General features: G+C 70.4%; 37 protein-coding genes, 1 tRNA gene and 2 pseudogenes. 23 read left to right on the forward strand and 17 right to left on the reverse strand.

The window, feature by feature from the left end:
- From KBI5_RS03075 to KBI5_RS03115, 9 genes are all read left to right on the forward strand, one after another.
- Window positions 1-1853: S49 family peptidase (locus KBI5_RS03075; RefSeq protein ID WP_085014258.1), on the forward strand; the 1853-nt coding region annotated here is incomplete at its 5' end.
- A gap of 391 nt (window positions 1854-2244) precedes the next feature.
- Window positions 2245-3528: a phosphopyruvate hydratase gene (gene eno / locus KBI5_RS03080; RefSeq protein ID WP_011438297.1), complete on the forward strand. Its 1284-nt coding sequence runs from the start codon at window positions 2245-2247 to the stop codon at window positions 3526-3528.
- Window positions 3529-3532: 4 nt separating this feature from the next.
- Window positions 3533-3907 (forward strand): septum formation initiator family protein, encoded by a 375-nt coding sequence (locus KBI5_RS03085; protein ID WP_011438296.1) that lies wholly within the window; start codon window positions 3533-3535, stop codon window positions 3905-3907.
- Window positions 3908-3996: 89 nt separating this feature from the next.
- On the forward strand, window positions 3997-4623 hold the full coding sequence (locus KBI5_RS03090) for a DUF501 domain-containing protein (protein WP_035941014.1): 627 nt from the start codon (window positions 3997-3999) through the stop codon (window positions 4621-4623).
- Between the two features lie 25 nt (window positions 4624-4648).
- Window positions 4649-5725: a Ppx/GppA phosphatase family protein gene (locus tag KBI5_RS03095; protein WP_085014259.1), complete on the forward strand. Its 1077-nt coding sequence runs from the start codon at window positions 4649-4651 to the stop codon at window positions 5723-5725.
- A gap of 109 nt (window positions 5726-5834) precedes the next feature.
- A complete protein-coding gene (locus tag KBI5_RS03100) occupies window positions 5835-6632 on the forward strand; it encodes a uracil-DNA glycosylase (protein WP_277870079.1) in 798 nt (265 codons plus the stop codon).
- A gap of 168 nt (window positions 6633-6800) precedes the next feature.
- Window positions 6801-8348: an NAD(P)/FAD-dependent oxidoreductase gene (locus KBI5_RS03105; protein WP_085014260.1), complete on the forward strand. Its 1548-nt coding sequence runs from the start codon at window positions 6801-6803 to the stop codon at window positions 8346-8348.
- Window positions 8349-8699: 351 nt separating this feature from the next.
- Window positions 8700-8774: transfer RNA gene (locus tag KBI5_RS03110), tRNA-Leu, on the forward strand.
- Between the two features lie 242 nt (window positions 8775-9016).
- Window positions 9017-9775: a Bax inhibitor-1/YccA family protein gene (locus KBI5_RS03115; RefSeq protein ID WP_023840078.1), complete on the forward strand. Its 759-nt coding sequence runs from the start codon at window positions 9017-9019 to the stop codon at window positions 9773-9775.
- 111 nt (window positions 9776-9886) lie between these two features.
- On the opposite strand, the gene KBI5_RS03120 is transcribed toward KBI5_RS03115, so the two are convergent.
- Together KBI5_RS03120 and KBI5_RS03125 are read right to left on the reverse strand one after the other, a co-directional pair.
- Complete coding sequence (locus KBI5_RS03120; protein WP_023840079.1) at window positions 9887-10297, reverse strand: PPOX class F420-dependent oxidoreductase; 411 nt, start codon at window positions 10295-10297, stop codon at window positions 9887-9889.
- A 173-nt stretch (window positions 10298-10470) separates the two neighbouring features.
- Window positions 10471-10698: a DUF4287 domain-containing protein gene (locus KBI5_RS03125; protein ID WP_011438288.1), complete on the reverse strand. Its 228-nt coding sequence runs from the start codon at window positions 10696-10698 to the stop codon at window positions 10471-10473.
- A 199-nt stretch (window positions 10699-10897) separates the two neighbouring features.
- On the opposite strand from KBI5_RS03125, the gene KBI5_RS03130 reads away from it, so the two are divergent.
- Window positions 10898-11188: a hypothetical protein gene (locus KBI5_RS03130; protein WP_235462825.1), complete on the forward strand. Its 291-nt coding sequence runs from the start codon at window positions 10898-10900 to the stop codon at window positions 11186-11188.
- 50 nt (window positions 11189-11238) lie between these two features.
- Here KBI5_RS03130 and KBI5_RS03135 read toward each other — a convergent pair whose 3' ends face one another.
- A complete protein-coding gene (locus tag KBI5_RS03135) occupies window positions 11239-12288 on the reverse strand; it encodes a DUF459 domain-containing protein (protein ID WP_011438286.1) in 1050 nt (349 codons plus the stop codon).
- A gap of 187 nt (window positions 12289-12475) precedes the next feature.
- A complete protein-coding gene (locus tag KBI5_RS03140) occupies window positions 12476-14206 on the reverse strand; it encodes an MBOAT family O-acyltransferase (protein WP_085014261.1) in 1731 nt (576 codons plus the stop codon).
- A gap of 196 nt (window positions 14207-14402) precedes the next feature.
- Here KBI5_RS03140 and KBI5_RS03145 point away from each other — a divergent pair, with 196 nt between their 5' ends.
- On the forward strand, window positions 14403-15305 hold the full coding sequence (locus KBI5_RS03145; protein WP_011438284.1) for an alpha/beta fold hydrolase: 903 nt from the start codon (window positions 14403-14405) through the stop codon (window positions 15303-15305).
- 43 nt (window positions 15306-15348) lie between these two features.
- On the opposite strand, the gene KBI5_RS03150 is transcribed toward KBI5_RS03145, so the two are convergent.
- Together KBI5_RS03150 and KBI5_RS03155 are read right to left on the reverse strand one after the other, a co-directional pair.
- Entirely contained in the window at window positions 15349-15810 is a 462-nt protein-coding gene (locus KBI5_RS03150; RefSeq protein ID WP_011438283.1) for a membrane protein, read from the reverse strand.
- Window positions 15811-15865: 55 nt separating this feature from the next.
- On the reverse strand, window positions 15866-17017 hold the full coding sequence (locus KBI5_RS03155; RefSeq protein WP_085014262.1) for a hypothetical protein: 1152 nt from the start codon (window positions 17015-17017) through the stop codon (window positions 15866-15868).
- A 224-nt stretch (window positions 17018-17241) separates the two neighbouring features.
- Here KBI5_RS03155 and KBI5_RS03160 point away from each other — a divergent pair, with 224 nt between their 5' ends.
- Entirely contained in the window at window positions 17242-17865 is a 624-nt protein-coding gene (locus tag KBI5_RS03160; RefSeq protein ID WP_011438281.1) for a PadR family transcriptional regulator, read from the forward strand.
- Here the strand turns inward: KBI5_RS03160 and KBI5_RS03165 are convergent.
- The 3 genes from KBI5_RS03165 to greA form a co-directional block, all read right to left on the reverse strand.
- On the reverse strand, window positions 17785-19779 hold the full coding sequence (locus KBI5_RS03165) for a VWA domain-containing protein (protein WP_085014263.1): 1995 nt from the start codon (window positions 19777-19779) through the stop codon (window positions 17785-17787). The genes KBI5_RS03160 and KBI5_RS03165 overlap by 81 nt on opposite strands.
- Window positions 19780-19823: 44 nt before the next feature.
- Entirely contained in the window at window positions 19824-21263 is a 1440-nt protein-coding gene (locus tag KBI5_RS03170; protein WP_173645785.1) for a magnesium chelatase, read from the reverse strand.
- A gap of 123 nt (window positions 21264-21386) precedes the next feature.
- Window positions 21387-21869: a transcription elongation factor GreA gene (gene greA / locus KBI5_RS03175; protein ID WP_085014276.1), complete on the reverse strand. Its 483-nt coding sequence runs from the start codon at window positions 21867-21869 to the stop codon at window positions 21387-21389.
- Between the two features lie 456 nt (window positions 21870-22325).
- Here greA and mca point away from each other — a divergent pair, with 456 nt between their 5' ends.
- The gene (mca, locus tag KBI5_RS03180; protein ID WP_085014264.1) at window positions 22326-23228 is read left to right on the forward strand and encodes a mycothiol conjugate amidase Mca; all 903 of its coding nucleotides are present in this window, start codon (window positions 22326-22328) and stop codon (window positions 23226-23228) included.
- A gap of 222 nt (window positions 23229-23450) precedes the next feature.
- Window positions 23451-23813, forward strand: coding sequence for a hypothetical protein (locus KBI5_RS03185; RefSeq protein ID WP_198537477.1), 363 nt, complete (start codon window positions 23451-23453; stop codon window positions 23811-23813).
- A 20-nt stretch (window positions 23814-23833) separates the two neighbouring features.
- On the opposite strand, the gene KBI5_RS03190 is transcribed toward KBI5_RS03185, so the two are convergent.
- On the reverse strand, window positions 23834-27028 hold the full coding sequence (locus KBI5_RS03190; protein ID WP_116289833.1) for a class I tRNA ligase family protein: 3195 nt from the start codon (window positions 27026-27028) through the stop codon (window positions 23834-23836).
- 275 nt (window positions 27029-27303) lie between these two features.
- Between KBI5_RS03190 and KBI5_RS03195 the strand changes: the two genes are divergently transcribed.
- Window positions 27304-29310, forward strand: coding sequence for a thioredoxin domain-containing protein (locus tag KBI5_RS03195; protein ID WP_085014266.1), 2007 nt, complete (start codon window positions 27304-27306; stop codon window positions 29308-29310).
- Window positions 29311-29527: 217 nt separating this feature from the next.
- Window positions 29528-30079, forward strand: a complete 552-nt coding sequence (locus KBI5_RS03200) for a hypothetical protein (RefSeq protein WP_011438273.1) — start codon at window positions 29528-29530, stop codon at window positions 30077-30079.
- 40 nt (window positions 30080-30119) lie between these two features.
- On the opposite strand, the gene KBI5_RS03205 is transcribed toward KBI5_RS03200, so the two are convergent.
- Window positions 30120-30734, reverse strand: coding sequence for a hemolysin III family protein (locus KBI5_RS03205; protein WP_070130709.1), 615 nt, complete (start codon window positions 30732-30734; stop codon window positions 30120-30122).
- 363 nt (window positions 30735-31097) lie between these two features.
- Here KBI5_RS03205 and KBI5_RS03210 point away from each other — a divergent pair, with 363 nt between their 5' ends.
- The 4 genes and pseudogenes from KBI5_RS03210 to KBI5_RS28590 form a co-directional block, all read left to right on the forward strand.
- Window positions 31098-32927, forward strand: coding sequence for a phosphoenolpyruvate carboxykinase (GTP) (locus KBI5_RS03210; RefSeq protein WP_085014267.1), 1830 nt, complete (start codon window positions 31098-31100; stop codon window positions 32925-32927).
- Between the two features lie 1234 nt (window positions 32928-34161).
- Window positions 34162-35454 (forward strand): PhoH family protein, encoded by a 1293-nt coding sequence (locus KBI5_RS03215; protein WP_085014268.1) that lies wholly within the window; start codon window positions 34162-34164, stop codon window positions 35452-35454.
- A 180-nt stretch (window positions 35455-35634) separates the two neighbouring features.
- Window positions 35635-36336, forward strand: coding sequence for a peptide-methionine (S)-S-oxide reductase MsrA (gene msrA / locus KBI5_RS03220; protein WP_011438269.1), 702 nt, complete (start codon window positions 35635-35637; stop codon window positions 36334-36336).
- A gap of 126 nt (window positions 36337-36462) precedes the next feature.
- A pseudogene (locus KBI5_RS28590) lies at window positions 36463-36702 on the forward strand (hypothetical protein); the annotation flags it as partial.
- 378 nt (window positions 36703-37080) lie between these two features.
- On the opposite strand, the gene KBI5_RS03235 reads toward KBI5_RS28590, so the two are convergent.
- The 3 genes from KBI5_RS03235 to KBI5_RS25795 all read right to left on the reverse strand — a co-directional run bounded on the left by KBI5_RS03235 (window position 37081) and on the right by KBI5_RS25795 (window position 37971).
- Window positions 37081-37464 carry a hypothetical protein gene (locus KBI5_RS03235; protein ID WP_085014269.1) on the reverse strand — a complete coding sequence of 128 codons (384 nt, stop codon included), beginning with the start codon at window positions 37462-37464 and terminating at the stop codon, window positions 37081-37083.
- Window positions 37465-37599: 135 nt separating this feature from the next.
- Window positions 37600-37737, reverse strand: a complete 138-nt coding sequence (locus KBI5_RS26070) for a hypothetical protein (RefSeq protein WP_157902420.1) — start codon at window positions 37735-37737, stop codon at window positions 37600-37602.
- Window positions 37738-37746: 9 nt separating this feature from the next.
- Window positions 37747-37971 carry a hypothetical protein gene (locus KBI5_RS25795; protein ID WP_133056953.1) on the reverse strand — a complete coding sequence of 75 codons (225 nt, stop codon included), beginning with the start codon at window positions 37969-37971 and terminating at the stop codon, window positions 37747-37749.
- 321 nt (window positions 37972-38292) lie between these two features.
- Between KBI5_RS25795 and KBI5_RS03240 the strand changes: the two genes are divergently transcribed.
- Window positions 38293-39471, forward strand: a complete 1179-nt coding sequence (locus tag KBI5_RS03240; protein ID WP_241882633.1) for a hypothetical protein — start codon at window positions 38293-38295, stop codon at window positions 39469-39471.
- Window positions 39472-40333: 862 nt separating this feature from the next.
- On the opposite strand, the gene KBI5_RS26815 is transcribed toward KBI5_RS03240, so the two are convergent.
- Together KBI5_RS26815 and KBI5_RS03260 are read right to left on the reverse strand one after the other, a co-directional pair.
- Entirely contained in the window at window positions 40334-40723 is a 390-nt protein-coding gene (locus tag KBI5_RS26815; protein WP_133056954.1) for a hypothetical protein, read from the reverse strand.
- Between the two features lie 278 nt (window positions 40724-41001).
- On the reverse strand, window positions 41002-41565 hold the full coding sequence (locus KBI5_RS03260) for a hypothetical protein (RefSeq protein ID WP_023840089.1): 564 nt from the start codon (window positions 41563-41565) through the stop codon (window positions 41002-41004).
- Window positions 41566-42209: 644 nt separating this feature from the next.
- Here KBI5_RS03260 and KBI5_RS03265 point away from each other — a divergent pair.
- Together KBI5_RS03265 and KBI5_RS03270 are read left to right on the forward strand one after the other, a co-directional pair.
- Window positions 42210-42485 carry a hypothetical protein gene (locus KBI5_RS03265; RefSeq protein WP_131728894.1) on the forward strand — a complete coding sequence of 92 codons (276 nt, stop codon included), beginning with the start codon at window positions 42210-42212 and terminating at the stop codon, window positions 42483-42485.
- A 141-nt stretch (window positions 42486-42626) separates the two neighbouring features.
- The gene (locus KBI5_RS03270; RefSeq protein WP_085014274.1) at window positions 42627-43532 is read left to right on the forward strand and encodes an HAD-IIA family hydrolase; all 906 of its coding nucleotides are present in this window, start codon (window positions 42627-42629) and stop codon (window positions 43530-43532) included.
- A 35-nt stretch (window positions 43533-43567) separates the two neighbouring features.
- Here KBI5_RS03270 and KBI5_RS03275 read toward each other — a convergent pair.
- Window positions 43568-44091: pseudogene (locus tag KBI5_RS03275) on the reverse strand (hypothetical protein); the annotation flags it as partial.

Below are 44091 nucleotides of genomic sequence, written 5' to 3' on the forward strand. Positions count from 1 at the left end.
ACGCGACCGAGGATCCCCGGGTGTCCATCGTGGTCGCGCATATCGCCGCCTGCGGGATGCCGCTGGCACGTATCCAGGAGATTCGCGCCGCGATCGCCGCGTTTCGTGCGGCCGGTGGCACCGCCATCGCCTACGCGGACACCTTCGGGGAGTTCGGGGGCGGCACGGCGCCCTACTATCTGGCCTGCGCGTTCGACGAGATCTGGCTCGCCCCGCCCGGTGACTGCGGCCTGACCGGTCTCGGGATGGAGGCGCCGTTCCTGCGGGGAGCGCTCGACCGGCTCGGTATCTCCGTCGAGATCGGCCAGCGGTACGAGTACAAGAACGCCGTCAACACGCTGGTGGAGCGGGACTTCACCCCGGCGCACCTGGAGGCGGTCAGCCGGATCATCGAGTCCAGCTCTGACCAGATCGTGGCCGGCATCGCCGAGGGACGCGGGCTGTCCACCGACCGGGTTCGGCGTCTGATCGATCTCGGACCGCTGGCCGGGTCCGTCGCGCTCGACACCGGTCTCGTCGACCGTCTCGGCTACCGCGACGAGGTGTACGCGGCGGCACGGGAACGGGTGACGCGGGGGCCGTCGGCCGGATTCGGGGGTGACGGGGAGGGCGCGGGCCGGGAGGATGCGCGCCGCGGGTCCGGCGCGGAGCCGGTTTTGATGTACGCCTCCGCCTACCGGCGGTCCGCCGAGCGGCGGGAGAAGTTCCCGGCGCTTCGCGTGGCGGCGCTGGCGGCCGGCGGTCCGGCGGCTTTCTTCTTCCGCGAGGTTCCCGATGATCGGGACGGCTCCCGTCCCGACGGCGCCGGGGAGGCCCACCTCCACCCGGACGAGGCCGCGGGCAGCGGGACGAGTGCGCTGGCCCCCTCCGTGACGGCGCCACATCGAGACCCGAAGAAGTCGGTCATCGCGCTCATCCATGGGACCGGGCCGGTCGTCCTCGGACACGGTGCCCCGGGTCCGTTCTCCGGGCCGGTGCTCGCAGCGGAGGCCACCGCGGCGGCCTTCCGTTCCGCCGCGCGTGATCCCGCGGTGGCGGCGGCGGTGTTCCGGGTGAGCAGCCCTGGGGGTTCCTACGTCGCCTCCGACCTGGTCCGCCGGGAGGCCGAGCGGTTCCGGGCCAGCGGCCGGCCGCTGATCGTCTCGATGGGTGACGTGGCGGCCTCTGGTGGCTACTTCGTCGCCCTGGCATCCGATGCGATCGTGGCGAACCCCGGCACGCTGACCGGCTCGATCGGGGTGTTCGCCGGCAAGCAGGTGATCAGCGGGCTGCTCGACAAGGTGGGAGTGGGCTTCGGTGCCGTCGCGGAGGGCGAGCATGCGCTGATGATGTCGCCGCGGCGGCCCTTCACCCCGGGGGAGCGGGAGAAACTGGAGGAGTTCCTGGACCGGGTCTACGCCGACTTCGTTGACAAGGTGGCGGTCGCTCGCGGGCTGTCCCGGGACCAGGCGCACCAGCTGGCCCGCGGCCGGGTGTGGACCGGCGCGGACGCCCATGCGCACGGCTTGGTGGACGTCCTCGGCGGGTTGGCGCAGGCGATCGAACTCGCCTGGTCGCGCGCCGGTCTGCCGGCCGGTGAGACTCCGCGGGTGCGGCTGACGCCCAAGCCGTCGGTGCTGGAACGGGTCCGGTCGCCGAAGTCCAGCGAGGACCGCGGGGCCGCCGCGTCGGTGGCCGGGTCGGTGGCCGGGTCGGTGGCCGGGTCGGTGGCCGGGTCCGCCCTGGGCCTGCTCGGCGCTGGTCCCGGTGCCGGCTTCGTCCCGGGTTGGGGGGCGCTGGCACCGCTGGCGGCGCGGCTTGGTCTGCCCTCGGCCGGTCCGCTGGTCATGCCGCCGATCGGGCGGATCGGTTAGCCGGTCCGCACCGGTGGCCCACAACGAACTCGCCGGCCTGTGGGATGCGTGACACCGCCGTCCGCGGGAGGATCGACGCCCGGGTGCCCGACGGCCAGGCAGGCGGTGAAATGACCGTCGGGTGGCCGGTGAACGGACCCGCCGCGGGTGAATGGACGCGCCGCGCCGGGCCGGGACCGGCGTCGCGTCGCCGTGGGGCGACGGTAGTCTCGCAGCGACCGGTTTCGTCCGGACGGCACCGCTCGTCCCGCGCCACGATCCGCGGCAGGCCATCAGGGTCTGCCCCGGTGGCCTGCCGCGGGGTGGTGGCTTCCGGTCACCGGCCTGTGGCGGTCCGCTGCTGCCACCGCGTCATCGTTCCGTGTCAGAGCGCATACCGGAGGTCGAAGCCGTGCCGTCTATCGAGGCCGTCGGAGCCCGCGAGATCCTTGACTCGCGCGGTAACCCCACCGTCGAGGTCGAGGTCGTCCTGGAGGACGGCACGCTGGGCCGCGCCGCGGTGCCCAGCGGGGCGAGCACCGGTGCCTTCGAGGCCGTCGAGCTGCGCGACGGGGACAACCGCTATGGCGGCAAGGGCGTGACCAAGGCCGTGGCCGCGGTGATCGACCGGATCGGTCCGGCGATCATGGAGTTGGAGGCCACCGAGCAGCGTCTTCTCGACGCGACGCTCATCGACCTCGACGGCACCCCGGGCAAGTCGGCCCTCGGCGCCAACGCCCTGCTCGGGGTCAGCCTGGCGGTGGCCAAGGCGGCGGCGGCGTCGAGCGGCCTGCCGCTGTTCCGGTACCTGGGAGGTCCGACCGCGCACCTGCTCCCGGTGCCGATGATGAACATCCTCAACGGTGGTGCGCACGCCGACACCAACGTCGACATTCAGGAGTTCATGATTGCTCCGATCGGCGCGAGCACCTTCGCCGAGTCGCTGCGCTGGGGTGCGGAAGTCTATCATGCGCTCAAGAGCGTGCTGAAGGCGCGGGGCCTGGCGACCGGCGTGGGCGACGAGGGCGGCTTCGCGCCGAGCCTGCCCACCAACCGGGAGGCTCTCGACCTCATCGCCGAGGGGATCGACAAGGCCGGCTTCGCCCTGGGGACGGACATCGCCCTGGCGTTGGACGTTGCCTCCACCGAGTTCTACGCGGACGGGTCGTACACCTTCGAGGGCAACTCGCGTAGCGCCGAGTACCTGAGCGACTACTATGCCGAGCTCGTCTCCGCCTACCCGATCGTCTCCATCGAGGACCCGCTGGCCGAGGATGACTGGGATGGCTGGGTGGCGCTCACCGAGCGGCTCGGTGGCAAGGTGCAGCTCGTCGGGGACGACTTGTTCGTGACCAACCCGGAGCGGCTGGCTCGCGGGATCGCCTTGAAGGCCGCAAACGCCCTGCTGGTGAAGGTGAACCAGATCGGCACGCTGACCGAGACGCTCGACGCGGTGAACCTGGCCCACCGTAGCGGCTACCGGGCAATGATGTCCCACCGGTCCGGCGAGACCGAGGACACCACCATCGCCGACCTCGCCGTCGCGGTCGACTGCGGTCAGATCAAGACCGGCGCCCCGGCGCGCTCGGAGCGGGTCGCGAAGTACAATCAGCTGCTGCGCATCGAGGAGGAACTCGACGACGCGGCCCGGTACGCGGGCGCCGCCGCGTTCCCCCGCCGCAGGCAAGCCGGCTGATCCCATGCCGCCGCGGAACACCGCGCTGACCACGAGGGCGACCCTGCTCGCCGTCGTGATCTGCGTGCTGGTCCTGACCCTCGCCTATCCGCTGCGGCTGTACCTGCAGCAGCAGGCCAAGCTCTCCGAGCTGAGCCGGACCAACGCGCAGGCCCAGGCGAGGGTCAACGAGCTGCGGGCGACGGTCGAGCGCTACGACGACCAGGCCTGGGTCGAGGACGAGGCGCGCCGTCGGCTGCATTACGTCAAGCCCGGTGAGCGGGCGTACCTGATGCCGATCAAACCGGCACCCACCAAGGACGGCGACGAGACCCGCGGCGGGTCGTCCGGGGGCTCGGCCTGGTACGCCCGACTCTGGTCGGAGATCTCGACGCCGTAGCGGTCACGGGGCGGGAGCCCCGACCCCGGTGCGGCGAAGGAACGGGCTTGGCGGACGGTGATGACGGCGATGACGGCGAGGGGGTGAGTATGGCACCGGCGGTGACGGCCGAGGATCTCGAGATCGTGCGCCGTCAGCTCTCCCGCGAGCCGCGAGCCGTCCTCGCGGTGGCCCATCGCTGCTCGTGCGGTCTTCCCGACGTGGTCGAGACCGCACCGCGGCTTGCCGGCGGCACCCCCTTCCCGACCCTGTACTACCTCACCTGCCCCCGGGCTGCGTCGGCGATCTCGCGGCTGGAGGGGGTCGGGGTGATGCGCGAGATGACAGCCCGGCTGGCGGAGGATCCGCGGCTCGCCGCCGCCTACGCCGTCGCCCACCGGGACTACCTCGCCCGGCGCGACGCGCACGAGGTGCTGCCCGCCGCTCCGAGCGCGGGTGGCATGCCCGATCGGGTCAAGTGCCTGCACGTCCTCGTAGCGCACAGTCTCGCCGTGGGTCCGGGAGTCAATCCGTTCGGTGACGAGGCCCTTGCGGCTGTTCCCGACTGGGGTCGGCGGGGGCCGTGCGTGGCCGGTGGCCGATGTCCGGGCGTTGACGAGGCCGAGGCGCCCGGACCCGCCCCGGGCGGCGGGGCGGCGGGCGACGGACCGACCGGCAGTCGTTCGACAGGGGATCCGGCAGGGGACCCGACGGGGGATCCGAAAGAGATCCGATAGGGGATTTGACCGGGGAGGAGAGACCGTGAGTCGGGTCGCCGCGATCGACTGTGGAACCAACTCGATCCGTCTGCTGGTGGCGGACGTCGAGGGATCGACCCTGCACGAGCTGACCCGCCAGATGGAGATCGTCCGGCTGGGGGCCGGGGTCGACCGGACCGGTGAGCTCGCGCCGGAGGCGCTCGCCCGCACCTTCACCGCGCTGCGGGACTATGCCGAGCAGATCGAGCGGCTGGGAGCCTCACGGGTGCGGATGGTCGCCACGAGCGCGACCCGCGACGCGCGCAACCGCCATGAGCTCGTCGCCGGGGTCCGCGCGATCCTCGGTGTGGACCCCGAGGTGATCAGCGGGAACGAGGAGGCGGCCCTGTCCTTCGGCGGCGCCATCGGTGACCTCGTCGGCCGAGCCGGTTCGTTTGACGCCGGTTCGTTTGACGCCGGTTCGTTCGACGCCGGTTCGTCTGCCGGTTCGGTCGAGGGCGCGCCGACGGGGCCGGTCGCCACGCCGATCCTGCTCGCCGACATCGGCGGCGGCTCGACCGAACTCGTCCTCGGGGACGTGAGCGGGGTGCGGGCCGCCCGTTCGGTGAACGTCGGATGCGTGCGGCTGGCGGAGCGGCACCTGCACGATGATCCGCCGACCGGCGCGCAGGCCGCGGCGATCGTCGCCGACGTGCACGCGGCACTCGACCTCGCCGCCCGTACCGTGCCCCTGACCGAGGCGGCGACGCTGGTCGGCGTCGCGGGGACCGTCACCACGGTCGCCGCCCTCGCGGCTGATCTCCCCGAGTACGACCCGACCCGCATCCACCTGTCYGTGACGACGGCGGAGCAGGTCGCGCAGGTCACGGACCGGCTGCTGAGGATGACGCACGACCAGCGCGCGGCCCTGCCGGTGATGCACCCGGGTCGGGTGGACGTCATCGCCGCCGGCGCGCTCGTGCTGCGCACCCTGGTCGAGCGAACGGGCGCCGCGGCGGTGGTGGCAAGCGAACGCGACATCCTCGATGGGATAGCGCTGGCCCTGGCCGCCGCGCCGGGCGCCCCGGCCACCGGGCCCGGGCGGGCGGCGCCGCCCGTCACCGCCGGCCCGTCGGTATGAGGACCAGCTGTAGGAGGACCGGTGGGGCGGGGTGACGGACGGGACGGGTGACCCGGTGCGGTCAGGGGGCCCGGTGCGGTCAGGGGGCCCGGTGCGGTCAGGGGGTCCGGTGCGACCGGGAAGCGGTTGGCCGGGGGACCTCGCCGCCGCCGACACACCGGTCGCAGCCACGCCGGGCGAGGTCCGCGCGTTGGCCGCCGACGCGACGGGCACCCGGGAGCTCGATGCCCGGATGTCCGTCTGCCGGGCCTGCCCGCGCCTGGTCACCTGGCGGGAAGAAGTCGCGGCGGTGCGGCGGGCGGCCTTCGCCGAGCAGGCCTACTGGGGGCGTCCGGTGCCCTCGTTCGGCCCGGGCGACGCCCGGATCCTCGTCATCGGTCTGGCGCCCGCGGCCCACGGAGGGAACCGCACCGGACGCATCTTCACCGGGGACCGCAGCGGCGACTGGCTGTTTGCCTCGTTGCACCGCKTCGGGCTGGCGGCGCTGCCGACCTCGGTGTCCGCCGGGGACGGTCAGCGTCTGACGGCCACGCGCATCGTCGCCGTCGTCCGTTGCGCTCCGCCCGCGAACAAGCCGACCACTACGGAGCGTGACACCTGTCGGCCCTGGTTGGTGCGTGACCTGGAGCTTGTCCGGTCCACCCTGCGGGTCATCGTCGTCCTCGGTGGATTCGCCTGGTCCGCCCTGTGGCCCGCCCTGGTCCAGGCCGGATTCCCGGTTCCTCCGCGCCGGGTGTCGTTCGGGCACGGCGTGCGGGTCGAACTTCCCGTATCCGGGGTGTCGGTCGTTGGTTGCTATCACCCAAGCCAGCAGAACACCTTCACCGGTCGGGTCACCGAAGTGATGCTTGACACGATTTTTGGCACGGCGGCGGAGCTCGCGGAAGTGGTTGAGCGGGCCGGGTAAGTCTTTGTCCTTGTGGCCGTCGACACAGAAGGTGAGCCGGAACACGGTCCCCACGCATCGGCACCACGGGCCGAAGACCGCCGGTATTCGTGTCCTGCGTCACGAAAAAAGCTGGGCGGCCAGCCCGGGACCAGGGTGTAACACGGCCCTCGTGGGTACGTTTTTGCCATGGGCTACGGGCAACCACCGCACATCCTCATCGTCGGCGGAGGATACGTCGGCATGTACACGGCCCTGCGGCTGCGGCGGAAGCTGCGCCAGGACGAGGCATTGGTCACAGTCGTCGAGCCCAACTCGTACATGACCTATCAGCCTTTCCTCCCGGAAGCGGCGRCCGGCAACCTTGAGCCACGGCACGTGGTGGTGCCGCTACGTAAGGTGCTGAAGGGCTGTCGGGTTGTCAGCGGAAGCGCGCTTCAGGTGTCGCATGGGACACGGACCGCCGTGATCAAACCATCCCTTGGCGAGAAATTTGATCTTAAGTACGACATCTTGGTGATGTGTCCGGGATCGGTGGCGCGAACCCTGCCAATCCCAGGGCTCGCGGAGCAGGGCATCGGCTTCAAGAGCGCGGCCGAGGCCATTTATCTCCGTAATCAGGTCATCAGCCGGTTGGACGCGGCCGCCTCGGTGACCGATCCCGCGGTCCGGCGCCGGGCGCTGACCTTTCTCTTCATCGGCGGAGGGTATGCCGGAATAGAGGCTCTTGCCGAGTTGGAGGACATGGCCCGCGATGCGTGTTCTTTCTATCCTGATCTGGAACCGACGGATATGCGTTGGGTCCTCGTTGAAGCCGCCGGCCGTATTCTTCCCGAGGTTTCACCCGGAATGGGGCTTTATACCCTCCGGCAGCTCGAGCACCGGGGCATCGACGTCAGGTTGAACACGCGGGTGGAGAGCCTGGTCGGTGGGCGGGTTGTGCTGAATAACGGTGAGGAGTTCGACGCGGGCACCATCGTGTGGACGGCCGGGGTGCGGGCGAACCCGATGCTGRCCGACACGGATCTGCCCTTGGACGATCAAGGCCGGGTGCGCGCGACCGTCTTCCTGCAGATCGACGGGGTGGGTGACGCGTGGGCCGCGGGTGACTGCGCGGCCRTGCCCGACCTGACCAGGGGCGAGGATGTCACGACCGGTCCCTCGGCCCAGCACGCCGTCCGCCAGGCTCGCCGGCTGGCCCTCAACATCCTCGCCGAGCTGCGCGGCGAGCCCCTCGAACCATACGAGCACAGCTATGCCGGCAGCGTGGCGTCCCTGGGCCTGCACAAGGGTGTCGCCGAGGTCTACGGGGTCAAGCTGCGCGGCTGGCCCGCCTGGTTCATGCACCGGACGTACCACCTGAGCAGGGTTCCCACCCTCAACCGCAAGACCAGGGTGGTCGCGGACTGGTCGTTGGCACTGTTCTTCCGCCGCGAGATCGTCTCGCTCGGATCCTTCGCCGATCCCCGGGCCGAGTTCCGCCGGGCGGCGATGCCGTCCGCGTTCGCCGCGGCCATCTCCCCAGGCACGCCCGGCACTCCGGTCACGACGACCGGGCGGAACGGGACCACTCGCGCCCCCGCGTCCGCCGTCGCAGCCGACTCGCCCGGCGATGCCGAGGGCGGTGAGGCCGAGGGTGGTGAGGCCGCGTCCCCGGGTGRGGATGTCGTCCGGGCCGCACCGACCGGCAGGATCTCCCGCGGCCGGAGCCGGACGCCCGGTCCGCGCGGCACGTGAACTGAGCGCCCGGCGGCACCATGGCCGGCGTGTGACGGTAGGGACGCCGGGAGCCTGCGGGCCGGTGAATCGTCGCCCGGTTGCGATGGTTCACCGGCCCTCGTGGCTTCACGGCACTTAGGTGGGGGTGTTTTCCCGCGTCTCCGCTCTGGCCGTCAGGACCAAACCCGACGGTGGACCCGCCTTTTAGCGATCTGAGCTGTCCACCGATCGAAGGGGRTGGCGAACAGTTGGCATCCTCGTCACGATGAGTCACGCTTTCGGTCGTGCCGCCATCTCCGGACCACTTTTTCCGCATGTGTTATTCCCAGACCCTACGTAGCGTGGTAGAAACATCAGCGATGTAGACGAGCCGGTGTATCCCAACTGGTAGAGGAGGCTGTCCTAAAAACAGCTCGAGTGTCGGTTCGACTCCGACCACCGGCACAATCCTTTCTCGGTCATCCGGGCATCTGACCGATGAACCGCGGCCGAGGAGGGGAAGGCTTCGTCGCTGTGGGATGCTGTGAGGATGYGCGCGTGGACGTGYGCCGCGATGCCTTGTCGCCATCCACCGTGTCCCGGTGCGCCGGGAACTCCCGTATCCCAAGGAACGTTCCAGACGGTGACGTAGGCTGTAGTCACCGAGGGTGATGCCTCCCCGGAGGCGACCGAGAGGAGCCGGCTCCATGGCCGACCTTCGTTCCTCGAACCCCGCGTTCCGTCGCGGTGGGTTCGCGTCTCCTCCCACGCCGACCCCCGAGGAGCTGGCGAGCCACTACCGCCAGCCCACCACCCTCACGATCGACGACGTCGTCGTGCACACGCTGGGGCTGTTCGCGCTGCTGGCGGTCGGTGGCGCGGTCGGCTGGGCCCTCGCGCCGGACTCGCCCGGCATCGCGCTGGGGGCCGGCCTCGTCGCCCTGGCGATCAGCCTGTTCGTCTCGTTTCGCAACCTGATCAGTCCGCCGCTCATCATCGCCTTCGCCCTGATCGAAGGGGTGGCGGTCGGGGCGGTCTCGCGCTACTACGAGAACGCCTTCAACGGCATCATCCCGCAGGCCCTGCTCGGGACCGGTCTGATCTTCGTCGCGATGCTGGTCGCCTACCGTAGTGGTCGGCTACGGGCCACCCCCCGGATGGCCCGTATCGTGTTCGGCGTGCTCCTCGGGGTCGTGCTCCTCGGCCTGACCGACCTCGTGATCAGGGCCACCAGCGGAAGCCACCTGCCGGTGATCAACGATGCGACGCCGCTCGGCATCCTGTTCAGCCTGCTTGTGCTCGGCGTCGCGAGCCTGCAGTTCATCCTCGACTTCGACTACATCGAGCGGGCGATCGCGTCCCATGCGCCGCGTTCCGAGGCGTGGCGGGCGGGATTCGGCCTGCTGATCGGCTTCGTCTGGGTCTACCTGGAGACGCTGCGCCTGCTCTCCAAGCTGCGGCAGTAGCGCGCGGGTCCGTCGTGGGGCCGGGTCCTGCCGATGATCATGTCAGGGCGGGCAGGGTCAGGGCGCGCGTGGTCAGGGCGCGCGMATAGCGGGTGTCCTCAAGCCTGGTCCTCAGCCCGAGACGTCCGGCCCCGCCGACCGCGCAGTGATCTGGATGATGCATCGCTGATCGCGGATCATCGCCGCCCGGTAGTCGTCCCAGTCGGGATGCTCACCCGCGATGTCTCGGTAATAGGAGATCAGGAGGTCCATCGCCGCCGGTAGCCGGACGATCTCGGCGGTTCCGTTGATCTGCACCCAGGGCCCGAAGAACTCATCGGGGAACACACAGATCCGTACGGTCGGATCCCGCTCGATGTGGCGGACCTTGTAGGCGGTGAGCCGGCTGCTGATCTGCAGACGGCCGTCGGTGTCCACCCCGACGGTGACCGGTGACATCTGGGGCGTGCCATCCCGGCGGGTGGTGCTGAGCACCGCCCGGTGGTGATCGCGTACGAACTCAGTGGCTGCGTCGAGGTTCATGCAGTCATTGTGATGTGTCCGGTGGCCGACCGGGCGCGTCAACGATGCGGACCATATCCGCCCCATGGCGCCGGGTACCCGGCGCCATGGGGCGGGGGACAGCTGCGGGAAGCCGGGCCGTACCTCGACGCCCCACCGAGCGGCCGGGCCTGCGCGGCCGGGCCGCCGAGTGTCTACGCGCGGATCGCCCGCCGCCGCAGATCGGCCTCATGGACCAGGGCCGCCGCATAGCAGTGCGGCAGGTCGTGCTCGGCCCGCAGCCAGTTGACGCGCTCTGCGAAGCGGAGCAGGCCGGGTCCGTCGTCGAGCCGATCGAGCCAGTGGTTCACGTCGTGGCCGGTTGCCTTCGGTATCCGCTCGATGAGGATCTGGTGGGTCTGGGCGGAGCGGTTCAGCGACATGCGCGCCTCCTGAGGTGAAACCCGACGTCAACGGACCATGTCTGGAGGGTGCCCTATACCACAGTAGAGAGCAAGACCCGTTCCCGTCATCGTCAGGTAACCTGCTCGGATGTCCGACGAGGTCCGTGATCTCACCCGTGAGGTCGGCCTGCTGATTCACCGCCTTCAGTGTTGGTCCGGGTCATCATGGGATGTTCCGGTGGAATCCGGTGGTACCAGGGCGGAGCGGGCCGTTCGGCTGCTCGACGAACTGGCGTCRCTCGGCGAGCGGGCCGGCACGGGAGCGCCGGCCGGCGCTCGTCCGCCGCGGCTGGCGCCGCATGCCCTGACCGACCAGCTCGCGGTCCTCGCCGACGAGCTCGTCGCCGCGATCTCGGTGTCCGGTGCGGCGGCGCCGTCCGGTCGCGACGTCCTGGCCGCCGCCCGGGCCGCCGTCCTGGAGGCCCGCCGGGATCTGGACGGCGCGGGCTTCGGGTTCCGCCCCCGTTGAGCGTTCGGTCGGTCTGATCGTCCAGTTCGGTCGGTCGGTCCGATCGTCGTTCACCGCAGGTTCCACGTGCTGCGCACGGTTTCCAGAACGTGTCCCGCGGCGATCCGCGCGCCGTCGAGACTCAGGTGCACGCCGTCACGGGCTCGGGCCAGGACGGTGTTACCGTCCGTGCCGGTGAGGTAGTCGCTGTATGCGCCGTTCTTCGACAACCACGGGGTGAGATCGAGATATCGGGCTCCGACCACCCTGGTCGTGGCGTCGAGGGTCGCCTCGTTCAGCCGGCGGAAGTAGCCGTTAAGCTGGTCCGACCGGGCCGGCGGGAGGCTGAGCCACAGCACTCGGCGGGCTCCGTCGCCGCTCCAGATCCGCATCACGACGATGGCACGCCGTTGGTACTCGGCGGTCCACGCGTCCGATCCGGCCGGCAGGACGGTTCCGTCCGCAAGCGTGATGCCCTGGCCGTCGTTCCCGCCCATTGCGACGATCACCAGCTCTGGGTTGCGCTGCGTGATCTGCGCCCGGGCATGGGTGGCCCAGTCGAAGAAGTCGGGCCGCACCAGGCCCGTGCCGAACCGCGTCTCGGTCTGTGCCCGGATCGTGGCGGGCGCACTGTTCATGATGCTCGGACCGAGTGATTCCGTCAGCGAGTCCCCGGTGACCAGGACGCGCAGCGGATCGGCCGCGGTCGGGTGGCGCGGTGGCAGCGGGGAGCGGTGGGAACCGGCGGCGCCCGGCCCGAGGGCGCCGGGGCGATCGGGCTCGGCTTCAGCTCGGCTGGCCGCCGATGCCAGCTCGGAGAAGGTGCCGCCGGACTTGGCGTCGTGACCAAACGCGCGCGACAACCACCGGTCCGGTTCGTCGAGATGGACGGTCCGGGTGATCCGTTCGGTCGGCCGGGCCACGCCCAGCACGAGCGTGCGGGTGAGTCCTGGGCGCATGCCCTCGCCCGCGTGCACCATCGCCGAGGCGCGGAGCACCGCCAGCAGACCCAGGGTGACGGCTACCAGCAGGAAGGCCTGCCGAACCCGGACGACGCCGGTGGTCGCCGCGGGTGCGGTCGCCGGGGGTCCCGGTGGCGCCGAATCTTCACGCTCAGTCATCGCCCCTCGGCTTCGTTGACGCAGGTCACAGATGTCCCGGAATGTGATCGGGCGTTGCTATTAGATTACTCTAAGTTAAAGTCCCTCTCGCCGTTGCTCGTATCGTCCGGCCTGAGTGTTACCCCGGCCGGGGTAACACTCAGGCTCCGGGACCGGGGTTGGGCTGGGGAGAGCAGGCGAGCGTGACTCAGAAGCGGAAGTAGATGAACGGCGCGACGTCCTGTGGGCCGACGATCGCATAAATGATCATGATGCTCGGGGTGAGCAGCGCGATCTGGGCGCCAAGGCGCAGTCGGGTGAAGGCGGCCTGCGCGTGGATCCACCAGACGCGCGGGACGGCTGCGGTGGCCAGTCCCACCCCGATGGCGGCGAGGACCGTCGGAGTGACCAGCGGCGCCGGTCCGCTCGCGGTGAACAGCCGGACGACGAGCTCGCGTGCCGTTGCCAGGTCGGGCGCTCGGAACAGGACCCAGGTGGCACACACGAAGTGGAAGACGGCCAGCCGGCCGGCCCAGGCGCGGACCGGGTTGGGGACCGCTTCGGGAAGCGCGGCCTGTGCGGCGATGATCGTCCGGCGGCGCGCCGTGGTTGGCGTCCCCGCGGAACTGCCGGCGATGCCGAAGCCGGCAGCGGGACCGGGACCAATAACGGCGCCGGATCCGCCAGCGGAAAGGAGCGGTGCGGGGCTCTCCGATCCCGGCCGGGGTAGCGGCATCGCGGAGAGCCCCGCCGATTCGGCCTGTCCCGGGATCTGTTCCTGTCCCGTGGCTCGGGCCCGTCCCGGGATCTGTTCCTGTCCCGTGGCTCGGGCCCGTCCCGGGATCTGCTCCTGTCCCGTGGCTCGGGCCCGTTCCGTCGCCCGGATCTGGTCCGCCCGTCGGGCCCGGATCCGGCGTTCGGTCACCAGCCCACCGCCGTGCAGCGCTCCCCACAGGACGAACGTCCAGGCGGCGCCGTGCCAGAGACCACCCAGAGTCATGGTGATCATGATGTTGAGGTAGGTGCGCCGCTGCCCCTTCCGGTTCCCTCCGAGCGGTAGGTAGACGTAGTCCCGTAGCCATCGGGACAGGGTCATGTGCCAGCGGCGCCAGAAGTCCTGCAGGGTGACGGCCGCGTAGGGACGGTCGAAGTYGTCCGGGAAGCGGAAGCCGAGCAGGAGGGCGATCCCGATCGCGATGTCGGAGTACGCCGAGAAGTCACAGTAGATCTGCACGGCGTAGCCGTAGCCGGCCGTGGCGATCTCCAGCGACGAGTGCTGGCCGGGTGCGTCGAAGACGGGGTCGACGAGGCGTGAGGCGATCAGATCGGCGAGCACCACCTTCTTGACCAGGCCGCCCACGATCAGGAACACGGCCCGGGTGGCCTGGACCTGGTTCGGGTCCCGTGGCGTGGCGAGCTGGGGGATGAACTCGCGCGCACGCACGATGGGACCGGCGACCAGATGCGGGAAGAACGCCTCGTACACGGCGAAGTCCAGCAGCGACGCGGGTGTGCTGGTGCCGCGATGGACGTCGATGACGTAGGACAGCGCCTGGAAGGTGAAGAACGAGATCCCGATCGGCAGCGCCACCTGGAGCAGGGGCAGCGCCGTGGGGAGACCGATCTCGGCCAGCGCGCGGTCCACCGACAGGGCGAAGAAGCTGTAGTACTTGAACCAGCCGAGCAGGCCGAGGTCGCAGACGATCGCGGCGATGAGGACGCGGCGGTCGCGCCAGCGGTGGATCGCGACGGCGGCACCCTGGTTGATCAAGGTGGAGGCCACGATCAGCAGCACGAAGCGTGCGTCCGCGAAGCCGTAGAAGAAATACGACGCCCCGAGGATGAACGGCTTCCACAGCCTCGGCCGGGGCATCAGCAGCCAGGAGATCGCCAGCACCACGACAAGGAACGCCGCAAACTCGATCGTCGGAAAGATCATGTGTGCCCGTCCGGTGGGGTCGCCCAGCAGGATAATCGCTTTAGGAAGTCGAGCGACTACCTAAAGTAGTTGATGGGTGGGGTGTTCGCCGCTCGACGGCCGCGCTGCCGGCATCCGCCTGGCCCTTTCGGGTAGCCTCCGGCCGATTGCCGGTGGAACTCGTGCGCCGGCGCCATGGGATGGCTACCTTCCGACCATGGGCATCGTCTCAGTCAACGGCATCGACCTCGCCTACGAGATCCACGGCGACGAGGACGGGTTGCCGCTGCTCCTGATCGGCGGCCTCGGGCAGCAGCTCGTCGGCTGGCACCCGGACCTGCTGGCCGCGCTCGGTCGTCGCGGTTATCGAACGATCATCTTCGACAACCGGGACGTGGGACTGTCCACTCATCTCGACCAGCTCGGTCGGCCCGACCTGGCGGCGATCCTGAGCGGTCGCTTCGACCTCGCTCCCTACCGGCTCGAGGACCTGGCCGCGGACGCGGTCGGCCTGCTGACCGCCCTCGGGATCGAGTCGGCGCACCTGATGGGCAGCTCGATGGGTGGCATGATCGCCCAGATCGTGGCCCTCGGGAACCCCGAGCGGGTGCGCAGCCTCACCTCGATGATGTCCCATCCGGGTGACCACCGGGTGCAGCCGACCGCCGAGGCGATCGCGCTGTTCCTGCGGCCGGCGCCGGCCGACCTGGAGGAGTTCGTCCTCGCCGGGCACGAGGCGCAGGAGGTCCTGGGCTCGCCGTTGTTCGCGCCGGACGTGGCGTGGCTGCGGCGGCGGGCCGAGATCCAATGGGGCCGTCGCCCGAACCCGGTCGGGGTCATGCGCCAGATCGCCGCCGTGCTCGCGGCGCCCGACCGCACCCCCGGGCTCGCGCGGCTCCCGGTCCCCACCCTCGTCGTCCACGGTGACGCGGACCCGCTCGTCCCGGTCCTCGGTGGTCGGTTGACGGCCGCGGCGATCCCGCTCGCGGAGCTGCTGGAGATCGACGGGATGGGGCATGAGCTCCCCCGCCAGGTCTGGGGTCGCATCCTGGACAAGCTTGACGATGTCGTGCATCGCGGGGAAGTCGATCGTCGCGGGACGCTCGCGCAGGCGAGCTGAGCGACGACCCGCCTGCCCGGATCGTCGCGGTGGCCCGGCCGCGTCAGGTCCCGGGCTTGATGACCATGAAAGCGATGATCAGTATCCAGCAGGCGGTGCTCACGGCGACACCCCCCATGATTGGAAGGGTACGCCGACGCGTGTCACCGCCCGCGTCGATCTCCTTGACGGCGTGGGCGAGCCCGGGCGCGATCATGCCCAGCGAGATCCCGGTGGCCACCACCCACAGCACGAGGGCACCCGACAGCCAGGGGTCGCCCAGYGACCGCACGCTGCCGAATGATCCCTGATGCACCAGCCCGAGGCCCGTCACGACGATGAGCAGTGAGGCGAGCGCGAGAGCCCGGATCATCCGCACGCACAGGCGCAGGATCGGCAGGGCACCGGCCCCCAACCGCAGCAGGCGCGGGGTGACCACGGTGATCAGCGTCAGCGGACCGATGACGAAGACCCCGAGAACGACGTGCACGGTCAGGAGGAGCCCRAAGCTGCCCGAATGCGGCATGCGCAGAAGGTATCGATCGTCGTCCGTCGGCCGTATCCCGGGGGACGGCGATCCGCTAGAGCCGGTAGGACTGGTAGTAGAGCGACTTCACCACGTCGCCGAAGTGAGTTCCGTACAGCTTGTCGTTGACTCCGGCATAGGCGTAGCTGACCACCCCGTCGACCCAGCCGTGCCCGGAACCGAGCCGGCCGAGGCCGGTGAGTAGTGGCCCGCCGCTGGCGCCGGCCGTCATGCGGCAGGCGACGCCGATCGACGGGCTGCCGTAGGGGTCGCCGAAGCCGGGGCCGGCGCAGTAGACGAGTTGGCTGCCGTCGTAGGGGGGCAGCCGCGGGTAGCCGAAGGTGTACTGCGGATACGTCCCCGGAAGATCGAAGGCTATGCCCTGGGATCCGACCGTGTCCTCGAGATGACGGCCGCGGGACGGGGACGGGTTGAACAGGGCGAAGCCGGTGTCGACGTCGAAGTCGTCCTGGCGGGCCCACCCGGACGTCAYGGTAAGCCGGCGGGCGGTCCAGATGCCGTAGGGCATCGCGCCGTTGTCGAACCCGGGGATGAAGATGACGTTCCGCGCGAACTGTTCCCCGCTACCGCCGTGCACGCAGTGCCCCGCGGTGACCACGAGGTCACGGCTGGGGCTGGACACGACGCTCGCGGAGCAGGCGTAGTCACTGCCGCCGATGGTGGCGAACAACCGGCCGGTGGTCGTGGTCACCAGCCCGCCCCGGGTGTAGGGCGTTCCGGCGCTCGGGGGCGGGGGAGCGTCGCTCGCGGCCGTTTCGGAGTCGCCGGCGGCAGGCGGGGCCGGCCCGGGACTGAGGGGGGCGGCATCGGCATGGTCGTTCGTGCGGGCCCCGAAGGCTCGGGCCCGCCGCTGCGCGCTCCAGTACCGTTCGACCTCGCGCTGCTCGGCGAGGGTCACCGCCCCCGGCGCCGAGAGGAGCTGTCCCGCGGTGGATCCCGGGTACGTGGCGGCGATCGGCGCGCCCCCTCGCCCGGTGTCCGACGCCGCCTGGGCGGGGCTGGYCGGAAGGGCCGCGGGTGCCAGCGCGACGCCCGCCGTCAGYAGGATCGCGACGGTGAGCCTCGATCGCGCCGGCGGGCGTGGGCGGGCCCGGGTGGCGCCGGGTACATCCGCCGGCGGGAGTGGGCGGAGGCGTGCCGCGTCCGCCCGTCGCTCGGACTCCTGGTCTGCACTCCGTGACGTCACGACAGCGCAGAGTAGCAGTACTGTCGCCTTCTGTGGCGGCTCGCGGGCGTTGTGGGACGGGTGGGTCGGCGGGCCGCGCCTCCCGCCCTTGTCGACCCCTCTCCATGGGCCGGTTGGAGAGGGCTGTAGGGGTAAGACGGCTAGGTGCTAGATAGTCCGGAAGAGACGGTACCTATAAACCCGTATCATTCAACCCGTATCATTCAAGCCATATCATCGAGACCATGGCTGGAATCGCGCTGACGCCGGTGTCGTATCTGGTCCTGGGGGAGGTGGCGCGGCGTGGCAGCGCCACTCCGTACGAGCTCAAGGTCGCGGTTGCCGGCTCGATCGGTAACTTCTGGTCGTTTCCGCACGCCCAGCTCTACAAGGAGCCGCCCCGCCTTGCCGCGGCCGGACTCCTCTCGGAGGAACGGGAGGAGTCCGGCCGCAGGCGGCGGATCTTTCGCCTGACCGACGCCGGCCGGAGCAGGTTGGCCGCGTGGCTCACCGTCCCGGAGGCCGGGCGCACCGAGCTGCGCGATCCCGGCCTGCTCAAGCTGGCATTCGCCGATCTGGGCCGGCCGGGTGATGTCAGCCGGCTCGCGCGGGCCCAGGCGGCGGCGCATCGCGCTCACCTGGAGGTGTACCGCTCCCTGATCGCGCTGCCCGCGGGCGCCCTGGCCTGGTCGCTGCGCCGGACCCTCGATCTCGGGCTCGGCTACGAGGAGCTCGCGGTCGAGTTCTGGGAACGCCTCGCCGCCGAGCCGGGCGGGGTGGCGCGGCGGTCAGCGGGCGGTGCGGTGCCTGCCCCGGGCCCGCAGGTAGTCCCGGATGACGTAGTTGCCGAGGGCGGCGGGATCGGGTGAGAGAACCCGCCCGCCGTTGCGTCTGGCTATCTCCTCGACGAACTGCACCAGCCGTGGCTCGTCGTCGAGCATGAACASGTTGACGGTCACGCCGCGCCGGGTGAGCCGGTCGACCTCGGCCAGGGTCAGCTCCAGGGTCTCGGGCATCGGCGGCCAGGAGAACGAGGGAGTACCGTCGCGCAGCAGGTGCGCGGTGGGCTCACCGTCGGTGACCACCATGATGACCGGCTCCGACTGCGGGTAGCGGCTCAGCAACCGGCCAGCGATGAGCAGGGCGTGCTGCAGGTTCGTGCCCTGCACCATCTCGGAGTCGAGCCCGGCGAGCTCGACCGGCCGCAGCTCCCGGGCGTAGTCCGAGAAGCCGACAATGTGGATCTTGTCTTGCGGGAACGACGTGCTGACGAGCGTGTGCAGCGCGAGTGCCGTCGACTTCGCGATGCCCCAGGTGCCCCGCAGCGCCATCGAGTAGGACAGGTCGACGAGCAGGCACACCGCCGCCGTGGCGCGGCGCTCCGTCTCGGCGACCTCGAAGTCGGCCACCGCCAGGCGGATCGGGTGGCCCCGGCCGGGCGGACCGCCGCGCAGCACCGCGTTGCGGACCGTGCGGACGACGTCGATCGGCTGGGTGTCGCCGAACTGCCAGGCCCGGGAGGTGCCCAGCAGATCCCCGGCGGAACCCGCGTCGGTCACGCTGTGATCCCCGCGGCCCCGGGCGGAGACCTGCCGGAAGATCCGGGCCAGTGCGGCCTGCCCGATCCGGCGCACCGCCCGCGGGGTGAGCTCGAGGCTCCCGGCCCGGCGGGTGAGGAATCCCTGCCGCTCCAGCTCCCGTTCGATCTCCTGCAGCCCTCGCAGATCGTCGACGGCGGACCGGCCCAGCGCCCGGGCCACCGCCTCGGGGTCAACGTCTTCCAGGGAGGCCCCGGCGTAGTCCTGCCCCAGCGCGGCGGCCAGTTCGTCCAGCTCCGCGAGCTCCTCCAGCGCGGTGGTGGCGTCGCCGAGACCGAGCGGTTCCTCGCCGCTCAGGCCGTCGCCCAACCGGCCGGCCCGCCCCCGCAGCCGTCCACCCCAGTTGAGGTCAGGTCGGGACGCGCGCAGCGCCTGCGCCAGTCGTGACATCTCCGCGGCGAGCCCCAGGTCCTCCATCGCCGTGGACATCAGATCGGCGAGTTCGGAGCGCTRCTGCGGGGTGAGCCCGGCCAGCAACCGCGCGGCGGCGGYGGCCCGGCGGGCCAGCGCGTCAACCAGTTCCTCCAGCGAGCCGGGGTTCTCCGGAAAGAAGTCGCCGAACTCCCGCATGAACCGGGCGAACGCCTCGTCGGTGTCCTCACCGCGGGCGTCCGCCTCCAGCAGGGCGTTGAGCGCGCCGACCATCTCCCGGATCCGGGCGAAGTCCTCGGGCGTGGCCCCCTCCAGGGCCTGCTTCATCCCCTTGAACTGGGAATCGAGGACCTCGCGACGCAGCAGCTCGGAGATCTTCTCGTACGTCTCGCGGGCCGGCGGGGACCGCCAGTCATACTCGGCGAGCGAGCGCACCGCACGGGCGGGGTCCGCGGGCAGCGCGTCCAGCTCGGCTTCGCGCAGCCGGGCGTCGTCGGAGGGGTCGGGGAACAGCGCCGCCCGTTCCTGGCCCACGGCGGTGTCGAGCAGCCGGCGGACCTCTTGGAGTGTCCCGTCCATCCGGCCGTGGGATCGGGCCTCCCGCCGGTGCCGCTCGACGGCCCGGCGCATGTCGTCCAGACCACGCCGGCCCGGCATGCCCCGGCGCAGCAGCGACTCCAGAGCCTCCCGCGGGGTGCGTCCCTCCAGAATCTGGCGGGACATCTCATCCAGGGCGTCGGACGCGGTGAAGGGAGAGGCGAGTGGGTCGGGTCCGCCGTCCCACGGGCCATACCGGAATGTTCCGGAATTCACTGTTCCTCCTGGAAGCTTCCGTGCCGAGGCCAGGTGCCGCCGGGTCAGGTGCCGTAGACGGTCCGTCCGGGAAGCTCTTCCTTGGCCAGCCGGCGGTTGAGGTGCAGTCCCTCCATCGCCAGCTCCAGCGCGGCCGCCGCGAGCCCCGGCGACTCCGCCCCGTCCACGCCGAGCCTGGTCAGGATCGCCGCGAGCCCGGGCACCGGCCCGACCCGGCGCAGCAGCTCGGCCGCCGCTACCAGGTCGCCGGTCTCGACCGGGCCATCCGCGTCGAAGCGGGCCTGCAGGCCGGTGAGGTCCGCGCCGGCCAGCCTTGCCCGGAATGTCTCGGCCACCGCGCGGCGCAACAGCAGCGCGAGGACCTCGTCCTCCCGGCCCTCCTCCAGCTGGTCGAACTCGACCTTGCCGCGTACCGCCGGGACGATCGCGGCGAGGTCGACCACCCGTGCGGTGGGCGTCTCCTCGCCGGTCAGCGCCGCGCGGCGGACCGCCGAAGCCGCCACCGTCTCGGCCGCGGCCACCGACAGCCGGGCCGACACCCCCGAGCGCTGGTCGACCTGGGGGGCGTCGCGCACCAGCCGGGTGAACCGGGCCACGATCTCCACCAGGTGATCGGGTATCTCCGGTGCGCCGAGCGGGGACCCCGCCCAGGACATCACCGCCTCCTGGCGGATCAGCGCCAGTTCGTCGGTGAGGTGCAGCGGGTAGTGGGTGCGGACCTCGGCGCCGAACCGGTCCTTGAGCGGCGTGATGATCCGCCCCCGGTTGGTGTAGTCCTCGGGGTTGGCCGAGGCGACCAGCAGCAGGTCCAGCGGCAACCGGAGCAGGTAGCCGCGGACCTGGATGTCCCGCTCCTCCAGCACGTTGAGYAGCGCGACCTGGATCCGTTCGGCGAGGTCGGGCAGCTCGTTGACGCTGAAGATCCCGCGGTTGGTGCGTGGCACCAGCCCGTAGTGGACCGTCTCGGGATCGCCGAGCGTGCGGCCCTCGGCGACCTTCACCGGGTCGACGTCGCCGATGAGGTCGCCGACGCTCGTGTCCGGGGTCGCGAGCTTCTCGCTGAACCGCTCGCCGCGGTGCCGCCAGACCACCGGCAGCGCGTCACCGAGATCGGCCGCCAGCGCCCGGCATCGGCCGCAGACCGGCGCGTAGGGGTGGTCGTTGATCTCACAGCCGGCGACGGCCGGCGACCACTCGTCGAGCAGACTCACCAGAGTGCGGATGAGCCGGGTCTTGCCCTGCCCGCGCTCGCCGAGGAAGACGATGTCGTGACCGGCCAGGATGGCCCGCTCGACCTGGGGAAGGACGGTCTCGTCGAAACCGACGATGCCCGGGAACCGGGGGCCGTCGCCCTGCATCAGGGCGACGAGGTTGTCGCGCAGCTCCGTCCGCACCGGGCGGTGCGCGTGYCCGCTGCGGCGCAGCCCACCCAGGGTGGTGAACTGCGGGGCGGCGGCCGTCGGCGGGTGGACCGCAGATGCCACGGTCGGGGGCACGGTCGGTGGTATGGAATGACTGGGCTGTGCCGGCAGATCCTCCACCCGTTGACGGTACGCCGACGCCGCCACCCGTGCAGCCGGGCCGGCGCTCGTCCGCTGCTGGCGTAGTCAGCCCGAGTAGGGCGACACCGAGACGATCTCGACCTTGGCCGAACGGCCGTTGGGCAGCGTGTAGGAGACGGTCTCGCCCGCCTTGTGCCCGCTCACCGCGCCGCCTAGCGGGGACGCCGGGGAGAAAACCTCGATGGGCGTGCTGTGGTCCTCACGCGAGCCGATGAGGAACTTCTCCGTCTCCCGTTCGCCGGAGAAGCGCACCTCGACGACGGTGCCGGGGCCGGCCTCGCCGGTCGCCGCGGGTGCCTCGCCGACCTGGGCGTCGCGCAGCAGGTCCGTGAGCTGGCGAATCCGGGCCTCCTGCTTGCCCTGCTCCTCCTTGGCCGCGTGGTAGCCGCCGTTTTCCTTGAGGTCGCCCTCCTCGCGGGCARCCTCAATTTTGGTCGCGATCTCCGTACGCCACGGGCCGGTCAGGTAGTCGAGCTCGGAGCGGAGCCGGTCGTATGCCTCCTGGGTGAGCCAAGTCTGCTGCGTCACGCGGGTCACGCTCCTCGGTGAACATCAAAAGGGTCATCATACCAAAATGAATCAAGGAATCCGATGTCGGGCTTGGTGGCTCTGGCGGCGTCTGGACCGCCCGGAAGCTCCGGACCGGCGGGTCAGCCCTTACGGGTGATCCGACAGCCCTTGCCTTCGACCTCGACCACGCATGCTTCACGCAGGGGTGGGAGGACGACGGAACCGGCCGTCGTCCATCGGCCCTCCGGACCGGGCCGACGACGATGTCGGTGCGCCGGTCGACGGCAGGCCTGCCGTCGAAGCATGCGCGGACGGTGCATTGTGCCACGGCGTTGGGTGACTTTTCCAGACCGAACGCGGGGCGGGCCCCGGCGGTTCCTCGGACGAGGTCGGATCACCCAGACCGGTGAGCCCGGAACAACGTCGAGGCATCAGGAAGGCCGAGGCATCAGCAACGTCGAGGCATCAGGAACAATGGGCCGCATGCCCGCGGTCCACGATCGGCATGGCCTGCGCCTGATGGCCATCCACGCCCACCCCGATGACGAGTCCAGCAAAGGCGCCGCCACCATGGCACGTTACGCCAGCGAGGGCGCCGACGTCCTCGTGGTCACGTGTACCGGGGGAGAGGAGGGCAGCATCCTCAACCCCGCGATGGACCAGCCGGGTGTCGCCGCCCGGATGGCGGAGATCCGCAGGCAGGAGATGGAGGCCGCCCGGCTCATCCTCGGGGTCCGCCAGGAGTGGCTCGGCTTCGTCGACTCCGGACTGCCTGAGGGCGATCCGCCGCCGCCTGTTCCGGACGGGCGGTTCGCCACCATCGCGCTCGGCGAGGCGGCCCGTCCGCTGGTCCGGTTGATCCGTCAGTTCCGGCCGCAGGTCATCACGACCTACGACGAGTCGGGCGGGTATCCGCATCCCGACCACATCATGACCCATCGGGTCAGTGTGGAGGCGTTCGAGGCGGCCGGTGATCCCGACCGTTATCCCGAGGCCGGCGTCGACGCCGGCCTCGAACCCTGGCAGCCGCTCAAGCTTTACTACCACCTCACCTTCCACAAGGAGCGCGTCCTCGCTCTCCACGAGGAGATGATGGCCCGCGGTCTGGAGTCCCCCTATGCCGAGCGGCTGGCCGAGTGGGTCGACCGCGCCGAGGACACCGGTCGGCTCACCACCCAGGTGGAGTGCGCGGACTGGTTCGAGACCCGCGACCGGGCACTGATCGCCMACGCCACCCAGGTCGACCCCACCGGATGGTGGTTCCGGATACCCCTGGAGGTGCAGCGGGACGCCTGGCCGACAGAGGACTACCAGCTGGCCCGTTCTCTTATCGAGGTCGGCATGCTGCCCGAAGACGATCTGTTCAACGGCGTGTGACTCTCCGGTAACCTGACCTTTCAGGTGGCATGTGACTTTTCGGATGGCATGTGACTTTTTGAACAGTATGTGATCTAGTCAACGGTGCGTGACCGCGGAGGCGGAGGACTCGTACGGCAGGGCGTAGGGTCGGAATCGGCGCCCGTCGTGGAGTGTCCCCGTGGCGGGCGGTGACAGCAGGTGTGGCGGACACCAGAGGACACCAGGTGTGAGGACGTGCCCGTGAACGAGGTCTTCGCCGCTTCCGTGCTGGTCGAGAGGAAGATCGACGCCGGAGCCGTCGGGCTCCTCGTCGTCCTGGCACTGATCGCGGCCTCCAGTGTGATCTTCTTCTTCCTCTCGAAGAGCCTGCGCCGGATGCGGTCGAACGTCGCCAGCGGCGAGTTCGCCGGCGTCGACCCTGATCCGAACGCGATGCGCCGGCTGGACGGTGGAGACGGGCCGGTTATCGACGGGGAGGTCGTCGAGGAGACCGCCGGCACCGCCGGCGCCGGTAGCACGGCGKGCCTGGCGGGTGGCGGCGAGCAGCTGGACCTGCCGACCCAGCCTGGACCCCCCGCGGGCTCCGCGGGGAGCGATCGGTAGGCGGCTGCCGCAGACCCCGGCTAGGCGGGGGAGACGGCGATATTCACGATCCGACCGGGCACGACGATGATCTTCTTGATCGTCCGACCATCGGTCTGCCGGGCGAACTCGGGATGCGCGGCGAGCAGATCGCGAACCGTCTGCTCCGCTGAACCGTCCGGAACCTCGATGGTGAACCGGACCTTCCCGTTCACCTGGACCGGGATCGTCCTGACCGACTCGGCGGCCAGCGCCGGATCCCCGATCGGGAAGGCGACCGTGCTGACCGACTCCTCGTGACCGAGGCGGGACCACAGTTCCTCGGCGATGTGCGGGGCCAGCGGGGCCGCCATCAGGGTGAGCGGCTCGGCGAGCGCGCGGGGGGTGGGGGATTTCCCGTAGCTCTTGCTGACGAAGTTGGTTAGTTCGATGAGCCGGGCGACCGCGGTGTTGAACCGCAGCCCCGCGTATTCGGCGGTGACCGTGAGAATCGTCCGGTGCAGGACGCGAAGAGCCTCGTCGTCCAACGGCTCGTCAACGACGGCGGCCGCCCCGGTGGTTTCGTCGAYGACGGTGCGCCACAGCCGCTGGAGGAACCGGTGCGAACCGACGATGTCGTCGGTGTGCCATGGCCGGTCGGCGTCGAGCGGGCCCATCGCCATCTCGTAGACGCGCAGCGTGTCGGCGCCGAACCTGTCGTACATCTCGTCCGGGCTGACGCTGTTCTTCAGGCTCTTGCCCATCTTGCCCGAGCGCCGGTTGACCGGGGCGCCCTGGAAGAGGAACCGGCCGTCGGGGGTCGCCGTCACCTCGGCCGCCGGGACGTACATGCCCCGGGCGTCGGTGAAGGCATCCGCCTGGATGTAGCCCTGGTTGAACAGCCGCTTGAACGGCTCCTTGGTGGAGACGTGGCCCAGGTCGTAGAGCACCTTGTGCCAGAACCGGGCGTAGAGCAGGTGCAGCACGGCGTGCTCGACACCGCCGACGTACAGATCGACGCCGCCGTCGCCGGGAACCGCGCCCGGCCTGGCCATCCAGTAGCGCTCGACGGTCGGGTCGACGAAGCGCTCGGTGTTGGTCGGGTCCAGGTAGCGCAGGTAGTACCAACACGAACCGGCCCACTGCGGCATGGTGTTCGTCTCGCGCCGGTACTGCTTCGGCCCGTCGCCGAGATCCAGGGTGACCGTCACCCAGTCGGCCACCCGGGCCAGGGGGGGCACCGGGTCGCTCGCGTCGTCCTCGGCCATCGCCGTGGGCCGGAAGTCGGTCATCTCCGGCAGCTCGATCGGCAGCAGCTCGTCGGGAACCGCGTGAGGCAGCCCGTCGACGTCGAAGACGACCGGGAACGGCTCGCCCCAGTACCGCTGGCGGGAGAACAGCCAGTCCCGCAGCCGGTACGACCGCGCCGACCTGCCGGCGCCGATCTCCTCCAGCCAGTGAACCGTGGCCTTGATCGCCTCGCTTTTCGACAGGCCGACCAGCACCGGGGCGCCGGCCGGACCGGGCCGATACTCGCCCGCACCGCTGAACGCCTCGGGCCACTGCGCTGATGGAGTCGCGGGCACTACCCCGTGCGCGGCGTACCAGTCCGCGTCCGGCTCCAGCACGGCGGGGATCGGCAGGTCGAACGCGCGGGCGAAGGAGAAGTCCCGGCTGTCGTGCGCCGGTACCGCCATGATTGCCCCGGTGCCGTAGCCCAGCAGTACATAGTCGGCCAGGAAGACCGGGATGACCCCGCCACCGACCGGGTTGCGCACGTACGAGCCGGTGAACACGCCGGTGCGGTCGATGACCTCCTCGCCGCGCTGCCGGTCGCTGCGGTGGGCCGCGAACTCCCGGTAGGCGTCGACGGCGGCTCGCGGGGTCCACGCCGGATCGGCGCCTGCCGCCGGCTCGGCGGTGCCCGCTGGTTCCGTGCCGCCGCCCGGCTGTCCCGCCGGGAAGCGCCAGCTCACCGGGGTGTCCGCCGGCCAGGTGTCGGCGATCAGCGCGTCGACCAGGGGATGTTCGGGCGCGAGTACCAGGAAGGTGGCCCCCGCCAGGGTGTCCGGGCGGGTGGTATAGACCTCGATACGCCGGGCGGTCGATGAGCCAGACGGATCGGACGCACCTGCCTCCTCGCCGGGGGCGACGACGGTGAACTCGACGCTGGCGCCCTCGCTCGGACTGATCCAGTTGCGCTGCATCTGCTTGATCGAGTCCGGCCAGTCGACCAGGTCGAGGTCGGAGATCAGCCGCTCGGCATAGGCGGTGATCCGCAGGATCCACTGCTTCAGCGGCCGGCGAAACACTGGGTAGTTCCCGATGTCGCTGCGGCCGTCGGCGGTGACCTCCTCGTTCGCCAGCACGGTGCCCAGCCCCGGGCACCAGTTGACCAGCTGTTCGGAGATGTAGGCCAGGCGGTGCGCGTTGACGACCTTCCGGCGGGACACCTCGTCGAGTTCGGTCCACGCCAGCCCGGCCGGGTTCGCCGCCCGGACCGCGTCAACCGACACGGCCGTGTTCCCCCCGGCGGGGCCGGCTACCGGCGCCCGGGTGCCCGCGGCGAACTCCTCGATCAGCTCGGCGATCGGCCGGGCCCGGCCGGCCTGCGGGTCGTACCAGCTGTTGAAGATCTGCTGGAAGATCCACTGCGTCCAGCGGTAGTAGCCCACGTCGGTCGTCGCGATCTCGCGGCGGGTGTCGTGGCCCAGCCCCAGCCGGGAGAGTTGGCGGCGCATGTTGGCGATGTTGGCGTTGGTGGTGTCGCGGGGATGCTGGCCCGTGTTGATGGCGTACTGCTCGGCGGGCAGGCCGAAGGAGTCGTATCCGAACGGATGCAGCACGTGCCGGCCGGACATCCGCAGATAGCGGGCGAACACGTCGGTGCCGATGTACCCCAGCGGGTGCCCGACGTGCAGCCCCGAGCCGCTCGGATAGGGGAACATGTCCATGATGTAGAACGGCTCCCGGCCGGCGACCTTCTCGAAGCCCGTCGAGAGCGGCCCGACCGGGTTCGGCGAGTTGAACGTGCCCTCGTCGGCCCACCGGCGCTGCCAGCGCCGCTCGATGTCGGCGGCGAGCCGGGCGTCGTACCGGAAGCTCGGCTCGACGCTCCCGGTCCCGGCGGGGGCGCCGCCCGCGGTGCCCGCGGCTGCCGGGATGATCCCGCCGGACGCACCGGTCGGTGCCACCGTGGTGTCCGCGGCGCCGGTCCGGGCGCCGGGCTCGGCCGTCTCACTCATCGCTCGTGCCATCCAAACTCGTTGGTACGTCGACCCTCTCACCGCTCTCGCGGCGGGAACGGCGGCCTGACGGACGGCGGTCGGGCGRGCGGACGGCGGGGATCGTGCGGTCCCACGAGCCTATCCGCCGGGTACGTCGGCGCGGCGGGCCGGTCGAGGAAGCGCGCCGATCACGTCGGCGCGGCGTGGAGATGAGGGCGGACTACCTGGGCGCGCCTTTGGTTGCATATCCAGAGGCCTACGGGGTTCCGCGGGCCTGGCGGACACGCAGATCATGAGGAGTTCGGGTGCCTAACAAGCTCGCGGAGCAGACGTCTCCGTACCTGCTGCAGCACGCGGACAACCCGGTCGACTGGTGGCCCTGGAGCCCGGCGGCCTTCGCCGAGGCGGCCCGGCGGGGGGTGCCGGTGCTGCTCTCGGTGGGCTACGCATCCTGCCACTGGTGCCATGTCATGGCGCACGAATCGTTCGAGGACGCCGCGACCGCCGAGTACATGAACGACCACTTCGTCAACATCAAGGTGGATCGGGAGGAGCGGCCCGACGTCGACTCCGTCTACATGGACGTCACCGTCGCCCTGACCGGGCACGGCGGCTGGCCGATGACGGTGTTCCTCACCCCTACCGCCGAGCCGTTCTTCGCCGGCACCTACTTCCCRCCGCGTCCCCGGCCCGGCATGGGGTCGTTCCGCCAGGTCCTGACGGCGGTCACCGAGGCCTGGCGGACCCGGCGGGACGAGATCGAGGAGTCGGGGGCGGACATCGCCCGCCGGCTCGCCGAGGCGGCGACGCGTGGTCCGGCGTCCGGTCTCGCAGCCGAGATCACCCCGGCTCTGCTCGACACCGCCGTGGCAGGGCTGTCGGCCCGCTTTGACGCCCGTCACGGTGGATTCGGCGGTGCGCCGAAGTTCCCGCCGTCCATGGTCGCCGAGATGCTGCTGCGGCACTCCGCCCGCACGGGGGACGCGCGCAGCCTGGAGATGGTCGCGGTGACCTGCGAACGGATGGCGCGTGGGGGCATCTACGACCAGCTCGCCGGGGGGTTCGCCCGGTACAGCGTCGATGCGACGTGGACGGTCCCGCACTTCGAGAAGATGCTCTACGACAACGCGCTGCTGCTGCGGGTCTACCTGCACCTGTGGCGGGCCACCGGGTCGGCACTGGCCAAACGGGTGGTCCGGGAGACGGCAGCCTTCCTGCTCGCGGATCTGCGCACCCCCCAGGGGGGGTTCGCCTCGGCGCTCGACGCGGATGCCGTTCCCGCGAGCGCTGCCCCGGCGGGAGCGCACCCCGAGGAGGGGGCCAGCTACGCTTGGACACCCGCCCAGTTCGTCGCCGTCCTCGGGCCGGAAGACGGGCGGTGGGCCGTCGGCGTCTTCGGCGTCACCGAGCAGGGCAGTTTCGAACGTGGTACGTCGGTGCTGCGCCTGCCGGCGGACCCGGACGATCCGGCGAGGTTCGCGGCGGTCCGCGCGGCCCTGGCCGCGGCACGGGCGACCCGGCCGCAGCCGGCTCGCGACGACAAGGTGGTGGCCGCCTGGAACGGCCTGGCCATCGCGGCGTTGGCCGAGGCTGGCGCGTTGTTCGACGAGCCGGACTGGGTGCGGGCCGCCGAACAGGCCGCCGTCCTGCTCCGGGACGTGCATCTCGTCGACGGACGCCTGCGCCGGACGAGCCGGGACGGGCGGGTTGGCGTGAACGCCGGGGTACTGGAGGACTACGGCGACGTCGCCGAGGGACTGCTCACCCTGCACCAGGTCACCGGCGATCCGGAGTGGCTCGCGCTCGCTGGGACGCTGCTGGACATCGTCCGTGATCGGTTCGCGGCCTCTGACGGGGGGTTCTTCGATACCGCGGACGACGCGGAGGTGCTGTTGCGCCGGCCGCGGGACGACTCGGACTCGGCGACCCCGTCGGGCCAGGCGGCTGTCGCCGGCGCCCTGGTCAGCTACGCGGCGTTGACCGGTTCCACCGAACACCGGTCGGCCGCCGAGACGACGGTGGCGCGCGTCGCTCCGTTGCTGGCCCGGGATGCCCGGTTCGCCGGTTGGGCCGGTGCGGTCGCCGAGGCGCTGCTGGCCGGGCCGGCCGAGGTCGCGGTCGTGGACAGCCCGGCGCTGGAACGGCTCGCCCGCCTCGGCACGGCGCCCGGTGCGGTCGTGGTGACCAGCGGACCGCTGACCGTCGGCCGGGAAACGGCTGGGGTGTACGTGTGCCGGGACTTCGTCTGTGAGCTGCCGGCCCGGACCGCAGCCGAGGTGCGCCGCCAACTCGGGGTGAAGGTGGCCAGCTGACCGTCCCCTCTTCTTTCACTGTTGATGCGGTAAGCATGTTGCACTGGTGATGCGGTAAGACTGGTGGTGCGGTAAGGCTGGTGGTGCGGTAAGCATGTAATTGTCACGAGGGGTTCTTCGGATCCGCTCTGGAGTGCCAGATCGGGCCTCCGGGCCCGGATCAGCCGGCAGGCSGGGCCCGCGCGCGGGTCCCGATCGGAGATCGAGGGGACACGTCATGTCCGGTCCGCGTGGACGGGGGTACGGCAGACCGGGGGAGCGGGCGGAGGTGGTTCCGGCGGACGACGCCGCAGCCTGGTTCGCCGAGCACATCCCGGCCGGGTGGTTCGCCGGGATGCCCACGGTGGTCGTGGACCGGGACGAGATCACGGTCATCGGGGTACTCGCGGCCGGCGGCGTCGCGCCCGGAGGAGGGCCGTCGGCGACGGGGGCCCGGATCCGGCGGTTCCGGGAGCAGACCCGTGAGGAACGGATCGCCATCGCCACGAAGGCCGAACATCGGTACAACCGCAAGGTGGCGTGGGGCGCGACCGTCGGTGACACCACCGAGCTGTTCACCGCGCTGTCCGTGCCGGTGATGACCCGGCTGCGCCAGCCGGAACGCCAGGTGCTCGACACCCTCGTCGACTCGGGGGTGGCGCGCAGCCGCAGCGAGGCCCTCGCCTGGTGCGTACGTCTGGTGGGCGAGAACGCCGACAGCTGGCTGCGCCAGCTCCGGGAGGCCATGGAACAGGTGGAGAAGATCCGCTCGGTGGGCCCTCGGCTGTAGCCGCCGGAGCCCCCGGTAGCCGCCGTGCGGGGGAAGGCTGTTAGTAGATGGCGAAGAGCAGCGCAATGTAGTGGCAGGTCGCGGCGACGAGGGTGAAGGCATGGAACACCTCGTGGTAGCCGAAGATCGTGGGTGCCGGGTCCGGTCGCCGGCAGGCGTAGACGACGGCGCCGAGGCTGTAGCAGACCCCCCCCACGAGCAGAAGTACCATCGAGGCGATCCCGGCCCGGTGGGCGAGCTCCGGGATCACGAAGACGGCTACCCAGCCGAGCGCGATGTAGAGCGGCACGGTCAGGTACCGCGGCGAGTGCAGCCACAGCATCCGGATGGCGACGCCGAGTCCCGCCCCTCCCCACACCACCGCCAGGACCACCCGAGCGGTCGTCGGCGGCATCGCGATCAGGGCGAAGGGGGTGTAAGTCCCGGCAATGAAAACAAAGATCATTGAGTGGTCGAGACGCTTCATGCGCGCCCGGGCACGTGATGTCGACCACATCGTCCGGTGATAGAGGGCGCTCGTTCCGAAGAGGGCCGCAATACTCAGGGCGTAAACCGCGATACCGAGCCGGGCACGCAGCGTGGTAGCCAGCGCCACCGCAATGACGCCTAGTGTCAGGCTGATCGGGAACGCGCCGGCATGTAGCCATCCCCGCATGYGCGGTCGCACCAGGTCACGCGGGTGCGAGGCGATGTCCGTCTGCGGAGGCCCGGCTGGCTGCTGTACGAGGGAAGCCACGCCGAGAACGATAACCCGAGGGTTGCCGCCGTCACGAAGCGGAGCTGGGCGGCAGCGGTCGGTCCGTATCGGTGCGTGATGGATCCGACGCTTCTGCGCACTCGCTATCGCGCGACTGCGGACGGAACGCGCGGTACAGTCTAATGATCCTGAACGTGGCCTCGAACTTCCCCTATATTGTGGGTTTTGTCTGAACGTCCACGAGTACGTTCGAGTTCTCAAGTGGGTACCTGCATATGGGAAGAGAGCGCGGCAGGTTCGACTCGACCGGAGGTGTGAGCTGTGACAACCGCGGCACAGGTTTCGGGGCTGGACGTGGCCCCCACGAGGCACGCCAGGCTGGTTGCCTGGGTGCGCGAGATTGCCGAACTCACTCAGCCGGATCGGGTTGAGTGGTGCGATGGATCAGAGGCGGAGTTYGATCGGCTGACCTCCCTTCTGATCGAGCAGGGGACCCTGGTCCRGCTGAATGACGAGAAACGTTCGAASAGCTTTTACGCCGCTTCGGACCCGGGCGACGTGGCCCGCGTGGAGGACCGCACCTACATCTGCTCCGAGCAGGCGGAGGACGCCGGTCCGACCAACAACTGGCTGGACCCTGCCGAGATGCGGGCCACGCTCCGGGGCCTGTTCGCGGGGTGCATGCGGGGTCGGACGATKTACGTCGTCCCGTTCTGCATGGGTCCGCTCGGCTCGCGCATCTCGGCCCTCGGTGTCGAAATCACCGACTCGCCTTACGTCGTCATCTCCATGCGGACGATGACCCGGATGGGAACGCCCGCCCTCGAGCAGCTTGGAACGGACGGTTTCTTTGTCCCGGCCGTCCATTCCCTGGGCGCTCCGCTGGAACCCGGCCAGGCCGATGTTCCGTGGCCGTGCAATACGACGAAGTACATTACCCATTTCCCGGAAACCCGGGAGATCTGGTCCTACGGATCGGGTTACGGCGGAAAYGCACTGCTCGGCAAGAAGTGCTATGCGCTGCGTATTGCGTCCGTCATGGCCCGCGACGAGGGCTGGCTCGCCGAGCACATGCTCATCCTCAAACTGACGTCTCCCRCCGGCAAGGTCCACTACATTGCCGCCGCATTTCCGTCGGCCTGTGGAAAGACCAATCYGGCGATGCTCATCCCAACCCTGCCGGGCTGGCAGGCGGAGACTGTCGGTGACGACATCGCCTGGATGCGCTTCGGTGAGGACGGCCGGCTGTACGCGRTCAACCCGGAGGCCGGGTTCTTCGGGGTCGCCCCGGGGACCGGCGAGCAGACCAACCCCAACGCGGTCAGGACCCTCTGGGGCAACGCCATCTACACCAACGTGGCCAGGACCAATGACGGTGACGTCTGGTGGGAGGGGYTGACCAAGCAGCCGCCGGCGCACCTCATCGACTGGAAGGGCCGCGACTGGACCCCCGAGTCCAGCGAGCCCGCCGCACATCCCAACSCCCGCTTCACCGTCCCGGCGGGCCAGTGCCCGACGATCGCCCCGGAGTGGGAGGATCCGCGCGGCGTGCCGATCTCGGCGATCCTGTTCGGCGGGCGCCGGGCGACCGCGGTGYCGCTGGTCACCGAGGCTCCCGACTGGCGGCGCGGGGTGTTCTTCGGCTCGATCGTCGCCTCCGAGACGACGGCGGCCCAGGCCGGAGYGATCGGCAAGCTGCGCCGGGACCCCTTCGCGATGCTGCCGTTCTGCGGCTACAACATGGCCGACTACTTCGCCCACTGGCTCGAGGTCGGGCAGAAGGCCGACCAGACGAAGCTCCCGCGGGTCTACTACGTGAACTGGTTCCGCAAGAGCCCGGAGGGCAGGTTCCTGTGGCCGGGATTCGGCGACAACAGCCGTGTCCTCGCCTGGATCGTCGGTCGCCTGGAGGGCACGGCAGCCGGGGTGGAGACGCCGCTCGGCGTCCTGCCGACGAAGGACGCCCTACCCGTTGACGGCCTCGACATCGCCGAGGAGGACCTCGAGACCCTGCTCACGGTGGACGTCGAGGTGTGGAAACAGGAGGCCCAGCTGATCCCCGAGCACTACCAGACGTTCGGGGAACGGCTTCCGGCCGCCCTGTGGACCGAGCACGAGGCGCTTGTCGAGCGGCTGAACAGCGCAGACTGAGCGGCTGACGCACCCAACCGCGAGCTCCGTCCGGGGAGCGCACCGCCGGCACGGCACTTCGTGGCAGCGCCTCACAAGGCAACCGTGGCAGCGCAGGGCATCCGTGGCACCACTTCGTGTGATACCCCCGAGCGGGTCGGCCGAAGGCCGAGCCGCTCGGCGGGCTCCCGGCCCGGCCCGTGGCGACCGGTCGGCAGGGTTCGGCCCTCCTTCGCCGGCCCGGCGGCCGGCCCGGCGCCGGACTCGTTCGTAACTCCGCGTCGCGTCCGTTGTTCCGCCGTCGGCGGGCCGCGTTCCTACCGAGTGTCGCGGTACGGCTCACCTGAGCGGAGCACCATCCGATAATGACCACCCCGCGGATCCCGCATGTTCGCCGGGGATCAATCCCTTCTCCGGGTGAATTTCCGGGAATTCCCCAGCCGGTTGGCTGAATTTCCTCCGACCCGCCCGACGGTGCCAGTCGGCGCCCTCTTTCGGGCCCGGTTTGGTTCGATCCGATCTCGATGACATGTCGAGACAACGAGTGTCCGATCATCGGCCCGCGGTGTTCCATGGCCCGCGGTGTTCCATGGTGTTCCGTCGCGTTTCCCCCGTGGGCGCGCCTCATGCCGTCACCTCTCGGTCGTCGCGTTTCGGGTGACCCCTCACCGGCCATCACGCTTCGGCCTGTCACGTTCTGGCCTGTCGCGTTTCGGCCCACCGTGTCTCTGGCCGGCACGCCCGCGGTCATCCGGCTCTCGTCGGTCGCCGGGCTCATGGATCCGGTGGCGACCTGCGGCCGGTCGGTGCCTGTTGCCCCGGTCGGTCGGTGACTGTTGCCCCGGTCGGTGCCCGTCGCCGGAGTCGGCGCAGGKCCCGGGGCTTCCAAACCGAGCAGGAAGCGGTGACCTGGCTTCCTCGGGCGGACGCTCGTGGTCCGGCCTCCGACGGCGCCGCGCGCGGCGGCTGATGCTCCGCGTCATGATCCGGACGCAATGTGACCGATCGGGGTGCGACGGGAACTCCGGGGTGCGAGACGTTTCCAGTTCTTAACGTAACGTGTTGTCGGAAGTGGGTCGCCATCATCGAGGGCTGCGGTTACCGTGGGAGCGCTAGCGTCTCAAGCCGTGGTCCGGCATGGTGCCGGACCTCTCGGGAGGCCCCTCGGTGCCGCAAGCGCGACTACACCAGGAGGCCGGTGCCCGGCCCCTGCAGGGGCCGGTCCCGGACTACCTCCGAGTAAGCGGGTGGGCGTGTGYCACGAACGCATGTCGTCGACACAAGCGTGCTGCTTTCTGATCCTGGCGCGCTGCTGCGGTTCGCGGAGCACAATGTCGTGCTCCCCCTCGTTGTCATAGGGGAGCTGGAAGGCAAAAGGAACCATCCGGAACTGGGCTGGTTCGCCCGGGAGGCACTACGCATCCTGGACGATCTGCGCATCCGGCATGGTCGCCTTGATCAACCGCTCCCGCTGGACAACGGCGGGACGCTACGGGTGGAACTCAATCACACCGATGCGGCGGTGCTTCCACCGGGGTTCCGGGTCGACACGAACGACTCGCGGATCCTGTGCGTCGCGATGAACCTCGCCCGCGAGGGCGCCGACGTCGTACTGGTCACGAAGGATCTCCCGCTGCGGGTCAAGGMGTCGGTGCTGGGGCTGCCCGCCGAGGAGTACCAGGCGCTGTCCCCRGTGGACACCGGCTTCTCGGGGATGGCCGAGCTCACCGTCACCCAGGAGGACCTCGACCGGCTCTACTCCCGCGAGTACACCGAGATCCTGGAGGCCGCCGACCTGCCCTGCCACACCGGCCTGGTCCTCACCACCACCGGGGGGAGTGCCTCCGCGCTCGGCCGGGTGACCGCCGACAAGCAGGTCCGGCTCGTCCGCGGCGACCGCGACGCGTTCGGCCTGCACGGTCGCTCCGCCGAGCAGYGGGTCGCCCTCGACCTCCTGCTCGATCCGGATGTCGGGATCGTCTCCCTCGGCGGTCGAGCCGGCACCGGTAAGTCGGCGCTTGCCCTGTGCGCCGGGCTCGAAGCTGTGATGGAGCGCCGGGCGCACCGCCGGGTGGTGGTTTTCCGCCCGCTGTACGCTGTCGGTGGCCAGGAGCTCGGGTATCTCCCGGGCAGCGAGAACGAGAAGATGGCGCCCTGGGCCCAGGCGGTGTTCGACACTCTCGGTGCGCTCGTCTCCCCCGAGGTCATCGAGGAGATCGTGGATCGCGGGATGCTGGAGGTGCTGCCGCTCACGCACATCCGTGGCCGGTCCCTGCACGACGCGTTCGTGATCGTCGACGAGGCTCAGTCCCTGGAGCGCGGGGTGCTGCTGACCGTGCTGTCCAGACTCGGGCAGGGGTCGCGGGTGGTGCTCACGCACGACGTGRCACAGCGCGACAACCTGCGGGTCGGCCGGCACGACGGGGTCGCCTCGGTGATCGAGACCCTGAAGGGCCACCCGTTGTTCGCGCACGTCACGCTCACCCGTTCCGAGCGATCGCCGATTGCGGCCCTGGTCACGACGATGCTGGAGGATCTCGTTCTCTGAGCGATCTTGTTCTCTGGCGGCGTGCTCCCCGATCGTCCGGCGAACGTTCGATGAACCTCCGGAGAACCTCCGGAGAACATTCGGAGAGCAGCTGGAGGGCGTCCGAGGGTCCCGGGCCGCGGGAACGTGTGGCCGCGGTGCGCGGTTGTGCGAGGAGACAACCACCGGAGGTGGCTTCCCATGTTCTTCGGTCGTCACAAGACGACACTGCCCACGCCCGAGCAGGCCCTTCCCGGCCGGGATCGGCCGGTGTTCGCGGGCGACGTCCCGCACACCGTGCTGGGGACCCCGCTCGCCGGCCCGTTCCCGGCGGGTCTGGAGACCGCCGTGTTCGGCCTCGGCTGCTTCTGGGGGGCCGAGCGCGCGTTCTGGAAGGTTCCCGGGGTGTACACCACCGCCGTCGGCTACGCCGGAGGGCACACCCCGCACCCCACTTACGAGGAGGTGTGTTCCGGGCTGACCGGGCACACCGAGGTCGTCCTCGTGGTGTACGACCCCGCGAAGGTCGGCTATGAGGAGCTGCTGCGCGTGTTCTGGGAAGGGCACGACCCGACCCAGGGCATGCGGCAGGGCAATGACACGGGCACCCAGTACCGTTCGGCGATCTACACCACCACTGCCGGGCAGGCCGCCGCGGCGGCTGCCAGCCGCGAGGCGTTCCAGCAGGTGCTGACCGCCGCGGGCCTCGGGGCGATCACCACCGAGATCGCCCCGGCTGGTCCGTTCTACTATGCGGAGGAATACCACCAGCAGTACCTCTCCGACGCCAAGAACCCCGGCGGCTACTGCGGCCTGGGTGGCACGGGCCTGTCAATATGTGGCCCATGGTCAGAGCGGGAATCTACGTCAGAGCCGGCCAGGACCGAACAGGCGCAGGGCTAGCAGTCTCACGTCAGGAGGCGGGCTGCCGCCCCCTCTGCGACCGTAAGGGCTGGGCGGTCGAGGACGTCTACTACGGACAAGGATGTCGGTGCCCATTCCGGACGGCCACGCCCGGAGTGGGACCGGCTCGTTGACGACATCAAAGCAGGCCGCCTCCAGGCGATCGTCTGCTGGCACATCGACCGGCTGACCCGCCAGCCCCGCGAAGTTGCGGGACGACGCCGGGCCGCACTTCGGGTTCGGCTGGCACGCCRTTGGTCCGGAGCCGGGGTGGCGAAGCTGGTCGAGATGCTCGACTTGGGCGCCGAACGCATCCCCGGACAGGATCGCGTCGAGCGGCGCGGAGTGGACGTTCCCCGCCGATGAGCTGGACCACGCCGACACCGAGGCCGGCGGCGTCGTTGATCACCGCACGCCAGTCGGCGGTGCTCAACGTCCCGTGGTCCCCGAGCGGGGACGAGTCCGCGTAGCAGTGGACGCAGGCTGACACCGGCCAGTGATCTCCAACGCGACAAAGTCGAGCGCGGGCATGGTTGTGGGCGGCATGACATCTCCTCGGGTATATCCAGATGTCTCACGGTCAGATGTCTCACGGTCAGACCGGCGGCGCCCACGGGGTGCGGCCGGTGCCGACACACCACGGGCAGCACGAGATCAACTTTTTCGGGTGGCCGAGGACCGTGGCGTGGACGGTGACCCGGACCCCATGCCCGTTGCAGCCCAGACAGATCTGGGCCTGGATTGTCACCGGTCGAGGCCGTCGACCGCACGGGACCGGATCGCGGCGAGGATCTGATCCCAGATCGTGGCGGGCAGGCGGATCTCCCGGAGGCCCAGATAGCCGTAGCGCAGGTCAACGTGACCGTCCACATGGCGGACCAGGCCGCCGGCGACCGCCCCCTGTGTCCATTCGGCGGTCAGCGTGGCAAACGTGTCCACGCGGGCCTCCTGAACAAGGCCGGACCAGATGACGTTGGGCAGCCGGAGTTCGTGGACCTCACCGGCATACCGGTATTGCACGACGACGTCCGCGCCGTTCCGGGCGAACTGGGCCGCGGGGGCGCAGGCCGCCCGGCGCCAGTCCAACGGTGTGCCCGCCGGGGTGCCGGGGTCGGTTCGCCCGCCCATGCGTCTGTCTCCTCGCGTGTGATGGAACCTCCCCGCCCGCGAGCCGGCACCCCGGGGACGGAGCCGGGGGCGTGGGGACCTCGCGGGTGGGGAGGGATGGAGGGGCCGCCGGCATCGTTGGCGGCGGCCCCGGTCTCAGGGGCCGCCGACGTGGCGAAGCGGCACGACCCGGTAGCCGGCGATCCCGGCCAGGGTGCGGGCGTGTTCGTCGGCGAGCCGGGCCGTGGGCCAGCCGGTCAGGGTTTCGACCGGACGGCCATCGGCGTCGAGCACCAAGATCGATTAGTTCGTCGGCGTCCCGTCCCGCACGGGAATCCAGTTCGCTGCGGGCCGGCGGGTCGGCAGGGCCCGGGAGGGGGCACGCGACAGGTTGTGCCCCCTCCCGGTATAGATGGCCGCCCGCTGCCCGCCCGGCGATCCGCCGCCGATGGTCGGCGATCCGGCGCGGGGGCGGCCACCTTCGGCGGCAGCGGCCAACACCCCGCGCGGAGAGCCCGTCAGCGTCACGAATCCTCCCTGTCCTCCGAGTGTCGGCCGGCTGACCTGCCGGTACGGATATGACACACTCCGCACCAGACCAGAGACAGCCTGCAATGCAGGCACCACCATGCAATGCGCATTCGTACAGCCCGTGCCGCCGGTTGGAGGGGAGACACCGTGCACACTGGACCAGGACCGGAGCCGAGACCCGCTCTCAACCAGCTCATAGCCCACATCGCCGACCTGAAGCGGCGGCGAAACGCGACCTGGTCAGACCTGGAGCGGAAAACCGKCGTGCCCCGCCAGGCGTTCTCAGCCGCCGCACGGGGGCGTCAGCCCGGGGGTCGCGTGTGGGCGATCCCATCCGAGGCGACGATCGTCGCGCTCGACCGGGGATTCCGTGCAGGTGGGGGCCTGTTCACGGCCTGGGTCCAGGCCCGCCGCGAGGACGAGGAGATCCGTCTCGCCCGAATGGCGACCCGGGAGTTTCCCGGGTTGGGTGGACTGCCACCGATGCCGGGGCGGACAGTGGACGCAACACGGGAGGTGAGACCAACGGACAGGCGACAGCTCTTTGAGGGCATGGGCGGACTCACCGCCGCAGCGGTACTTGCAGCCACGTCCGACGTGCGCGACCAGCTCGACGGCGCTCGTCCAAAATCATTTACGGTCACCGAGCTGGAGTTGCAGCTCGCTGACCTGCAACGAGACCTATGGTCCGTCGCGCCCGCAGTGCTGTTTCCGCCCGCGTTCGAGGCGTGGCAGCAGGCCGAGGAGATGCTCAACCGCCGCGTGCTCCTCCCCGCCGCACGCCGGCTCACACTCATCGCGGGAAATTTCTCTTCACGGCTGGCAACCATCAGCCGGTTCGGGGGGGACGACCGGCTAGGCCGGCGGTTCGCCGACATCGCGCAGGAGCACGCGACGGCGGCCGGCGACCCGCTGTTGACCGCGAGCCTCGCGCAGCTCCAGTCATGGATCGCGATGGACGCCGGCCACTGGACCGTCGCCGCTGACCACGCCGCCCGGGGCCGACAAGCCGGCGATCCTTCCGCGCACGCCCGCCTCGCCGCGTACGAAGCCGCCGCCGCTGCCGAAGCTGGCGATTATGTCCGGGCATCTGAAGCCGTCTCTGTGATGCGTTCCGGCATGTCCGCCGCGCTCAAAGGACCGCAGGTGTGGGGCGATGCAGAGGAAGATCTTTATCTTGCTATGGCAGCAGCGGCCACCCCGGGCGCGAGTCAAAAGGCGATTCACCACGGCACCCGGAGCGCCGAGGAGTTCCGCCCAGGCCATGACAATCAGGGCATCGGCCTGGCACGCATCGCCGTGGCCAGGGGTCATCTCGCAGGGGACCATCCGGCACCCGATGCGGCGGCGGTGTCGGGCATTGCCGCGCTCGACGCGGTAGCAGACTCCCCGAACGCGGTGGTGGAGCAGCGGGCGCGGGCTCTGCACCGTCAGCTCTCCCCATGGCCGTCGGAGCCGCTGGTGCAGGAGCTCGGCAGYCGGGTCGCCGCCGTCTGACCGGGCCTGATGGTTACACATCCGGCACGTTTGCTACCTGCCTGCACATGCCGGGCTACCCTCCCGGATACACCGACAGCGACAGCGGGACAGGAGATCGTGATGGGCTGGGGACGTAGCAAGGATGTGGACAAGCGCGGCAACACGGGCGGTGGGTCATCCACCGGTCGCAGCGGGCAGAAGCGCGGCGGCTCCGGTCACACCGGAGACCCTGCGGACGCCGTTGATCAGGGCGTCCTGACCTGCCCGAAATGTCTCGGGTCGGGGAGCGTCGGYAACCCGGCCGCTGAGCGGCACGAGGGCGAGGATTTCGATGGCGCCAGCATGATCCGGTGCCCGCGATGCGGCGGCTCTGGGAAGGTCCAGAAAAAGTGAGTGCAGGGGAAAGCTGCGGCGAGGAGGGGCCTACGGGCCCCGAACCCGAGGTGCACGCACTCTTCCCGTCCTGCGGTGAGTGCCGGAGAGCACGGGCGCAGCATCTACGCCGCTCCGCGCGCGGCGCGCAGGCGCGCGACGGGATGCCGAGCCTGACTCTCCAGCCGCCGGTGACGCGCTGTACGCATATCCCGGACGTGTGGGCGCCGGGATTCGGCCCGGGGTCGGAGCCGCCGGAGGGCTCCGGGTGGGAGACGCGGCCGGAGGGCCCGGTCTGACCCCCCGCCTGGTTCAGCCAGATTGTCCCCGGTGGGCGGATGGTCCTGCCGTTGCGYTGGCGCGGCCAGACCCGGGGTGTCGCGTTCGTCAAAGGCGGCGACAACGTGCTGCGCTCGGACGCGGTGTTCCTCCGCGGCTTCGTCCCGATGATTGGTCAGGACGTCGAACGCGTCGCCGCGCTCCACGAAAACCCGCTCGTCCAGATCCACTACGACGTCGACCAGGACATCGACCCGGACCACCTCACCGGCGTCTTCGCCACCCCCGGGTCGCCGCCTGGTCGGGCACGGCCATCGGGCCGCAGGACCCGATCGACGGGATCTGGCTGCGCGCCACTGCCACCGACCCGGCCGTCTGCCGGATCAACGCCAGCCGTGGCGCGGTCGAGGCCGATCTGTGCGTCCCGCTGATCCCGAACCTGAGCCCCGCGCTGGTCGCCGGCTCCTCGCTTGCCTACCTCGCCAAGCGCCGCCTCGACGGCCCCGATCCGGTATACGAGATCGGCGCCCACGGCCACGGGGCTGACGGCCAGGCCCTCGCTGACCGCCGACGCCGAGGTCCCGCCGACCGCGATCGTCAAGAAGGACTGCGCGATCACCGTCGCCTTCTGACAGCCGAGGGTGCCACGTGGCCGTACTTGCCCGAGCGCGGCCACGCGCGGCCCCGGCCGGACCCGCGTGGAGACGAGCGCCGATGACACTGCACGACGCGGACCGGCTCGGGCGCGCCGCCGCCACCGCTGCCAGGCTCGCCAACTCGCTGGCGACCCCGCCCCCGACCGGGTTGCGTGGCCAGTCGCTCGCCGCTGGCGCCGCCGGCATCGCCGCGGTCCTCCATGGCCTCGCTACGCGGGCAATCGCGGCCGGCCGGGTGTGCTCAGCCGGTGGGAACGATCTGCGCCGGGGCCCCGATCTGGGCGACGATCATGGTCCAGCGCCCGTCACCGGCGTTGAGAGCGTCGGTCGTGCGCTGCAGCAGCACCGGCGGGGGGACGGGCGTGCCGTCGAACAGGTTCCCGCACGCCGTGACCGCCTGGGCGTAGGCGCCGGCGCCTTCGGTCCAGTTCCTGCTCACGCTCTCGACGGGCGGGAGGCCCAGCGGTCCGATGCGGTCGACGGCCCGCCCCAGGTCGGCGCAGGCCGGTTTCAGCGACATGCCGTCCGCCGCCTGAATGTCGGCCCGTACCGCGTTGACCGCCCGCACGACCTCCGAACGGACCTGGGCGGTGGTGGCGTACCAGGACGTGAGCCGGGCCTTGACGTCGGTAGTGGGCGGTGCCGCCGCACCGGCCCCGCCACCGGCCCCGCCACCGGACCCGACGACGAGGAACACCACGACCACCGCCGCGACCCCGGCCACGGAAAGAACCGCCAGCCCGCGTCGACGTTCCTCCCTGGTCAGTTCCTCCCAGGTGCGGTAGTCGCTCCGGCGCCGGCTCACGGATCCCCCAGATAGCCAGATAGCAAGAAGTCAGCGACAAAGCAGACGCACAGCTCAATCCTGACGTTGCGTCGGGAGCGACTCCCGGCCGCGCCGGTGACGCGACGCCCGGCGTCCCACCTACCCGATTCAACCCCCCCGCGGCGCCGAGGCGCCGCGGGGGCACCGAAGAGGCCCCGCGGGGGCACCACAAAGGGGCACACCGCGAGGGGCACCACCAAAGGGGCGCCACCAAACGGGCTCCGGGGCTCTGCGGCGGTTATCCCGACCACCGCCGTAGCGATACGCCGGACCGGCGGTATGCGCGGCGGTAGATGCGGCCGCGCGACCGAGAGCACGGGCAGCGGACAAAGTACCGGCCTACGACATCATCCGAACGTCGGCGCGGGAAAATGCACCGTCTTCTACTCCCTCCCAAGGGGATCCCCACGCGGGAACTTCGATTTTCGTCACACACCTCTGCGTTCCGCTCCCGGCCGGCTCGGCGATGTACTCACGGATGTACGAACGGGCCGCGCCCGGCCGTTGCCGGCGGAGGATCCTGGACCGACCCAGGTCGACCTCCGGCGTTTCGATGCGCAAAGCCGCGCGAAAGCGCCAAGATATCCCGGGTTCTTTACCACCCCGCGGCTCGGTGGATACCGGTGAGGGACGTTCGCGAAGGGGCACAGATGGACTACGTGATGGACTTGTCGGAGTCGGAGTGGGGGACACCCGCACCGGACCGGACGGGCAGCTGGGCGATCGTCGTTCTGGAGCAGGGGACCCGGCAGGTGCAGGGAGTCATCGGCCCGTTCCGGTCGCCCGGCCATGCGCAGGCCTACGCCTGCGACGGGGGATTCGCCGACTGGCTCATCGTCCCATCCCTGTATCTGATGTCGCCCACCGAACCGGAGATCGCCGCCATCGCGGTGCTGTGAGAAGGGATCACCCGAACCCGGTGAGCTGAGGTGAGGTGACCGAACCCGCCGGATCGTTCGGGCCGGGTGGTCCCCATCATGGTGCCGAGTGGGGACCACCCGGCAGACGGCATCGAGCGCAGGCGGGGAGAATCGGGGGTCATGGCGGAACATCTGATCGAGAACTATCTCATCGACATGGACGGTGTTCTGGTCCATGAGGAACATCCCATTCCGGGCGCGGATGCCTTTCTGGCCGGGATCGGCGAGGCGGGCCTGGGTTTTCTCGTGTTGACCAACAACTCGATCTACACGGCCCGCGACCTGTCCGCCCGGCTGGCTGGCGCGGGACTCACGATCCCGCCGGAGCGGATCTGGACCTCGGCCCTCGCCACCGCGCTCTTCCTACATACCCAACGCCCCCAGGGATCGGCGTACGTCGTCGGCGAAGTGGGCCTGACCACGGCGCTGCACGACATCGGCTACGTCCTCAGCGACCGGTCACCCGATTACGTCGTCCTCGGGGAAACCCGGACCTACAGCTTCGAAGCAATCACCAAAGCGGTACGGCTGGTGCGCGACGGCGCACGCTTCATCGCGACGAATCCCGATCCCACCGGTCCCTCGGTGGAGGGTCTCCTGCCCGCCACCGGGGCGGTCGCGGCGATGATCACCCGGGCGACCGGCGTCACACCCTACTTTGTCGGCAAGCCGAACCCGTTGATGATGCGCAGTGCGCTGAACACGCTGTCCGCGCACAGCGAGACCACCGTGGTGATCGGCGACCGGATGGACACCGACGTCGTCGCCGGCCTGGAGGCCGGAATGGACACCGTGCTGGTGCTGTCGGGCATCACGTCCATCACCGACGTCGACCGGTTCCCCTACCGGCCGACCGCCATCGTCGACAGCATCGCCCAGTTGCCCGTCGGTCGGGATGTGCGGACGCTCGACAGCATGCCGACGGCCGCCGTCCGCCCGGCGCCAGCCGGGGCTCCCGATCGCACCGGGGCGCACGGTCGGAGCCCGGGACCGGTGCACACCTCGGGGTCCACCACACGTGGGTGAGGGGCCACCGCGGAATCAGGGAACCCCGGACGGGATCAGGAGCCGCCCTGCGAACGGCGGAACAGGGTCGCGGTCGGCGCGGCGGCGGTCAGGGTCACCTTCGTCGGCGTGAACAGGAACGACTGCTGGGGCAGGCCGTCCGGACCCAGCAGGAACGCCCGCTCGATCGAGTCGACCTGGATGCGCGCACCGGTGTCGGCACCCGCACCGACGACCCGGGTCGCCTGGATGGACGCGATGTCCTCCGCGACCGTCCCGGGTGGGAGTTCGACGGCCGTGGCGGCCGGCGCGTCCCGTTCGATGGACCAGGCAGGGTAGGTCTTGTTCGACCGGTAGGTCTCGGGGTTGCCGGCGAGCCGCACCCCGACCGACAGCCCGACCCAGGCGTCGGCGGTGTTCGGCGTGCCGACCGTGTTCTTCCGGACGATCAGGTACAGGTAGTTACGCGGGTCGCTGATCCGGGTGCGCGGGTCCGGGACCGGGGCGTCGGCGACCTTGCCCTCCCGGGCGACCTCCTGGGACATCACCCAGTAGGTCCACGGGTTGCGGTCCATCTCCC

The organism is Frankia sp. KB5 (assembly GCF_002099325.1).
GTDB classification, from domain to species: Bacteria; Actinomycetota; Actinomycetes; order Frankiales; family Frankiaceae; genus Frankia; species Frankia casuarinae.

What these genes read in the sequence shown, in the direction of transcription:
- KBI5_RS03085 (WP_011438296.1), top strand. Translation starts at nt 3,533, where the DNA reads ATGCCGCCGCGGAACACCGCGCTGACCACGAGGGCGACCCTGCTCGCC.
- KBI5_RS03090 (WP_035941014.1), top strand. Translation starts at nt 3,997, where the DNA reads ATGGCACCGGCGGTGACGGCCGAGGATCTCGAGATCGTGCGCCGTCAG.
- KBI5_RS03115 (WP_023840078.1), top strand. Translation starts at nt 9,017, where the DNA reads ATGGCCGACCTTCGTTCCTCGAACCCCGCGTTCCGTCGCGGTGGGTTC.
- KBI5_RS03120 (WP_023840079.1), bottom strand. Translation starts at nt 10,297, where the DNA reads ATGAACCTCGACGCAGCCACTGAGTTCGTACGCGATCACCACCGGGCG.
- KBI5_RS03125 (WP_011438288.1), bottom strand. Translation starts at nt 10,698, where the DNA reads ATGTCGCTGAACCGCTCCGCCCAGACCCACCAGATCCTCATCGAGCGG.
- KBI5_RS03135 (WP_011438286.1), bottom strand. Translation starts at nt 12,288, where the DNA reads ATGACTGAGCGTGAAGATTCGGCGCCACCGGGACCCCCGGCGACCGCA.
- KBI5_RS03145 (WP_011438284.1), top strand. Translation starts at nt 14,403, where the DNA reads ATGGGCATCGTCTCAGTCAACGGCATCGACCTCGCCTACGAGATCCAC.
- KBI5_RS03160 (WP_011438281.1), top strand. Translation starts at nt 17,242, where the DNA reads ATGGCTGGAATCGCGCTGACGCCGGTGTCGTATCTGGTCCTGGGGGAG.
- KBI5_RS03200 (WP_011438273.1), top strand. Translation starts at nt 29,528, where the DNA reads ATGTCCGGTCCGCGTGGACGGGGGTACGGCAGACCGGGGGAGCGGGCG.
- KBI5_RS03205 (WP_070130709.1), bottom strand. Translation starts at nt 30,734, where the DNA reads ATGCGGGGATGGCTACATGCCGGCGCGTTCCCGATCAGCCTGACACTA.
- msrA (WP_011438269.1), top strand. Translation starts at nt 35,635, where the DNA reads ATGTTCTTCGGTCGTCACAAGACGACACTGCCCACGCCCGAGCAGGCC.
- KBI5_RS03235 (WP_085014269.1), bottom strand. Translation starts at nt 37,464, where the DNA reads ATGGGCGGGCGAACCGACCCCGGCACCCCGGCGGGCACACCGTTGGAC.
- KBI5_RS03270 (WP_085014274.1), top strand. Translation starts at nt 42,627, where the DNA reads ATGGCGGAACATCTGATCGAGAACTATCTCATCGACATGGACGGTGTT.